The 57,671-nt window shown below is 67.8% G+C and carries 47 protein-coding genes, 2 pseudogenes and 1 riboswitch (1 of these 50 cut by a window edge); of the genes and pseudogenes, 30 read left to right on the forward strand and 19 right to left on the reverse strand.

All coding sequences use genetic code 11. The features are described from left to right. The 18 genes from MILUP08_RS14115 to MILUP08_RS14200 form a co-directional block, all read left to right on the forward strand. Positions 1-1,175 carry the 3' portion of a helix-turn-helix domain-containing protein gene (locus tag MILUP08_RS14115; protein ID WP_007458677.1) on the forward strand. 58 nt of this gene lie to the left of the window's left edge, so the window shows 1,175 of its 1,233 coding nt (coding positions 59-1,233); its start codon lies beyond the left edge, outside the window; the stop codon is at positions 1,173-1,175. A 3-nt stretch (positions 1,176-1,178) separates the two neighbouring features. After that, the gene (locus tag MILUP08_RS14120) at positions 1,179-1,895 is read left to right on the forward strand and encodes a creatininase family protein (RefSeq protein WP_007458678.1); all 717 of its coding nucleotides are present in this window, start codon (positions 1,179-1,181) and stop codon (positions 1,893-1,895) included. A 269-nt stretch (positions 1,896-2,164) separates the two neighbouring features. Further along, the gene (locus tag MILUP08_RS14125) at positions 2,165-2,599 is read left to right on the forward strand and encodes an NUDIX hydrolase (RefSeq protein WP_007458679.1); all 435 of its coding nucleotides are present in this window, start codon (positions 2,165-2,167) and stop codon (positions 2,597-2,599) included. Between the two features lie 165 nt (positions 2,600-2,764). Beyond that, complete coding sequence (gene folE, locus MILUP08_RS14130) at positions 2,765-3,373, forward strand: GTP cyclohydrolase I (protein WP_007458680.1); 609 nt, start codon at positions 2,765-2,767, stop codon at positions 3,371-3,373. Between the two features lie 8 nt (positions 3,374-3,381). After that, the gene (gene queC / locus MILUP08_RS14135; RefSeq protein ID WP_202805214.1) at positions 3,382-4,092 is read left to right on the forward strand and encodes a 7-cyano-7-deazaguanine synthase QueC; all 711 of its coding nucleotides are present in this window, start codon (positions 3,382-3,384) and stop codon (positions 4,090-4,092) included. Positions 4,093-4,210: 118 nt separating this feature from the next. Then, positions 4,211-5,114, forward strand: a protein-coding gene (locus MILUP08_RS14140) for an IS5 family transposase (RefSeq protein ID WP_007455974.1) whose coding sequence is annotated in 2 segments (ribosomal slippage) — positions 4,211-4,732 and positions 4,734-5,114 — 903 coding nt in all. Because the reading frame shifts where the segments join, the coding sequence is not laid out codon by codon here. Between the two features lie 12 nt (positions 5,115-5,126). Continuing rightward, positions 5,127-5,507 (forward strand): 6-pyruvoyl trahydropterin synthase family protein, encoded by a 381-nt coding sequence (locus MILUP08_RS14145; protein ID WP_007458684.1) that lies wholly within the window; start codon positions 5,127-5,129, stop codon positions 5,505-5,507. Positions 5,508-5,518: 11 nt separating this feature from the next. Further along, positions 5,519-6,259, forward strand: a complete 741-nt coding sequence (locus tag MILUP08_RS14150) for a 7-carboxy-7-deazaguanine synthase QueE (RefSeq protein ID WP_039905991.1) — start codon at positions 5,519-5,521, stop codon at positions 6,257-6,259. 166 nt (positions 6,260-6,425) lie between these two features. Further along, positions 6,426-7,226, forward strand: a complete 801-nt coding sequence (locus MILUP08_RS14155) for a reverse transcriptase family protein (protein ID WP_007458686.1) — start codon at positions 6,426-6,428, stop codon at positions 7,224-7,226. 10 nt (positions 7,227-7,236) lie between these two features. Continuing rightward, complete coding sequence (locus MILUP08_RS14160; RefSeq protein ID WP_007458688.1) at positions 7,237-7,824, forward strand: formylglycine-generating enzyme family protein; 588 nt, start codon at positions 7,237-7,239, stop codon at positions 7,822-7,824. Continuing rightward, the gene (locus tag MILUP08_RS14165; RefSeq protein WP_007458690.1) at positions 7,821-8,306 is read left to right on the forward strand and encodes a DUF6884 domain-containing protein; all 486 of its coding nucleotides are present in this window, start codon (positions 7,821-7,823) and stop codon (positions 8,304-8,306) included. Before MILUP08_RS14160 ends, MILUP08_RS14165 begins: the two co-directional genes overlap by 4 nt. A gap of 2 nt (positions 8,307-8,308) precedes the next feature. Then, positions 8,309-9,343, forward strand: a complete 1,035-nt coding sequence (locus MILUP08_RS14170; protein ID WP_144056925.1) for a glycosyltransferase — start codon at positions 8,309-8,311, stop codon at positions 9,341-9,343. Beyond that, on the forward strand, positions 9,343-10,272 hold the full coding sequence (locus MILUP08_RS14175) for a radical SAM protein (protein ID WP_202805215.1): 930 nt from the start codon (positions 9,343-9,345) through the stop codon (positions 10,270-10,272). The genes MILUP08_RS14170 and MILUP08_RS14175 overlap by 1 nt, the downstream gene beginning before the upstream one ends. Continuing rightward, the gene (locus MILUP08_RS14180) at positions 10,269-10,856 is read left to right on the forward strand and encodes a phosphoribosyltransferase (RefSeq protein WP_007458696.1); all 588 of its coding nucleotides are present in this window, start codon (positions 10,269-10,271) and stop codon (positions 10,854-10,856) included. The genes MILUP08_RS14175 and MILUP08_RS14180 overlap by 4 nt, the downstream gene beginning before the upstream one ends. 110 nt (positions 10,857-10,966) lie before the next feature. After that, complete coding sequence (locus MILUP08_RS14185) at positions 10,967-11,950, forward strand: glycosyltransferase family 4 protein (RefSeq protein WP_237747068.1); 984 nt, start codon at positions 10,967-10,969, stop codon at positions 11,948-11,950. Then, the gene (locus MILUP08_RS14190; protein ID WP_007458714.1) at positions 11,950-12,822 is read left to right on the forward strand and encodes a 5'-3' exonuclease; all 873 of its coding nucleotides are present in this window, start codon (positions 11,950-11,952) and stop codon (positions 12,820-12,822) included. The genes MILUP08_RS14185 and MILUP08_RS14190 overlap by 1 nt, the downstream gene beginning before the upstream one ends. Beyond that, positions 12,822-13,436, forward strand: coding sequence for a PIG-L deacetylase family protein (locus MILUP08_RS14195; RefSeq protein ID WP_039907976.1), 615 nt, complete (start codon positions 12,822-12,824; stop codon positions 13,434-13,436). Before MILUP08_RS14190 ends, MILUP08_RS14195 begins: the two co-directional genes overlap by 1 nt. Positions 13,437-13,589: 153 nt before the next feature. Further along, complete coding sequence (locus MILUP08_RS14200) at positions 13,590-14,963, forward strand: helix-turn-helix domain-containing protein (protein ID WP_007458718.1); 1,374 nt, start codon at positions 13,590-13,592, stop codon at positions 14,961-14,963. Positions 14,964-14,966: 3 nt separating this feature from the next. Here the strand turns inward: MILUP08_RS14200 and MILUP08_RS36645 are convergent, their stop codons facing one another. Continuing rightward, positions 14,967-16,766 carry a S9 family peptidase gene (locus MILUP08_RS36645; protein ID WP_007458719.1) on the reverse strand — a complete coding sequence of 600 codons (1,800 nt, stop codon included), beginning with the start codon at positions 16,764-16,766 and terminating at the stop codon, positions 14,967-14,969. Positions 16,767-17,098: 332 nt separating this feature from the next. On the opposite strand from MILUP08_RS36645, the gene MILUP08_RS14210 reads away from it, so the two are divergent. Continuing rightward, positions 17,099-17,845, forward strand: coding sequence for a GIY-YIG nuclease family protein (locus tag MILUP08_RS14210; RefSeq protein WP_237747069.1), 747 nt, complete (start codon positions 17,099-17,101; stop codon positions 17,843-17,845). A gap of 95 nt (positions 17,846-17,940) precedes the next feature. Here MILUP08_RS14210 and MILUP08_RS14215 read toward each other — a convergent pair whose 3' ends face one another. Beyond that, a complete protein-coding gene (locus MILUP08_RS14215; RefSeq protein ID WP_007458722.1) occupies positions 17,941-18,153 on the reverse strand; it encodes a hypothetical protein in 213 nt (70 codons plus the stop codon). A gap of 142 nt (positions 18,154-18,295) precedes the next feature. Here MILUP08_RS14215 and MILUP08_RS35285 point away from each other — a divergent pair, with 142 nt between their 5' ends. Beyond that, positions 18,296-20,086: a hypothetical protein gene (locus tag MILUP08_RS35285; protein WP_007458723.1), complete on the forward strand. Its 1,791-nt coding sequence runs from the start codon at positions 18,296-18,298 to the stop codon at positions 20,084-20,086. Positions 20,087-20,165: 79 nt separating this feature from the next. Here the strand turns inward: MILUP08_RS35285 and MILUP08_RS14220 are convergent, their stop codons facing one another. From MILUP08_RS14220 to MILUP08_RS14240, 6 genes are all read right to left on the reverse strand, one after another. Further along, positions 20,166-20,768 (reverse strand): hypothetical protein, encoded by a 603-nt coding sequence (locus MILUP08_RS14220; protein WP_237747070.1) that lies wholly within the window; start codon positions 20,766-20,768, stop codon positions 20,166-20,168. Positions 20,769-20,796: 28 nt separating this feature from the next. After that, positions 20,797-20,917: riboswitch (SAM riboswitch) on the reverse strand. 83 nt (positions 20,918-21,000) lie between these two features. Next, positions 21,001-22,578 carry a serine/threonine-protein kinase gene (locus tag MILUP08_RS14225; RefSeq protein WP_007458725.1) on the reverse strand — a complete coding sequence of 526 codons (1,578 nt, stop codon included), beginning with the start codon at positions 22,576-22,578 and terminating at the stop codon, positions 21,001-21,003. A 117-nt stretch (positions 22,579-22,695) separates the two neighbouring features. Then, positions 22,696-25,878: a type I restriction endonuclease subunit R gene (locus MILUP08_RS14230; protein ID WP_007458726.1), complete on the reverse strand. Its 3,183-nt coding sequence runs from the start codon at positions 25,876-25,878 to the stop codon at positions 22,696-22,698. Positions 25,879-25,884: 6 nt separating this feature from the next. Continuing rightward, a complete protein-coding gene (locus MILUP08_RS34525) occupies positions 25,885-27,210 on the reverse strand; it encodes a restriction endonuclease subunit S (RefSeq protein WP_007458727.1) in 1,326 nt (441 codons plus the stop codon). Then, a complete protein-coding gene (locus MILUP08_RS14235; RefSeq protein WP_007458729.1) occupies positions 27,207-29,252 on the reverse strand; it encodes a type I restriction-modification system subunit M in 2,046 nt (681 codons plus the stop codon). The genes MILUP08_RS34525 and MILUP08_RS14235 overlap by 4 nt, the downstream gene beginning before the upstream one ends. 53 nt (positions 29,253-29,305) lie before the next feature. Further along, a complete protein-coding gene (locus tag MILUP08_RS14240) occupies positions 29,306-31,438 on the reverse strand; it encodes an N-6 DNA methylase (protein WP_007458730.1) in 2,133 nt (710 codons plus the stop codon). A 298-nt stretch (positions 31,439-31,736) separates the two neighbouring features. Between MILUP08_RS14240 and MILUP08_RS14245 the strand changes: the two genes are divergently transcribed. From MILUP08_RS14245 to MILUP08_RS14265, 4 genes are all read left to right on the forward strand, one after another. Then, positions 31,737-34,202 carry an AAA family ATPase gene (locus MILUP08_RS14245; protein ID WP_007458731.1) on the forward strand — a complete coding sequence of 822 codons (2,466 nt, stop codon included), beginning with the start codon at positions 31,737-31,739 and terminating at the stop codon, positions 34,200-34,202. Beyond that, complete coding sequence (locus tag MILUP08_RS14250; RefSeq protein WP_007458732.1) at positions 34,199-34,603, forward strand: hypothetical protein; 405 nt, start codon at positions 34,199-34,201, stop codon at positions 34,601-34,603. The genes MILUP08_RS14245 and MILUP08_RS14250 overlap by 4 nt, the downstream gene beginning before the upstream one ends. Positions 34,604-34,745: 142 nt before the next feature. After that, complete coding sequence (locus MILUP08_RS14260) at positions 34,746-38,171, forward strand: hypothetical protein (protein WP_144056926.1); 3,426 nt, start codon at positions 34,746-34,748, stop codon at positions 38,169-38,171. Beyond that, entirely contained in the window at positions 38,168-43,096 is a 4,929-nt protein-coding gene (locus MILUP08_RS14265; protein ID WP_007458734.1) for a DEAD/DEAH box helicase, read from the forward strand. The genes MILUP08_RS14260 and MILUP08_RS14265 overlap by 4 nt, the downstream gene beginning before the upstream one ends. A 216-nt stretch (positions 43,097-43,312) precedes the next feature. On the opposite strand, the gene MILUP08_RS14270 is transcribed toward MILUP08_RS14265, so the two are convergent. From MILUP08_RS14270 to MILUP08_RS14285, 4 genes are read right to left on the reverse strand one after another with little or no spacing between them, the layout of a single operon-like run. Then, positions 43,313-44,704: a hypothetical protein gene (locus tag MILUP08_RS14270; RefSeq protein WP_007458735.1), complete on the reverse strand. Its 1,392-nt coding sequence runs from the start codon at positions 44,702-44,704 to the stop codon at positions 43,313-43,315. Beyond that, on the reverse strand, positions 44,701-45,297 hold the full coding sequence (locus MILUP08_RS14275; RefSeq protein WP_007458736.1) for a hypothetical protein: 597 nt from the start codon (positions 45,295-45,297) through the stop codon (positions 44,701-44,703). Before MILUP08_RS14275 ends, MILUP08_RS14270 begins: the two co-directional genes overlap by 4 nt. Next, a complete protein-coding gene (locus tag MILUP08_RS14280; RefSeq protein WP_007458737.1) occupies positions 45,261-45,752 on the reverse strand; it encodes a DUF7665 family protein in 492 nt (163 codons plus the stop codon). The genes MILUP08_RS14275 and MILUP08_RS14280 overlap by 37 nt, the downstream gene beginning before the upstream one ends. Beyond that, positions 45,749-46,207, reverse strand: coding sequence for a hypothetical protein (locus MILUP08_RS14285; RefSeq protein WP_007458746.1), 459 nt, complete (start codon positions 46,205-46,207; stop codon positions 45,749-45,751). The genes MILUP08_RS14280 and MILUP08_RS14285 overlap by 4 nt, the downstream gene beginning before the upstream one ends. Positions 46,208-46,414: 207 nt before the next feature. Between MILUP08_RS14285 and MILUP08_RS14290 the strand changes: the two genes are divergently transcribed. Genes MILUP08_RS14290 through MILUP08_RS35290 form a run of 3 tightly spaced genes read left to right on the forward strand, consistent with a single transcriptional unit; the run spans position 46,415 to position 48,079 of the window. Next, positions 46,415-47,254 carry a hypothetical protein gene (locus tag MILUP08_RS14290; protein ID WP_144056927.1) on the forward strand — a complete coding sequence of 280 codons (840 nt, stop codon included), beginning with the start codon at positions 46,415-46,417 and terminating at the stop codon, positions 47,252-47,254. A gap of 28 nt (positions 47,255-47,282) precedes the next feature. Next, positions 47,283-47,837 (forward strand): hypothetical protein, encoded by a 555-nt coding sequence (locus MILUP08_RS14295; protein WP_144056928.1) that lies wholly within the window; start codon positions 47,283-47,285, stop codon positions 47,835-47,837. A 59-nt stretch (positions 47,838-47,896) separates the two neighbouring features. Continuing rightward, the gene (locus MILUP08_RS35290; RefSeq protein ID WP_144056929.1) at positions 47,897-48,079 is read left to right on the forward strand and encodes a hypothetical protein; all 183 of its coding nucleotides are present in this window, start codon (positions 47,897-47,899) and stop codon (positions 48,077-48,079) included. Positions 48,080-48,169: 90 nt separating this feature from the next. On the opposite strand, the gene MILUP08_RS34180 is transcribed toward MILUP08_RS35290, so the two are convergent. After that, positions 48,170-48,969, reverse strand: a protein-coding gene (locus MILUP08_RS34180; protein WP_420329271.1) for an IS5 family transposase whose coding sequence is annotated in 2 segments (ribosomal slippage) — positions 48,170-48,633 and positions 48,633-48,969 — 801 coding nt in all. Because the reading frame shifts where the segments join, the coding sequence is not laid out codon by codon here. Positions 48,970-49,292: 323 nt separating this feature from the next. Next, entirely contained in the window at positions 49,293-49,607 is a 315-nt protein-coding gene (locus MILUP08_RS37390; RefSeq protein WP_083915840.1) for an META domain-containing protein, read from the reverse strand. An 86-nt stretch (positions 49,608-49,693) separates the two neighbouring features. Here MILUP08_RS37390 and MILUP08_RS14310 point away from each other — a divergent pair. Continuing rightward, a pseudogene (locus tag MILUP08_RS14310) lies at positions 49,694-50,829 on the forward strand (IS701 family transposase). Positions 50,830-51,026: 197 nt separating this feature from the next. On the opposite strand, the pseudogene MILUP08_RS34535 reads toward MILUP08_RS14310, so the two are convergent. The 5 genes and pseudogenes from MILUP08_RS34535 to MILUP08_RS14330 all read right to left on the reverse strand — a co-directional run bounded on the left by MILUP08_RS34535 (position 51,027) and on the right by MILUP08_RS14330 (position 56,208). Further along, positions 51,027-51,877: pseudogene (locus tag MILUP08_RS34535) on the reverse strand (IS5 family transposase). Between the two features lie 65 nt (positions 51,878-51,942). Further along, the gene (locus MILUP08_RS35905; RefSeq protein WP_007458757.1) at positions 51,943-52,119 is read right to left on the reverse strand and encodes a hypothetical protein; all 177 of its coding nucleotides are present in this window, start codon (positions 52,117-52,119) and stop codon (positions 51,943-51,945) included. A 539-nt stretch (positions 52,120-52,658) separates the two neighbouring features. Continuing rightward, entirely contained in the window at positions 52,659-52,832 is a 174-nt protein-coding gene (locus MILUP08_RS35300; protein ID WP_007458761.1) for a hypothetical protein, read from the reverse strand. A 98-nt stretch (positions 52,833-52,930) separates the two neighbouring features. Next, on the reverse strand, positions 52,931-55,333 hold the full coding sequence (locus tag MILUP08_RS14325; protein WP_007458762.1) for a CHAT domain-containing protein: 2,403 nt from the start codon (positions 55,331-55,333) through the stop codon (positions 52,931-52,933). After that, positions 55,330-56,208 (reverse strand): tetratricopeptide repeat protein, encoded by an 879-nt coding sequence (locus MILUP08_RS14330; RefSeq protein WP_007458764.1) that lies wholly within the window; start codon positions 56,206-56,208, stop codon positions 55,330-55,332. The genes MILUP08_RS14325 and MILUP08_RS14330 overlap by 4 nt, the downstream gene beginning before the upstream one ends. Positions 56,209-56,321: 113 nt before the next feature. Between MILUP08_RS14330 and MILUP08_RS14335 the strand changes: the two genes are divergently transcribed. Next, a complete protein-coding gene (locus tag MILUP08_RS14335) occupies positions 56,322-56,708 on the forward strand; it encodes a hypothetical protein (protein WP_007458771.1) in 387 nt (128 codons plus the stop codon). A 14-nt stretch (positions 56,709-56,722) separates the two neighbouring features. After that, entirely contained in the window at positions 56,723-57,532 is an 810-nt protein-coding gene (locus tag MILUP08_RS14340) for a hypothetical protein (RefSeq protein WP_007458773.1), read from the forward strand. Positions 57,533-57,671 lie beyond the last annotated feature (139 nt).

Raw genomic sequence — 57,671 nt, forward strand, 5'->3', positions numbered from 1 at the left:
CCGCGCTGCGACAGTGGCGCGAGTGCCGCGGGCTGTCCCAGCGCGCTCTAGGCAGGCTGGTGCACGTCAGCGGGGACCTCATCGGCAAGGTGGAAAAGGCCGAACGTTGGCCGTCCGCCCGCCTCATCGAGTCGTGCGAGGCCGCACTGCAGACGGGTGGCGAGCTGGTCGCTTTCCTGTCGGACCTTGAACGTGAGCGTCGACTGACCGGCGTCGGCTACCGCCCCGCCGGCGGTGCGGACGGCCAGCTCGGGGTGTTCATGGATCATTCCGAGGAGACTGACCTGCTCCGCTCGTGGCACGAGCAGCTCGCCGATCTCGCCACAGCCGGAAACCGCACCGGATATGCGGGGATGGCGTCCACCGCCCATGCGCAGATCAGTGCCGCAGCCACCATCGGACGACGGAGCAGCTCAGCCGACCGTCGAAACGTGCTCATCGCCCAGGCTATGTGGGCCGAGTTCCTCAGTTGGATCGACGAGCAGAGCGACGCCGCCGAGGCGGACGCATGGCTGCGACGCGCCCAGCAGCACGCCGTCGAAGCCAACGCGCCGGCGCTGGCAAGCTACGTCCTGATGAGGCAGAGCCAACGCGCTCTCGAGCGATTCGACCCGCGTCAGGCCGCTGCCCTGGCGCAGCAGGCTCTGGACGAGGTCCGGTTACCGGGCCGCATTCGCGCTCTGCTGCTGGTTCGTCAGGCTCAGGCTTTCGCGATGGGCGGCGACCAGATCTCCTGCGTTGCCAGCATCGACGAGGCGCAGAGGGTTGCCGGCAGGGCCGACTGGGACTCGGAACTGCCGATCGACGTTGGCGTCCACTGCAACCCGGTGTACGTGACTGCCCATGAAGCGCAGTGCCGTCTACTGCTCGGCCAGCCGGCGGCGGCAGCCGATCTCTACGAGCAGCTTCTTCAGGACTGGCCAAGTCAGTGGCGTGTCGACGAGGCCCTCTGGCGATCGGCCCTGTCCACCGCCTACGTCAACAGTGGCAACGTCGAACGCGCCGCGACCGAGGCCACCAACGCCCTGACCTTGGCCGCTGGTACGTCCTCCGGGCGGGCTCTGCGCTGGTTGAACCCCACGGTGGTTGCCCTTCGACAGCAGCCAGGCGTTCCCGAGGCGGTGGCCTTCGTGCTCGCCTATCGGCAGGCGACTCTGGAAGCGTGTAACCATTAGCCCGTGGACCTGATCACCACGGCAACGAGCACCGACGAGTCCGAGCGGGCGGCGTCCGTCGCGGTCCTCCCGGTCGGGAGTTTCGAACAGCACGGCGCCCACCTGCCGTTGCTGACGGACACCATCGTGGCATGCGCGATTGCGAAGGCGGTCGCTGAGCACTACGACCTCTTTCTGCTACCGCCCGTGACGATTTCCTGCTCCCACGAGCACGCGGCGTGGCGTGGAACGGTCAGTATCAGCGCCACCACCCTCGCCGCCGTAGTCGTCGACATCGCCACCTCTCTGCGTGAATCGGGCATCGATCAGCTCGCCGTGATCAACGGACACGGCGGGAACTATGCGCTTGCCAACGTCGTCCAGGAAGCCAACGTCGCCGGACCGCGGATGACTCTGTTCCCCGCTCGGGCCGACTGGGACGAGGCTCGACTGGCCGCCGGCCTGCACAGCACCGCCCACCAGGACATGCACGCTGGCGAGATTGAGGTTTCACTCCTCCTGCACGTCGCGCCGGAGGTCGTGCGTGATGGCTTCCAGCATGCCGACCACGTCGCGGATGACAGACGTCACCTCCTCACGCGGGGCATGGGTGGCTACACCACCAGCGGCGTCATCGGTCTGCCGTCTCACGCCACCGCCGCCAAGGGCAAAGCCGTACTCGAGGACCTTGTCCGCTCCTTCGCCGATCACTACGGCCTCCTGCCGGGGCCCAAGGCATGACCAGGAATTGACGCTGACGGTCCGGGCGCTGCGTTTCCGGATCACTGACCGGACGACGGCTGGCATCGTCACTCCGATCGAGGCCGTCATGCGGACAAGTGCTGTTGTCCGCATCCGGGTCACATCAATGGTGACGTCGATGGTTGTCTAATGGTCGACGGGAGGCGCTGACGACAGATCCATCGTCGTTCGAGAGGGCAGTGGTGCCCCGCATCAGCGCTGTAGGGCGCGGACCGATATCGAGGTTCGACGTCGAGCGAAAGGTCGTCATGCCCGAAAAGGTCCTCACACACAAGGCGCTCTGCTGCATCGTGCGGAATGGGCTGCTGCTCGTCTTCCGGCACACGAATTACAGCTACGAAGAGGTGGGCATCCAGGTGCCGGGTGGCACCATCCGCCCCGGTGAGGCTCCGGAGGATGCTGCGCTGCGCGAAGCCCGCGAGGAGACCGGGCTCACCGACCTCATGGTCGTCCGCAAGCTGGGTGAGTCCAAGTACGACATCAGTCCGCTGCGGTTCGAGATCCAGCACCGACACATCTTCCTCCTGGAGCTCTTCGAGCCCACGCCCATGCGCTGGTCGAGCCAGGAAGACCACGACGGCACCCAACTGCCGACCCGGTTCGAGTGCTTCTGGGTGCCGTTGACGGCGGGGCACATCCTGCAATCCGGCCAGGGCGCGCTCCTGGGCCGGATCTTCGACTGACGGATCTGCCTCGGCGCTCGGAGTGCCTGCCACTCCGAGCAGGGCGCCGTGATCCCTGCCTCGATTCAAAGAGCGTCAGCTTCGAGCCGGCGCAGCACGCCTCGAATGTGAACCCGTTTGGACTCCGCAGCGCTGGGGCGCTCGGACCTTCACAAAGGAGTTGGCATGACGGTGATCGAAACACGACCCTCTGCGCCCGTTCAGATGGCGAGGGCAGACGTCGCCGCGGCGGTAGCCGCCGCTGAGCGGATGCTGGCCGCGCTCGGCGTCGACACACAGGCCGAGCACCTCCGGCGTACTGCGGAACGGATGGTGCTGTCGTACGGCGAAGTCTTGAGGCCGGCGCCGTTCGAGGCGACGGACTTCGTCAACGACGCGAAGCATCAGGGCTTCGTGATCGTGCGGGACGTGGCGTTCGCCGCGATCTGCGCCCATCACCTGCTGCCGTTCGTCGGCTCGGCGACCGTGGGATATCTCCCGGGTGCGCGGTTGTTGGGGCTGTCGAAGCTGACGCGGCTGGTTGAGCACGCCACGCGAGGGTTGCAGGTCCAGGAGAACGTCACGCAACAGATCGCCGACGGACTGCAACAGGTCGTCCCGGACAACGGCGGCATGGGGGTGATCGTCGAGGCGGAGCACCTGTGCATGACGCTGCGGGGAGCCAAGGCGCGGGGAGCCTCGACGGTGACCTCGGCGTGGCGCGGCGCGCTGGCACGCGATGTCTCGGTGCGGTCGGAGTTCCTCAGCCTGGCGGGGCGGGGGTGGCGGCCGTGACCGCTGCCGTGCTGCCGCTGGTCACTCCGGTACCCGCGCACGTCGTCGTCATCGTCTCCGGTGGCATGGACAGCACCGTGTTGGCGTACGCCCTGCAGCAGGGCGGGTCGACGGTGACGCTGCTGTCGTGCGACTACGGGCAGCGGCACCGCCGTGAGTTGGACTATGCGGCACGGACCGCCGAGGCCCTGCACGCGCCTCACGTGGTGGTCGACCTGACTGGCATCGTCGGTGTGCTGACGGGCTCGGCTCTCACCGACGCCCAGGTCGATGTGCCGGACGGGCACTACACCGATGGTTCGATGCGCGCCACGGTCGTACCGAACCGTAACGCGATCATGCTCGATGTGGCCGTGGCCCGCGCGGTCTCCGGTGGTGCGGACGCGGTGGCATTCGGTGCCCACGCCGGTGACCACCCGATCTACCCGGACTGTCGACCAGCCTTCCTTGCCGCGTATGAGTCGACCGTGCGGCTGGCGAATGAGGGCTTCCTGCCCGCTGGCTTTCGGGTCGTCGCGCCGTTCATTGAATGCTCGAAGGCCGACATCGCCCGGCTCGGGGACACCATCGGCGTGCGGTTCGCCGACACCTGGTCCTGCTACAAGGGCGGCGAGCGGCATTGCGGGACCTGCGGTACGTGCGTCGAGCGGCGCGAGGCGTTCGCGATGGCGGGCGTGACGGACCCGACCGAGTACGCCACCGCCTCGGGGGTGATCTAGGCCGTGTTTCGTAAGTGGGCGTGGGCCGGGTGAGGTCACGGCGTGGCGGTGATCGATAACTGAAGAGGTCTCCGGTAAGTGGGTTAGCGACCAAGCAAACCTGAATACCGGAGACCTCGTGGCCAGCCTAGCGGCGGCGGCGCGGCATGACCTGAGCGACATCCAGTGGCAGCACCTGCACCCGTTGCTGCCTGCGGAATCGTCGCGGGGAAGACCGTGCAAGTGGACCAGACGACAGATCATCGACGGCATACGGTGGCGGGTACGCACCGGTGCACCCTGGCGCGACGTGCCCGCGAACTACGCCCCATGGCAAACGCTGTATCGATGGTTCCGCCGCTGGCAACGTGACGGCACCTGGGCCCGCATCCTGGCCGGGCTCCAAGCCGCCGCCGACGCGGCCGGGCGCATCGACTGGAGCGTCAGCGTCGACTCCACGATCAGCCGCGCCCATCAACACGCCGCCGGTGCCCGTCGTGACGGCGATCGGCAGAAAGAACCACCCGGCGGGATCCATGCCGAGCCTGCCGATCACGCGCTGGGCCGGTCGCGGGGCGGGTGGACCACCAAGACTCATCTTGCCTGTGAACAGGGCCGCAAGGTCCTGGCCACCGTCGTCACGGCCGGACATCGCGGTGACCAGCCCGCAATTCACCACGGTCCTCGACCGTATCCGCGTCACCCGGTCCGGGCCCGGTAGGCCCCGGACCCGCCCGCAGCAGATCTTGGCGGACCGGGCCTACACGTCCAAGGCCAACCGCGCATACCTGCGCCGACGCGGAATCAAGGCCTGCATCCCGAGCAAGAGCGACCAAGACGCCCACCGCCTCGCGAAAGGCTCCCGCGGCGGCCGGCCACCCGCCTTCAGTCCTGAAACCTACCGCCGACGCCACGCAGTCGAGTGCGGCATCAACCAGCTCAAGCAACACCGCGCCATGGCCACCCGCTACGACAAGCTGGCCGTCCGCTACGAAGCCACCCTGACCATCGCCGCCATCAACCAGTACCTCCGAGCTTTATGAAACACGGGCTAGGTGTTCCGCATCGGCAAACAATTCCGCTTCGAGGCCGCGCACTCGCTGCCTGATCTGTCCGAAGGCCATCAGTGTGCGCGCGTCCATGGCCACAGCTACACCGTCGAGGTGCACCTCGTTTCTGACGGCGAGCTGACCCGACCCGGGTTCGTCGTGGACTTCGCCGAACTCGGCCCGTTCAGCGCTCATATCCGCGACCACTTCGACCACCGCGACCTCAATACGGTGCTGGACGCACCACCGACGAGCGAGCACCTCGCCGCCTACTTCTACAAGTGGTGCCGCGACCATCTGCGGCTACCGGAACCGGTTCGGGTGGAGAAGGTCCGGGTGTCGGAAACGGCGTCCACCTTCGCCGAGTACGGGCCAGACCTGCCATGACAGCCCCGTCCATGCCCGCCGTACCGCCATTTCCAGCCGGCTCGCCTGCGGTGCCGGCGCGGCCGTTGCTGGTCGCGGAGACATTCGGCCCGACGCTGCAGGGCGAAGGACCGAGCACCGGCCAGCAGGCGTTGTTCCTACGGCTGTCGCGGTGCAACCTTTCCTGCCCACGCTGCGACACCCCATACACGTGGGATACCTCCCGCTTCGATCTCCGCGCGCACACGGCCGACCGCCCGGCCGAGGAGATCATTCGGTGGGTGTTGACACAGCAGACACGGCTGCTGGTCATCACCGGCGGCGAGCCGCTGTTGCAGCAGGACCGGCTGCTGCCCGTGGTGGACGCGGTCACCGCTGCGGGGCGACGGGTAGAGATCGAAACCAACGGCACGGTCGTTCCCCTGCCGGCACTTGTCGCATCGGTAGGCGCGTTCAACGTGTCTCCGAAGCTTGCTGGCTTCGCCGGACCGAGGGACGGTCGGCGGCGGATCAACCCGGACGCGCTGTCGGCACTGGCCGGCTCGGGCCGGGCCGTGTTCAAGTTCGTGGCCGCCGACACAGCGGAGTTGGACGAGATCGCCCGGCTTCAGGAGCAGTTCGGGCTGGACCCGGTCTGGGTGATGCCTGAAGGCACCACCAGTGATGCGGTCCTAGCCGGAATGCGGGACCTCGCGGACGCGGTCCTAGCCAGAGGTTGGCACCTGAGCAGCCGCCTGCACGTGTTGCTGTGGGAGGACACCCGTGGCCGCTGAATCACCGGACTCACGCAGGTCAGATGGGCTTGGACGGGGCCGTCGTTCCCGCCGTGACGGGCCGCGCGTGTGGGGGAGCGGCCCTGCGATCGTCGGCGGCGGGATCGTTCCTGCCGTCCAAGCGAACCCCACGATAGCCCAACCGGCCCCACCTGTGCAGTCCCCGGTGCACTCTCTGATGCCGTACCTGGTGGACCTGCCGCACCTGGTGGCGGCGGCTCGGCTGTGCATGCGCCGTGCCGGCGCACCGGGTGCTGACGGCGTTACCTGGGCTGGCTACCGCAGCGGGCTACGACCGCGTCTCGCTGAGCTGTCCGACCGGCTGCGGACAGGGACGTGGGAGCCGGGCCCGTTACGGCACGTGGAGATCACCTCCTACACGGGCAAGGTCTTCCCGGCGGTGATCCCAACGGTGGAGGACCGCATCGTGCACCGGGCGATGCGTCGCGCAGTCGAGCCGATCATCGAGCATCACGTCCTGGCGGACTGGGTGTCGGCGTACCGGCCGCGCCGTAACCGGATCACCGCCCTGCGCCAAGCCGAGCAACATCTGGCGGCGGGCCGGCAGTGGGTCGCCGATGTCGACGTGGCCGGTGCCTCGGCGGGCGGCAGCAGCGATCAGTTCGTGGACTGGCTCGCCGTCCACGTGGCCGATGGCTCGTTCCTGCGGCTGTTCCGCCGCATCGTCGGGGCGCTGCCGACGCCACTGGTCCCGGGCAGCGGCCTGTGGCCGGTGCTGTTTCACCTGCGACTGTCCCAGGTCGACGCCATGCTCACCGGTTGGCCGGTAGTGCGGTTCGCGGACAACTACCTGATCTTCGCGACGGACCAGGCCCGCGCGGTCGCCGCGTTCGACGCCCTCACCGCTGCCCTCGCCAGCTGGCAGATGCAGCCGCACCCACGCAAGAGCCGCGTCCGGCCACCGCACCAGGCCAACGCCGAAGACCTCTTCCTCATCGACGGATAGGAGCCGACCGATGACCACCATGCACACCGAACCGCTCGCGCGCCCCCGTACCGTCCGCTGGGTACACGTCCCTGCCGGTACCTGCCTCTACGGCGACGCCCGTAAACCCCGTCCCGTGCCTGACCTCCTGGTCGCGGAGACGCCACTGACCGCCGCCCAATGCGGCGTCGGCGAGACCGACCTGCCGATCACCGGCGTCAGCTACGGCGACGCCGTCGGCCTCGCCGCCGAAGCAGGCGGGCGCCTGCCGACATCGGTGGAGTGGGAATGGATCGCCGCCGGACCGAGTCGCCGCCTCTATCCGTGGGGCGAGGAACCGTGGACCCCCGACCGTGCCCTGCTCACGGGGGCCGGACAGTCCCCACGTGCCGCCGAGCCGGTCGGCCGGTACCCATCAGGAGTCACGCCGCAGGGCGTGCTGGATCTGGCAGGCAACGTCTGGGAATGGACCGCCAGCACCGCGATGGGCCTGGGAAAGATCATCAGAGGTGGCTCGTACGCCTCCCCACCGCTGTATGCACACACCACCTTCCTCAACGCCGCCCCCGTCGAACGCCGCAGCCCCGGCATCTCCGTCAGGCCGGTGCGCACCCCATGAACCTCCCACGCCTGCGACTCGCCCATAGCGCCCACGCCGATCGGGCAGAGCTGGTCATCGTCGGCTGCTCGGCGGAGAAGACGCCCACGACCACGCCGCTGCCCGCCCTCGACCTCTACGACGGTGGTTGTGTGCCGCACCTGCGTGCCCGGCTCGGTCACCTGCCGCACCAGCGCAGCCGGGTCCGATTCCTGTCTGCCGAGCACGGCCTCGTCACCGCCGACACCCACCTGCACACCTACGACCGGCCCCTCGACCCGGCCCGCGCCGTCGCGCTGCGCCCGCGCGTCAGGGCTCAGCTGCAAGCCGACCTGCTCACAGACCACATCCCCGACGACATCCTCGTCATAGCCGAACCGCTCTACCTGGTGCTCCTCGCCGAACTCCTCGCCGATCCCCACCGGCCGCGTATCCACTGGATCCCTGACCACGCCACCGGCTGGCCCGATGCCGCCAAGGTCCTCGACGCGTGGGGGTGGTGAGCGTGCCCACCACCCTCAGCGAGGTGCTGGCCGTCACCGCCAACGATTACCGCCACATCACCGCGACGTTCACCCGCCGCACCGGCCTGGACTGGCATACCCCGACTCCGCCGCAGCTCGGAGCCGGCGCCCGACTCAGCGTCGTCATTCCCGCCTGCGACACCGCCCATAGTCTGGCGCCGGTTCTCGACGCGCTCGCTGAGCAGCACACTGCGGCGACCGTCGAGGTGATCGCGGTCGACGACGCGTCCACCGATGCCACCACCGAGCTGCTCGCGGCGCACCCGCGCGTCGACCGGGCCGTCCGCCTTCACACCCGCTCGGGCGCGGGAGCGGCCCGCAACGTCGGAGTCCACCTCGCCACCGGCGACACGATCGTGTTCCTCGACGCCGACATGGTCCTGCGAGACCACGTTCTGGCCGACGTCGCCGCCCGCGCCCGGCATCACACCGTCCTCGTCGGCTTCCGGAACAACATCCCCTACCTGCCCGACGCCAACGGCTCCCCGGTCGTGCCGCCCGGTGAGCCTGACCTCGACGCGGACCATCGAGTGCGGTGGACCCCACCGGCCGGTGTGCCGATGTTCTACACCGGCCAGGTCTACCCGACGCCGTTCGTCGGCAGGCCACTACAGGACACCCGCGATTTCATCGACCTCGGCAACGGTCGCACCTACTACGACTGGGACCTGCCCCGCATGGCTGTGACCGCCCTCGTCGCGGTGCCTCGCCGGGTGGTGCTGGACGTCGGCGGCTTTCACCCCGCGTTCGGTGCCGAGGGCTGGGGCGCCGAAGACACCCACTTCGGTGCGGCCCTCATCGGCCACGGCTGCTTCGTCATCCCGCTGCGGCAGGCCCGAGGTTGGCACATCGATCCACCCGATCCCGCCGCCGCCTGGAAAGCCAAGCTTGCCGGTGTCGCACCCCGAATCGCCCTCTACCGGCAGCTTTGCTCGCAGCCGGCGCCCACTGGCCGCGCCGCGGACCTGGCCGAGGGCGCCGGCAATCTGCTGCGGAAGGCAGAGACCCTGCGATGATGCGAACTTTCGCCGCCCACGGCGACCTCATCCACGATCCCGCATCAGGGATGACCCACCGCGCTCCCACCCCCATCGGGAGCGGCCGAGTCACCCTCGCCCAGGCCACGGTGACCGGCTGGCCATCCGTTGCGCCCGGTGACCTCGGGCGGTCTACCCCCGACAGCATCTGCTGGTCGCCGATCGTTCGGTGCAACCTGCACTGCCCGCAATGCCTCGACGACACCTCAGTGAAAGAGGCGGACACCACCGAACGGCACCGGGTCGCCCACGTCCTCGCCGATGCCGACGTTCTCGGAGTCGATATCTCCGGCGGTGAGCCGTTGCTACTGCGAGACCTGCCCAGGCTGCTGGACATCATTCGAGGCGGGCGCCGCAGCGCCGTCTCCATCACCACCAACGGCTGGCACCTGGCGCGACGCGCCGCCGAGCTGGTCGGGCACACCGACGCCATCCGGGTCAGCCTCGACGGCCCCGACGTGGCCCGCCACGACGCCATTCGAGGACCGCTCAGCTTCGCCAGAGCCATCGAAGGCATCCAGACCGCGGTCGCGCTGCGCATCCCCGTACAGATCCAGACCGTTCTCATGCGCCGCACCGCTGGCTACCTGCAAGAGATGGTGGACCTCGCGGCCGGACTCGGGGCCTGCGGGTTCAGCGCCCTGCAGATGCTGCCCATCGGCGCCGGCACCGCTCTGCCCGACGAACTGCTCAGCGACGACGAAGCCCTGACCCTGTTCACCGCACTGGACGTCCCCGAGCGGCTCAATATGCGGCTGCGTACCCGCGACGTCGCCGGCAACTTCGCCGTCATCCGCGCCGACGGCCGAGTCTGGCGCAACGACAGCACCGCCCTCAACATCGGCGGCCTGCACCCCCTTCGCAGCGCCACCGACCTCGCCCTCAGCGCTCGGGAAGGCACCCCATGAACATCTCGCCGGCGCACCAACCACCTGCCCGCCCGCGCACATTCCGCCACCAACGGATCCTCCGCATCCAGCTTGACGCATACGACCGGGCGGTCGAGGTGCTGGCCGACACCGTCCGGCAGCGCAACTGGCCCATCACCGCCACAATCGGCATCGCCAACGGCGGCCTCGCCCCAGCACGGGGCATCAGCGAACTCCTGCATGTCCCGAGCTTCCACGTCGACGCCAAGCACAACCCAACCGACGCCACCTACACCGAAGCGACCGGCACCGTCACCTACGACCTCAGCCCCCTCACCACCCGACCGGCTAGGCGCAGCCTTGGCGGCACTGTCCTGGTCGTCGATGACATCTGCGGCACGGGTGCCACCTTCGCCACGCTGCTGCCCGAACTCGGCGTGCACCTCGGCCCTGACGTAGCCCTGCGCACCGTGGCGTTGTGCCGCAACGCTGGGAGCGTCTTCGACCCGGACCTGTGGATCTGGACTGTCGACGACTGGGTCTGGTTCCCCTGGGAACCAACACTCGCCGCCGAAACAACGATCGAGGACCTGCCTATCCCGAGCCGGGTACGGACCGCATGACCATCGCGTTCGTCCTCGCCTCCTGGCGGCCCGATGTCCCGGCCGGGATGGAACGCGCGGTCATCGCGCACGCCGTCGGCCTCCAGCAGATCAACGCTGAATCCGTCATCGTGACCGCCGACCCGGCGGCGCCACCGACCTACCGCAACGTACCTATCGAGCGGCTGCGCAGCCTCGACGTACAGTTCCCCTGCGACGACGGCACCCTGCGCGCGGCGATCGACGCATCCGCCACCGCCATCGGCGAGGAGCTTGAGCGGCTGTTTCGGCGACGTCAGGTACGCGCCGTCGTCTACGTCGACGCCCTGTGGGGACTCGGCCGGGTCATGCCGACCCACCCCGGCATCCGCACCGTCCTCGCCGCACACGTCATCGGCCACGACGTGGACCTCCAAGCAGCACTGGCCCGTCGCCCTGATGCCATCATCGCGCCCTCAGCCACGGTGCTTACCGAGGCGGCAGTCCGCGGCTACGACAGCAGCAGTTGGAGCGTGGTGCCGAACACCCTGCTCACCGTGCCCGAACCCCGACCCGGCAGTGACCGCGAGCACCTCCGGGCCAGCGGCCCTATCCGCGTCCTTGCCCGGCTCGGACCGGAAAAGGGCGTCGCTGAACTGCTCGAACCGATCATCGACCTCAATCGGCCCATCGAAGTCGCGCTCGCCGACGCACCATTCGAGGCGACCGCTGGCAGCCAGGAACAGGTACGCCGCAGGTGCCACGCCCTGGTCGCAGAGACACCCGGCGTGACCCTGCTGCCCGGCCTCGCCTGGCACGAGGTCTCGCCCTGGCTCGCCGACGCCAGCGTCGTCATCGTCCCGTCCCGGGCCGAAACGTTCGGCCTCGTCGCGCTGGAAGCCATGGCCGCCAGCACCCCGGTCGTCGCCTACGACGTCGGGAACCTGCCCCACCTGCTCGGCGACGGCGGCGTCATCGTGCCGCACCGGTCCCGCCCCGACAGCCTGTGGCGCGCCGCCCAGCACCTGCTGGCCGACCCGATAAACTACGCCGCAGCATCACGGGCCGCGTACTACCGCTCGCGGGACTATTGGCCCGCCCTTGTCGCTAACCAACTCTTGAAGGTGGTGAGCTGATGGGCGGCTCTGTCCTGCCATCCGCACCCGAACCCTGTCCACTCCTGCTCGTCGACGGACACAACCTGCTCTGGGGCGCCACCTTCGGCTTCCCCGCCGAAATCCGCTCCCGCGACAAGACACGCCTACTCACCGGCGTATTCGCGTTCTTCGCCCTACTCCGCGTCGCCATCCGCGAAGACCTCACCGACCAACCCGAGGTCATCGTCGTGTTCGACGGCCAGTACGGCGGCAGCGACCGCAAAGAGGTCGACCCCACCTACAAGGCCCAACGGCCCACCGATCCGGCCGCACTGGCCCCGATCCAGTTCCTGCCCGACGTGAAGCGCGGCCTCGATCAGCACGGCATCGTCTGGACCGAACTCGACCACGCCGAAGCCGACGATGTCATCGCCACACTCGTCCGCATCACCCCGCCACCCCGCGAGATCGTGGTCATGTCCCGCGACCGCGACTACTACCAGCTCGTCACCGATCGTGTCCGCGTCCTCAACACCAAGATGCACCCTGGAAAGCGCTACATCGGTCCCGCCGACGTCTTCACCCGCCACCAGGTCACACCCGCCCAGTGGGCGGACTTCCGCGCTCTCACCGGCGACCCCGCCGACAACATCCCGGGCATCCACGGCATCGGTGCCAAGACCGCCGCCACCCTCCTCGCTGACGGCTTCACCCTTGACGACCTGGCGTCCTCCGACCGTCTGGACACCGGACGGGGACGCCTCGTCCGGGAACAGCTCGGCCTGGCCCGCAAATGGCGGGACATGATCCGCCTCAATCACGAGCTGGACGTTCCCGTCACCCCCGCCGGCCAGCGGAGTCAACTCCTGCCCGCACCGGCCGAGATCGTTGAGGGACTGGGCCTGTGGTGATGCCCGAGTCCATCCTGCTCACCCTCATGGCGCACCCGGACGACGCCGAACTCTGGGCAGGCGGCACCATCGCCCGCCAGGTCCGCGACGGAGGCACGGCCGTGATCGCCGTTCCCCACCACGATCCAGTCCGCGACACCGAGGCCGCAGTCGGCGCGCGCCTGCTCGGGGCTGACCTCTATCTCATGGACCAGCTCTCTGTCTCGACCGTCGTCAACGTGCTCAGGGAAGTCCGTCCCGACGTACTGCTCACCCACCCGACGAACGACATCCACCCCGAACACCGCCGATGCGCCGAGGCGGTCCTCAGCGCTCTGCCCGACGTCGTCATCACTACCGGGTACCCAAAGCGGGTCTACCACTGCGACGGCTACAACAACCTCGACCAGCACGGCCGCCCAATGGATCTGCCGATCATCGTCGACGTCGGTGACCAATGGCCCACCAAGCTCGACGCCCTCCGATCCCACACATCCCAGCCGATCCTCGATCACTTCGGGCCGATGGCCGAGGCGCTCGGGAAGCTGCACGGCCGGCGGATCAACGCCGCGTACGCGGAGGCGTTCCGCGCAGTGCCGATACTCGGCCGCTTACCAGCGGCCACCGGGCTTTGACTGCGCGATTCTTCGCTCAACGCCCACGGCCAGCCTCTTTAGGTAATGGCTGGGTCTCTTGCCGGTGACAAATCGTAGTAACATCAGCGTTCGTCGACCTCTACCGCCTGCATCTGGATGCAGTAGCTGCGACGCACTCGAAGGGGATGCGCCATGGGGCAGACGCCACGGGCATTGGAGGCGTTCGCGTCGCAGCGCCACTTCTTCGGCGCGGAGCTCCGTCGCCTGCGTGAAGCGGCGCAGTGCTCGCAGGCGAAGCTCGGGGCGATGATCTGCTTCAGCGCGGACCTGGTGCGCCGGGTGGAAACAGCGGACCGGTTCCCATCCCGCAAGTTCACTGAGGCGTGCGACGCGGCACTCTCGGCTGGCGGCGCTCTCACGCGGATGTGGCCGCTGATCGAGGAAGAGCGTCGCAGGACCCGAACGATTCCAGGAACGGCGAGCCCTTCTGCGGGCGGCACCTCAGGCCACACGAAGGTTGGCGAACGCGCCGAGCTGGTCAGGCGGGTAGCTTTTCAGCCCGGCGTCCTCGATCGCGCCGCGTTGGAATGGGTGACCGCCGAAGCCGGCTCGCTGACGCAGAGGGTCGACGCTCCGGCCCGTTCGGGGTGGGTGTCGGAAGAGAATCTCCAGGCTGCGGAGATCTCGCTGGCGATGTTTCGCGAGCTGGACCACACCTTTGGGGGCGGCCGAGTCCACGCCCAGGTGCAGCACTACATCGAGGGCGAGCTCAACCAGCTGCTGGCGGCCTCGCCCGCGAACGAGGTCGTCCGTGTCCGCCTGCAAGGGCTCGCGGCGGGATTCTTCGAGCTGTGCGGGTACCAGGCGGTCGACACAGGCGCCTACGGTCTGGCCCAACGCCGCTATCTCCGTGCTCTCCGGCTGGCCCAGTCCGCCGGTGACCGCGTGTACGGCGGATACCTGCTCGCGGTCAACATCGCTCATCTGTCCCTGCACTGCAACCACCCCGAGCCCGCGCTACGGATGGCGCTCGCGGCCTTGACGGGCAGCGAGACCCACGCTACCCCGGCCGTGCGGGCCGCGTTGCACGCCGTGGCCGCCCGCGCCCAGGCCCGCCTCGGGCGCGAGGCGGCCTGCGCCGCCCACCTCGACGTCGCGGAACGGCAGCTTGCGCGCAGCCGGGCGGGCGAGGAGCCGCCGTGGATTCGCTACTTCACCGCCGCCTACCTGGCCGACGAACTCGCCCACTGCTTCCACGATCTCGGCCAGCCCCGGCAGGCGCAACGGCACCTCGGCGCAGCCCTCGCCGGGCTTCGTCCGTCGCACGTGCGCCGGCTCGCGATCGACACCGCGCTCCTCGCCTCGTCATTGGCAACGGCCGGGCGGATCGACGAAGCCTGTGCCACAGCGCGCACCGCGGTTGACCACGCCGCCGCGACCCTGTCCCACCGCTGCGTGCAACGCATCGTCGACGTCCAGGTCGACCTCGATCCCTACCGGGGCGAGCCGGAAGTACAGGAACTCGGCGAGTACGTGCGGCACCGGCTACCGTCCGCGGTGGTGTAGCCGTCAGCCGGACGCCATTGCGGCCATCGCCGAGCGGTAGTGGGCAAGCTCTGCTTCCAACGCCCGGGCAGCATGAGCCGAGGTGGCGACGTAATGCCCAACACCGTCGAGCAGCATCAGCTCGTGCGGCACGCCCCGAGCCTGCAATTCGTCGGCGAGTTCCCGCACGTCGTCGGCGGTCGCTACGTCGTCGGCGGTGCCGTGGATCATCAGGACGGGTCGGCGGATGTTCGCTGCATGAACTCGCCCGGCGCCACCGTGCAGCCGAGTCGCGTGTGCGCGCTGGAATCGAGGCACGGTTTCCGCCCAACGCTCGGGATCGACGATCGCTGACACGGCTGTTGCCGCGGTAAACGGACCGTCCTGTGCCACCGCCTGTAACGCGGTATACCCGCCTGCGCTGGCGCCACGGATGAACACCGCCCCCGGGACCGCCCGGCCCTCGGTCAGCAGAAATTCGGCCACAGCACGGCAGTCCACCACGTCGTCGATGCCCCAACGGCCGTAGAGAGCCTGCCGAAATACCCGCCCGTACCCAGTACTTCCGGTGTAGTCGACGTCGACGACAGCGAACCCGCGGCTGGTGAAGAACTGCGCCTGCCAGTCCAGCCGCACCAGGCAGGAAGCCGTCGGACCCGGGTGCGCCCGTACGATGACGGGCGCACACCAGTCGGGCGCTGCCCCGGTTGGCGGGTATACCAGCGCCACCACCTCCCGGCTGCCCTCAACCGGGATGCGCAGCTCCACCGGCGTCGACAACGTCAGCCCGTCAAGCCCCGGATGCTCGGCCCGAGCCAACACCTCCACACGCGGCTCGTCGCCCAAGTGCACCAACGCCACCTGCGGGGCCACCTGCGGCGACGATCCCACCAAGGCCACCGACGCCCCGCGCACCGCGAGGTACGGCTTGATCGACGTGTAGGGCAGCTTCACCGGGGCGACCGCTCCCGCACGATCAACGACGGCCAGGTGGTGGCGCGGTCCCTCCTGCACCACCATCACAATCCGGCCATCAGCCAGGAAGTCGTAAGAGACGTAGCCCAGCTCCCAGGGCTCGGCCGCGCACTCGGCCGCCACCGGAGCCACCGGCTCGACCGATTCTCCATCCCAGCGGTAGAGGTTCCACCAGCCGCTGCGATCCGACGCGAAGTACAGGGCGGCGTCCGGCCCCCACCGCGGCTCCACCACGGACTCCGTCGGCCCGCCTGCGAGCTTCACCGGATCGCCGAGGAACCCGTCGGCACCGTAGGGCGCCACCCACAGCTCGCTTGAGTCCCACGGCATGTCTCGCTCACTCCACCGCAACCAGGCCAGCATTCCCGGCCCGGGTCGCGGAGCCCCGAAGAATCCCGAAGTCTCCGCAAGCACCCGCATCACCGGGGCGCCGACGAGCGGAACCGCCACCAGGGCGTCACCGTCGTCGGTCTCCCGTACAGCGAGTAGCTCGCCGTTGCCGATCGTCAGGTCACCGAACGACGACGAGTCCTCCAACATCAGGCTGACGTTGCCTTCGGCTACCCGGTAGAGGCCGTTCGCGCCGGCGCACCACACCTCGTCGCTGCTTGGGGCGTACGTGCCACCGCCGTAGGCGTGCACACTGCTGGTCACGTCGAACCTCGACGGAGTTACGTCGGCCGCGCCGTCGTCTGCCGACCACCGCACGAGGGTCGGCCCGCTCCCGTAGCTCGGACGGGACTCCAGCCAGTACAGCGCTTCCCCGACCACGCGCAACTGGTCGAAGCCGATTGACGCGCGAACGGCGCTGGCCGCAGAGACGGCATCAGATTCTGGTGCCAACTCCACGGACTCCTCCTCGGGCGACCGCCGCAGCGATCCGTCGTGCTGATCCATGCCGGTGAAACAGGGATGCCATTGTCACCCACCCCCGGCCCGGCGAGCCGGACGCGGGCCAGCACGTGGGCGATCGCCAGACCCTCCTCGCGGGTAGGGCCGGAGACCACGCAGAGGTCATCTTGCCCGCTCCGTTCTCTCGGCCTGTAGTCGCGTGTGTTCCTTCGCAGGCGGGCGGCCTTCCGCACGGGCTCCGGCTCGGCGGCCAGCGAGTCATGTCGGATACTCTTCCCGCTCATTCCGGCCGCTGCTGAGGTTGCCGGGATCGCCGCATCCGACGGCGCATGAAGCTACGGGAGGAGGAGGCGGTCGTGGCATCTCCAGTTCGAGACCATCGCGTGCAGGTCGCGCAGAAGTGGGGCTTCGGGATGGCCCCCGTCAAGCCCGACATCGAGCAGAAACGACGGCAGTCGGTAGCGGCCGTGCTGAGCTACCTGCAGAACGACCCGATTGAGTCCAGCACGTCACTGCTGGAGGCCCTGTCGGAAGTCAAGGGGCTCTACTCGCGCTGTCACAAGCAGGACCAGTGGGACTGGTTCACCGTGTGGCAACAGCTGGGCCGCCCCGGACGTAAGCGCTGCCTACAAGTTGGTGACGCGCTCAGTCGCCTACGCACCGCGATCAGGGATGGCGACGATGCCACAGCTGCGAAGCAGCTCACGCTCTTGACTGACGCGGACGTCCAGGTCCAACTGGCCGGACTCGTCGGGGAACAGCCGCGTGAAGCACGAGGAGCTGGCTACATCTACGTGCTGTCGACTCGCGAGCAGCCTCGGATGCTGAAGATCGGCTATACCGAGCGAACCGTCGAAGAGCGGGTGAGGGAGATCAACCGGGCGACGGGCGTCGTTATCCCGTATGGCGTGCGCGCTTTGTGGGTCGTCGCGGATGCTCCGTCGGTAGAGGCCGAGCTGCACGATCGCTTGGCGCCCTACCGGGTGCGCAAGGACCGCGAGTTCTTCAACCTCGACTTCCGCGACGCGTCCGCCCTCATCCAGGGCTACATAGATGGTCTCCGACGCGAGGACTAACGTGGTCGCCCGTGGAGCAGCTGATGGAAGGCGACACGCTCTTCCTTCAGGTCGGCGGGCCGGCCCGCCAACTCAGCCAGGAGTTCGGTTAGGCGTCAGGTCGTCAGGTGTGCATAGCGGGCGTTGTAAACGCCGACAGCTTTGATGGCGAACTCGTCAGGGAAGTCCAGCAGTACGTAGCCGAGTAGCTGCATGATGGTCGGCGCTTCCAATGATGACCGCCGCCTCCCGTCGCGGCGCATGCTGCCGAGGCCCGTCTTGAGTTCGAGCAGCAGGCCCGCGGCGATCAGGTCGACGTCGGCGTTCATCAGCGATGATCCGGCGAAGGTCGGCCCGAGGGCCCCTGCCTATCCAGGCCCAGCACCGCCGCCCGCGTAAACCCATCCTCATCCGTCGATTTACCGAGCGATAAGGGTACAAGACTTGTAGCCATTGTTGTAGCATTTCGTCATGGGCGCTCGATCGAGGACGACAATCAGAAGGCGCAAGGCTGTCTCTCGACTTGACGTCATTCAAGATCATGTTGAATGCGCCTTCTCGGGTATCGAAATTGCGACGATGATTAGTGTTTACACCCAAATCCGCAGGGAGCTCATCGGTTTGGCGGCTCAGCTCCTCCCAGGGGGTATTGAGGTAGGGAAAGCCGGAGCGGTTCTCCAGCACGAAGCCGCCACGGGATTCATGGACAGTCTGCTAAGTGCATGGGGAAAACGACTCACTCTTCCTGGCTGGGATGCAGCGAAGTGGCTCTATGTAGTGCGCCGCATCCCCGCCCGCAGGTTAGCCATTTTCGTGCAGGGGGCGCTTAGTCATCCCGCCGATGTGGAAGAGTGGCAACTAGATAGTCTTCGGCAGAGCGTCGCACGCCTATTGCCGTTGAGCGCGACCGCCGGTCCATCTAGAACCGCCCCTATTCGCCGAGGGGCAATAACTTACTATTCCTTGAGCAAAGAAGATGCGCTGGAGGTGCTTGAGCAGATTGTTGCGACGGCGCATTTTGTTCTCCTTGCGGGCACTGCACGCAAGGCTGGGAAGGGCGGGCGTGTCGTAATTCGATCTGATTGGCCACCCTATTGTGAACATCAAGAAGAGCTGGAATCTGCTATATCAGCATACGATAGAAGGATTGTTCCCGGGCTGAGCTTGATCGCGGTGGCCGGCGCAGAATTTGCGATTGAGACCGATACTTCTTCAGCCTCAACGATCTTCGCGTGCACTCAGTCCCGGACGCCAGAGATTCGTGCGGTCCCGGCGGAAGTAGATGAAGACGCCCGTGGTCGAGGCATGGAGTTGCGTTACGAGACTGGCCTGCTGGACATCAAGCCCTATCTCGATACCGTGGCAGACCTTCCTGGCGATGATCGCAGTTGGTTTAGTGGAGACCTGCCGGCACTCCTCGCATTGTTGCATTGCTTCTCTGGTGATAAGCATATGACTCGCGAAGCGATGGAGTGGCAGGTTCGACGTCTCGGATACGTTCGCACCGCTCGCAGCCTACTCAGCCAGTCTTATGCCGACCGCTCGAGCGACTTGCGCGTCATGCGGGGCTGCCTGGGGGTCGATCCGGAACCACCTCTCTTCGGTGCGACTCTGCGGGAACTTACGCGCCTCCCAGTAAGTCGGTTTCCGGTCTTACCTGGCCCTTTGATTCGAAGCGTTAAGGGTGGCGAGGAGATCCTTGTGGATGTGCTCGCGGCAACCGACCTGCTGGCGCGACGCCTCCTGCTTGCGTCGGCTAATGGAGGTGTTGCAAGTAATGCACGAGGCTTCCGATTCGAGGACGACATCCAATCGCTTATTGATCGAACGCCATGGAAGCCGAGCGCGGAGTACCTCTCGTTGAGAAAGATTCTCAGGCGACCCGACGATTCGTCTTTGACGGATGTGGACGCTGTCGCGGTCATGGGTAAAGATCTTCTCCTGGTTAGCGCGAAGAGCTATCCGTACTCGCTTGAGTATTCGATAGGTGACTTCAAAGCTGTGCGCGCCGTGCGAATTAAGCTGGAAGCGGACTTAGTGAAGTGGCAGAGAATCATTTCGTATTTGCGGACGAGTCGAATAGGCAAGAACTACACGATCTCACCGGAAGTACACATTCACGGTGTTGTAGTCACTCCATTTCCGGCATTTGTACCTAATGCAGGGCTAAGTGAAACGCTTCCTGGCCTACGTGTGCTCTGTTCGGCCGACGAACTCTACCGCTATCTGCGGAAGGGTAAGCGGGTTCAGCGACGCAGTTAGTGCTCTGTTCTGCGGCCGACCGCTTCTTCGGTCATTGGCGGTACCGGGTAGCCACAGCAGCCGCTGACTGGACTGGCGGTCAACGAGCGGTGGACAGGAATTCGTTCTGGGCCTGGCGGAGGCTGCTGAGGTCGTTGGGTACGGGCAGGACGCCGTAGCGGTCGAAAGCGTCGACGCTTGCTCCAAGCGACGGCGGCAACTGCCGCTGCCACTCGGCCAGCGGCACGCTTGGGCCGACTGGGCGTAGTGGCTCGGTGAGCCGGGCGAACTCCACCTGCTGCCACTCACGCAGCTCGTCGCAACGCCGCGTGGAGGCCACCATCGAGGCAGCGACCTCGGTGTTCGTGGCCGTCGGCGGCTGAACCACGTCGCCGTTCATGAGCGAGTGCCGGCCCAGCGGCAGTGCGGCGCGGTGGCCGTACCGTTCTCCGACGACCTGCGAGACGTGTCGGCAGGTCTCGCAGGCCAGCCACGACCACCGGGTTCGGGTGGTCACCGTGTCCCGGACGCACAACACACACAGGTCGAGGTCACTGGGGATGTCCTGGCCCTGCCACTGCTGCTCCCACTCCGGCGTACGCGGCTGGCAGCGGCACCGCTGCTCGCGTGGGGCGCCATCGCGGAGGTGCCCGCAGGTCAGGCAGACCGCGAAAGCAGTCAGGTCCAGCTCTTCCAATGGCACGATGAACTCGCTCTCCGGTGCCACGAGGCACCCGCTCTTGCCGTGCCGCGGCTTGCGGTCGGCCTGGTCTTCCCCCGGGGGCACCGTGCGCGGGTGGCGCGGTTGCCGGGTCAGCAAGCCGGGAGGCTTGACGCTGACCACTCTTGACGCCCAGGAAGCATAGAGATCATCGAGGCCGGGAGCAACCCCGGGCAACACGCGGGGGAAACCTGAGCAGACCGCGGTGGCGGATCTATCCGTCGGCGGCGAGTCGGAGCCGGGCAAGCAGGTCGGCGACTTCCCGGGTCAGTTCATGATCTGGGCCGTACACCACGCAGAGGTCGTCGTGCAGCGGTTGCAGCTCGTCCGCGGCCTGGGCGGCCTTGTCTTCGGAGACCAGCAGTATGCCGATGTTGAAACGTAGGTCGAGAGCCGTGGGGGAGACGTCGCCGGAGGCGGCGCGTACGTGCGTCAGCACCTGCCGGAACTGGCGCAGGGCTGTGGTGGCCTGGCCGAGTTCCGCCCGGCAGTGGGCTGCCTGCCGCAGGCATTCCAACGCGTCCTCGCTGGTGGGGCCAGCGGTACGGGCGTACGCGGCGGCGAGGGCGTCGAACTCCGGCAGCGCGCGCCGGAAGTCCCCGCCGATGATGAGAATGGCCGCTCGCCGTGATCGTAGTCCCAGCACGCGGGGACTCTCGGCGCCGAGTGCCTCGCTGGCGGGGCCGATTACGCCCTCGAGCACCTCGGCGGCCTGGGCAAAGCGTTCGTCGTCCAGCAGCTCATCGGATTGCGAGACCGCAGCCTTGATCGCGTCTCGAACCTCGGTCTGCAGAACCGCCGCCGGATTGTCGGTTGACGTCTCACTGCGCGGCGCCGGGACCACGGGGGCGGGCGCGGGCCGGCGACGGGGCGCGTTGGGTCGGCGGTACACCAGCGTCGGGTCGGGCATCGCGCTGCTCGCGTGCTCGGAGGCGGGCGGTGCCGATCCAGGTAGGGGCAGGAAGGGCAGCAGTCGCTCGTAGACGTCGTAGGCGTCCGCCGGCCGGTCCTCTGGGGCTTTGGCCAGCAGATCGAGGACCAGCTCCTCGATCGCTGCGGGCATGTCGTGGCGGAGCGTCCGTAGAGGTGGTGGCGGCTCGGTGACGTGCTGGTGCCACAGTTCGAAGTCGCTGCCGCCGGCGAAGACCCGCTGTCCGGCGAGGAGTTCGTGCAGGACGCAGCCCAGGGCGTATAGGTCGCTCTGTGGCGTGATCTGTGCGTTCTGGATCTGCTCGGGCGGCATGTAGTGGTGGGTGCCGAGGGCGCTGCCGGTTGCGGTGAGGCGGGTGACGTCGGTGCGCAGGATGGCGGCGATGCCGAAGTCGAGGAGCTTGATAGCCCCATCAGCGGTGACCAGGACGTTGTCGGGTTTGAGGTCGCGGTGCACGACGGGGATGGCGTGGGCGTGGGAGAGGACGGTGCAGATCTGCGCGGCGATAGCGGCTGCCCAGGTGACCGGCAGCGGATGCTGTGGGTCGATGAAGGCCCGCAGGGCGGTGCCGCGAACAAACTCCATCACCAGGTAGAGCCGGTCGTAGGAGCGGTCGAGGACCGCGTCGTACACCTGGGGTACGCCGTGGTGTTGGATGCGTGCGGTGACGCGGGCCTCGCGGCGGAAACGCTTGGCGAACTCTTCCGCCTGCTGCGGGGTTTGCACGGCCTCGACGCGGATGAGTTTGATGGCGACCTCACGGTCGAGGATGCTGTCGTAGCCGCGCCAGACGTGCCCCATGCCGCCGGAGCCGATTTCCTCGACCCGCTCGTATCGACCGGCGATCGGCTCTGCCCGCATGTTGCCCCCACCCCTGCGACTGTCCCAGCCAGAATGGTCAGTGTTGCGGTCGAACCGATCATCGTCCAGGGTTGCCGCCGCGGCGTGTCACGTTGGTGCCGCGACGGCATCAGTGGGTCAGGCCGCCTCGTCGTCGACGACCCCCTCCTGCCGGCGGATCAGTCGCCAGGCGGCGCTGCGGGCGCTGCGGTTGAGCGAGCTGCGGAAGTCGGGCTCCGGACCGAAGTAGCGGCGACCGAGGTCGGCGGCGGTCTCGAAGTGGTCCATCATCTTTTCCTCGAAGACCGGCCCGAAGACGTGGCCGAAGTTCTCCTCGTCGTTGGCGACCGCGGCTTGGCGGACCTTCGGGTCGGCCATCGCCTCGTTCAACGGCTTGACCACGTCATCGTCGGTGAAGCTGGTGCCAAACCGCTCGTTGAACCGGTCGACCAGCTCGGAGAGCAGGGACTTCTCCGGTTCCTTCGCCCCGCCGGAGCCGTCGCCGAACCCCTTCATCTCAGCGGCGCCCTCCGGGTTGAGGCTGACGTCGTGCTCGCCGGTCTTCTCTACCCGCAGGTGACTGAGGTCGACCTCGCCGACATCGACGCCCCCGTCGCCCCTACGACCCAGCCGGTTGAGCAGATGCCGGCCGTAGAGGTAGAGCCGTTCCAGCTCCGAGTCGGCGTAGGGGACGATCTGGGCGAGGAAGCCGTACTTGCGGACGTAGTCGGTGAGGTCGCCGCGGAACGTCTCAGCGGCCTCCCAGTCCGACTCGTCCTCGCGGTTGAGCAGCACGTCGAAGCGGTCGACGGCGGGCTGGAGGTGCCGGTAGAGCTCGGCGTGCAGCTTCTCCCACTTCGCCGCGTTGCCGGCGGCCTGCTCCTCGGCCGCCAGGTATGCCTCGACGAACTCCTGCATCTCCGCCTCGACCAGCAGCTGCGCGGACATCACCCGGCTCTGCGCGGTGTAGAGCAGGTTGGGGTCCGAGGGAAGGGTCTCGGCTTCTTCGAAGTACGGCCGGAACGCCTCCTTGATCTCCTCGGCGTCGTTGACGAAGTCCAGCACCGCCAGGTCTCCCTGGCTCTTGCGGTCGGCGGTGCGGTTGAGCCGGGACAGCGTCTGCACGGCTGAGACACCGTGAAGCTTCTTGTTGACGTACATCGTGGTCAACAGCGGCTGGTCGAAGCCGGTCTGATACTTCTCCGCGACGACCAGGATGCGGTACTCGCGCTGGCCAGCTGCGGTGCCGGCACGGGCGGTCTTGTCGTCGGCCCGGGTGTAGGCGAACGCCTTCGGCAGGGCGGTCTCCGGCAGGCCGCCGTTCTCCTTCGACTCGGTGACTTCCGCGCCTTCGTAGGTGAGGGTGCCGGAGAAGGCCACCAGGACGCCCGGGTCGGGGTAGTCGCGGTCGTCGAGGTACCGCTTGATCGCCCGGGACATCTGCACGGCGCTCAGCCGGGAGGAGGTGACGACCATCGCCTTGGCCCGACCGCCGAGCCGCCCGGCGGTGTGCGCCCGGAAGTGCTCGACGATGATCTGCGCGTGCTGGGCGACGGTGGAGTCGTGGGTCAGTGCGTACCGGGCGAGTTCCTTATTCGCCTTGGACGAGTCGACCTCCCGCTCGTCCGGGTTCGCGTTGACCAGCTTCCAGTAGGTGTCGTAGGTGACGTAGTTGCGCAGTGGGTCGAGGATGAAGCCCTCCTCGATCGCCTGCCGCATCGAATAGACGTGGAACGGGTGGTACTTGCCGTCCTCGCCGAGGGTGCCGAAGAGCTCCAGGGTCTTGTGCTTCGGGGTGGCGGTGAAGGCGAAGTAGGAGAGGTTCGAGCTGCGCTGCCGCTTGCGGACGCTCGCCGCCAGCTTCTCCTCGGTGGTGCGTGGCCCGGCGGCGCTGGTCGCACCCGGGTCATCAGACTCGGCGTCCAGACCGAGGTCGCGCAGCACCCGCCGCACGTCGGTGGCCGCTTCACCCGCCTGGGAGGAGTGCGCCTCATCCACAATGATGGCGAACCGGCTGCCGCGGATCTCGGTCGGATTGCGCTGCAGGTAATCCCTGAGGGCTGGGAAGGTGGCCAGGGTGACCGTGACGATCTTGCCGGTTTCCTGGGACAGTGCCTTGGCGAGCTGCTCGGACTTCGCGCCGTGCTTCTCGTCAATCTTCACGACGAGCCCGGCGGTCTGCTCGAAGCTGCCGACGGTGTCCCGGAGCTGAGAGTCCAGGTTCCGCCGGTCGGTGATGATGATGACCTTGTCGAAGACCGGGCTGCCCGGCTTGACGCCGGCCGCAAGCGCGTCCGGGTCGAGCGCCGCCGGGTCGCTCAAGGTGTGCAGCGACGAGAGCCGGTGGGCGAGCCAGGCAATGGCGTTCGACTTTCCAGAGCCAGCTGACGCCATCAGCAGGTAGTTGTGTCCGGCACCGTGCCGAGCCGCGTGCGCGGTCAGCCGCTTCACAGCATGCCACTGGTGATAACGCGGGAAGACCAAGGTCTTTCGGGTACGACCGCCCGCAACCTTCTCCTGATGCAGGTGGACAAAGCGCTCCAGCAGGTCGAGCCAGTTGTCCCGCTGCCAGATCTCGTCCCACAGGTAGGAGGTGGCGTACTTCCCGTACTCGGTGGCCGGTGGGTTGCCCTTTCCGCCGGGACGCCCCGGACCTTCGCTGCCGGTATTGAACGGCAGGAACCTGGTCTGCGCCCCCCGCAGCTGCGTAGTGACGAAGACCAGGTCCGGGTCGATCGCGAAGTTCGCGATTACCCGGCGCGAGAAGATCAGCTCGGTGGGGTCTCGGTCGGTCCGGTACTGCTCCTTGGCGTGCTCCACCCCGGAACCCGTGAGTGGGTTCTTCAGCTCGGCAGTGACGACCGGGATGCCGTTGAGGAAGAGGGTCAGGTCGAGCCGGTTGCCCCGGTCGGCCTGCTTGGTCGCGTACTCCAACTCCCGGACCACGGTGAGGCGGTTCTTGCGGTAGTCGGCCAGGATCGCCTCCGATTCCACGAAGGACGGCTTGAAGTACGCCACCCGGAACCGCAGGCCGTGAACTCTGAATCCCTTGCGGAGGACGTTTAGCACCCCGTCGTCCGTGATCGCCCGATCGAGCCCTCTCGCGAACTCACGCTGTGCTGCATCGCGGTCGCTGCCGCAGCGAATTACCAGGCTCTCCCACTCCTGCGCCTGGGTCGCTCCGATGAAGGTGAAGAGCTGGCCGGTGTCGAGGCCGAGCTCGGGACGGTAGTCGGCCCGGGTGCCCTCCGCCCAGCCGTTGCCGAGGAGGGCGGCGACGATCGCGTCACCGAACGCGGACTCGTGATGGATGGGGCTCATTGCAGCTCAGGCCTCGATTCCTCGTTCACTCGCCGTCGACACATCAACCTGTCCGGTCACCGCCGCAGTAATCAACGCCTGCCGCCGCTCTGTAAGGAGCTTAATCTGGCTGCCAAAGGTGTCCGAGAGAGCATCGATTCGATTCGCATCAGCTCGAATCCTGTTAACAATCGACCTTTGAACGTTTGTCGGCGGCACGGGCACCCGGATCGCATTCAGGTCGGGCATAAAAACAGTTACGTTCGTCGTTCCAACCTGAACGCTCTCGAAATACTGCCACATAGCCCGTAGTGTGTATAGCAGATATTCGGGCGAGAGTCGCTCTCCGCTAGTCCATGTAACGAAGTGCTGGCTAACGGCCATATCGGCATCCATGATAGTTGAAAATCCCACGGATGCGGTGCGGGAGAGGACAACGGTTCCAGCCGGATGGAGGCATGCCGAGGAATTGGCCACCCCCAACTCACTGATCTTTTGCGTCGTTTCGGACAGACGCTCCTGCCTTGGGTTGCGCATCCTTCCAACGTCGAAGAGCGAAATCCACGGTATCGTGCAGTTCTCCCAGTACTCGGGACGAGTTCGACTGGGGGTGTGGCCACTGCCGATCTTTGCAGCCCATTTCAAGGGAATGACTGGCCAGCTTTCCGGCAGCGAGTCGACCCAACCGAGACTCGAACCCTTCTTTTTCTCGGCGAGATCACGACCCGTGACAGCGTTGAACACCGTAGCGCTTCGCCGCTCATCCAGCATCGTCAAGCCGCGTCGCGCTTGCTGCATGAGGTTGTCGATCCGGGCGGTTTCGGCGTCGAGGTAGTCGGCGATGCGGCGCTGCTCCTCTGGGCTGGGGACCGGAATTTGGATCTCACGCGCTACATCGAGATTTATTCGAGTGCGCGTAGATCCACGAGACAGTGCCGCAACTTGGTCGCTTACGAGGGAGGAGCTAAGCGCCCATGCGGCGAAACGATGGGTAACTCGACGCTCGTCTAGGCGCGCTCGAAAACAGTCCGCTTTGACAATGGCTGGACCAAGGCCTTCTGGGGCGATACATGCGCGGCCGACCGGATGCCGCTCATCGCCGAGTCCAGCTATGAGCAAGTCGCCTGGCTTGACCTCATGGCGTTGCAGTTGCCGGAAGTATTCGTGCGGAATGTAGACGGCGTCGGAACCTCTAAAATGTGCTGCGCCGATGTTGCCGAGTCGAACGACACGGGCACCTTCGTCTGAATAGTGGCTGCTGGTCAGGGAACTTCCGAATGGACCGTCTACTATCTCTCGCAGGAATCGCCGCAGGGGTAGCTGCGAAAAGTAAATTCCATCCGCGGAGCTCAATTCGTCACCTCGCCGAGGAGGGTTTGAATCTCGGCCTCGAGGGCCTTGAGTTCGGCGTCGATCTCAGCGAGGGGCCTCGGGGGCTTGTACACGTAGAAGTGGCGGGTCAGAGGGATCTCGTACCCGATCTTGGTCTTGGTGTGGTCGATCCAGGCATCGGGGACGTGTGGGTGGACTTCGCGGCGCAGGTACTCCTCGACGTCCTCGCGCAGCGGCACGTTTTCGTAGTCGCGCAACTCCGAGTCGGGTTCGGGCTTGCCCTTGACGAACTGCACCTCGCCCTCCGGGTCGCGCACGCCGATGACCTCTCGCAGCGCCTTCTGGAAGGGGACGCCGGCCGGCCAGAGGACGCCGGCCTCGGCCATCGCCGAGCGGACCGCGTCCCAGGCGGCCCGCTTGGTCAGCCACGAACGTCCCATCAGCGGCTTGAGCACAGTCTCGAACGCGCCAACGTCGAGGCTTTTCTGGATCGGCTTCGACTCGCGTACCTGGGTCAGGGTTTCCTCGGTGACCTCGAAGCGGAGTTTGAGTGGCCGTTCGACGGTAATCCGTCGGTAGCCGAAGTCCTCGTTGGCGAAGACCTTGACCTTCTGGTGCAGCGGGTGCTCGGGGTCGTCGGCGACGTGCAGCGCCTCGGTGTAGAGGCGGGTGATCTCGCCGATCTGCTCGCCCGTCAGGTACTTGCGCTTGTCGCCGAGGGACTTGCGCATCTTGGCGAAGTAGTCGCGGGCGTCGAGCAACACCACCTTGCCCGCGTGGTCGGGCGACTTGCGGTTGGTAAGGATCCAAAAGTACGTGGAGATGCCGGTGTTGTAGAAGAGCTGGTCGGGCAGAGCAACGATCCCCTCCAACCAGTCGTTCTTTATGATCCACTGGCGGATCCGAGACTCACCGGACTCCGCAGCTCCCGTGAACAGCGGCGAGCCGTTGAAGACGATCGCGACCCGGCTGCCGCCCTTGCCGTCGGCGGTGACCGGTTTCATTTTTGAAATCATGTGCTGGAGGAAGAGCAGCGAGCCGTCGTTGATCCGCGGCAGGCCGGCGCCGAACCTGCCGTCGTCGCCGAGTGACTCGTACTCCTTTTCGATCTCGTCCTTGACCTTCTTCCACTCGACCCCAAACGGCGGGTTGGCCAGCAGGTAGTCGAAGCGTTCGCCCCGGTGGCCGTCGTCGCTGAACGAGTTGCCGAACTTGATGTTCTCCGGGTCCTGTCCCTTGATCATCATGTCGGATCGGCAGATTGCCCAGGACTCCGGATTCAGCTCCTGACCGAATACCTGCACCGTCGACGACGGGTTCAGCTTGGTGATGTGCTCCTCGGCCGCGCTCAACATGCCGCCGGTGCCACAGGCCGGGTCCATCACGGTCCGCACCACGCCGGGGATGCTGAGCGCGTCGTCGTCGGGGGCGACCAGCAGGTTCACCATCAGCTCGATGACCTCGCGCGGGGTGAAGTGCTCACCGGCGGTCTCGTTGGACTGTTCCGCGAAGCGCCGAATCAGCTCCTCGAAGACGTACCCCATCTGGTGGTTGGAGACGACGACCTTGGGCTGCCCGCGCTCGTCCTTGACCACCTCGCCGTGCTCGTCTAGCTCGACCGGCCGCAGGTCCAGGTCCGCGAAGCGGCCGACTACCTTGTAGAGCAGGTTCGCGGCGTCGAGTCGGCGGATCTGCTGCGGGAACTCGTAGCGGTGCAGCACCTCCTGCGCGTTCTCGGAGAACGCCCCGATGTACGCGAGGAGATGCTTTGCGGCCTGGCTGGAGTCGTTGGCGACCAGCTTCAGGGTGTAGCGGCTGGTGTTGTAGAAGCTGTGGCCGGAGGCGCGGCGCAGGAAGCGGGCCACGTCGACGTCTTGGCCGCCGAACCTGTCGTGCGTCTCCAGCACCTTCTCCCGGGTCGGCTCCAGGACGCATTCCAGCCGGCGCAGCACGGTGAAGGGCAGGATCACCTTGCCGTAGTCGGACTGCTTGTAGTCACCACGTAGGAGATCGGCGACCGACCAGGCGTGGTTTGCCAGTTCGGTGTGCTTGCTGCTGTTCAACGGGGTCCTTCCGAAGAGTCGGTGCTGAGGTGGCTGGGGGAGTCGGGTCAGGTTCAGGATGGCGTCTGATCGGCGCCTGGTGGTTGCAGCGCGCCGCCGGCGAGCCCCGCCGCAAGGGTGCGGGCCGTCTCGTCGGCGAGGCGGCTGGCGATGTCGGCCGCCGTGCGCAGGGCGTTCAGTTGGCGGAATGCCTTGCCGTAGCGCCGCTGCTCGGCGAGGGGCAGCAGCGGCACCCGCAGGCGGCGCGGGTCGAGGCGGATCACGGTGGAGCCAGACGACGCGGCGCTGAGATTCTCCTCGGCAGCCAGGAAGCCGGCCAGGAACCACGGGTCGAGGCGGGTGGGATCGGGTCGCAGGAGATGAAGGTGCCGACCAAGGTGGAGGCCGGCGTCGCGGGCGTCGGCGACCCGGGCGGTGCCTGCGCCGTTCTGCAGCAGTTCCGGAAGGATGACGTCACCCTCCCGGATCTCGATCTCGGTGCCCGAGGGTTCCTCCTCGGCGTGGCCGGAGGCGGGGCGGTGTGACATCACGTCTCGGGCGGTCAGGGTGGGCGGCGCGGACGGGTCTGTTGCGACGGGTGTTGAACTGCGGATCGCCGCTGGCACCCGCAGGAGCTCCAGCGCGTCGCCACGTAGGAGATCGGCGATGCTGGCGGTGCGCCAGGACAGGGGAGCGGCGCCGACGGGCGGCCAGGCCTCGCCGCCGCTCAAAGTGATCAACCCCGTGGCTGCCCGCCGTAGCCTGGAACGCAGTTCCTGGCCGATCGCGGCGAGCTCGTCGGGCATCGCCGGAACAGGGGTGGCCCGGACGTGACGGGCGGGCGTGAGGTCAATCGTCTCGTCGAGCAGGTCGATGATGGGAACGGCTTGAGCGACGCCCGGAACGGGGTCGAAGTTGTCTGGATGCCGGTCGTAGTCGTTCCACGCCTTGAGCACGTCGTCGTGCAGCGCGGGCCAGTCCAACTTTTGGCGCTTGCTTGGTGGCTGGTCAGGCCGGGAGACGTCGAGCGTGGCGGCGTCCACCATGAGGATGTTCAGCGGCAACGTGGCCTGCGGGTGTGGGCGTTCGATCACCCACAGGTGAAGGCCGACGTGTAGAGGTTGCGCGACCCCGGGCGGTAGGGCAATGACGGCCCGAAGCACGCCGGTGCGAAGGATCTCGGCTCTAAGCCGGCGGCCTGAACCGCGCTCGGCGGTGGCTGGCGGCATGAGGAGAACAGCGCGTCCACCCTCTGCCAGGTGTGCGAAGCAGTGCTGGAGCCAGGCGAGCTCCGACTCGCTCTTCGCCGGCAGGCCGAACTCCCACCGTGCGTCGTACGCCAGCTCGTCGTGACCCCACTCGCGGTCGCCGTAGGGCGGGGCGCAGAGCACGGCCTCGGCGGTCAGGGTCGGGAAGGCGTCGGCACGGATGCTGTCGCCGGCACGCACGCTCACCTGAACGGTGGTCTCCCCAGGCTGAAGGGCGAGGCGTACGGCGGTCTGCGCGGCCTGCGCGGGGACGATGTCCTGGCCGTACAGCTTCCGTGCCCCGCGGGCTGCGGCCGCGAGAAGAAGGTTGCCAGCGCCGCAGGCAGGGTCGAAGACAGCCTCCGGGTACGGCTCGCCCGGCTCCGCGAGCAGGTCGGCCATCAACGTGGCCACCGGCGCGGGGGTCTCGTACATGCCGCCGGCGCTGGTGGCTTCGTGGTCGCCTTCCGCGAGCGCGTCCGCGGCGCGCAGAGCTCCCTCGTCGGCGACGCAGCGCAGCAGCGCCCGCAGTAGCGCCGCGTCCTCCGCGTCGTACGTGAGGTCGGCAATCCCGGGGATCTCGGCGACGTGTGGCCGGGTCGCCTGCAAGGCCCGCTCGGGCAGTTGGCTGTTGGGGAGGTCGACGAGTTGTTTCAGGTCGCTGTCCGCCATCCGGGCTGCGGCCAGGACCAGCGGTAGCAGTCTGGTCGGCGTGCCGCTGCCGGCCTGAGTGGCGCGCATGGCGGTGCGCAGGTCGTCGGCGGGTGAGGTGGCAGGAAGCTGACCTCGCGCGGCAAGCCAGCCCTGGACCGCGTCCAAGTCGTAGGCCGGGCTGGTGTCCGTGCCGCCGGTTGGGGCCGGGAAGTCTGGGTGACGCCGACGCCAGTTGCTGACGGTGGCGCGCGTGACCCCGGCCAGCCGGGAGATCTCGGCGGCGGTCACCTGGGCATGTCTGGGCATCGGTGTCCTGTCATTTCATGCATCGTCCTGCTCGCGGATCACACTACACGACCCCTGAGGCGTGTAAACGGTTTGACACCGCTTTCAATGCCGAGTGTGCTAGTGTCGTTTTCAGTGAGCGGGCCGAGGTTTGCCTCGGCTGCCGCCGATGCTTCCTGTCCGGGTGTCGACGCCCGGGCGTACCACCCTCATGTCCGGCCCAGCCCTTCCGGCCGGTCAGATTCCTCATGCCGACGCAGCGAGTTGCCCCGCCTTCCGGCGCGGCCACTCGCCCCCCTCCCATGAGAGGAGGCACCACATGAGCATCGACCCTCAAGCCGACACCGTTGACCAGCTCATCCTCGACCACCTCGACCACTCCGACCTGACCGAGACCGCCAAGGACCTCGTCATCGCCGCCCTGCTCGGCGGCGACGAGCTCGCCTCGGTGCTCGGCGGCGCGACACCGCGCCGACCGACACCCCCGTCGCCCGACACCGAAACCCCGGAACCGATCGGGACCTACCTAGCCAGCATCGAGGTGACCGGGTTCCGCGGCATCGGGCCTACGGCCACGCTCAACCTCGTACCCGGACCGGGACTGACCATCGTGACCGGTCGCAACGGCTCGGGTAAGTCCAGCTTCGCCGAAGCCGCCGAGCTCGCCCTGACCGGCGAGAACAAGCGGTGGGCCGGCCGCAGCTCGGTCTGGCAGGAGGGCTGGCGCAACCTCCACGCCACCGAAAGCCCTCGCATCCACGTACGACTCGGGGTCGAGGGCCACCGCAACGGCGCCACCGTCGAATGCGACTGGGAGCCCGAGGCAGGGCTCAACGATGGCGAGACGTTCCTGCAGATCGCCGGTAAGCCCCGGCAGTCGGTTGCGGACCTCGGATGGGCGCAGCCGTTGGAGCTGTACCGCCCGTTCCTCTCCTACGCCGAACTCGGTGGGCTGCTCAGCGGCCGTCCCAGCGAGATGCACGACTCGCTGCACCGCATCCTCGGCCTCGGCCGGCTGGTCGAAATCGAGACCATGCTCAAGACCGCGCGTAAGGAGATGGACGACCGGCGCAAGCTGGCCGGCGCCCAGCTGCCGCAGCTGCGGACCGCGCTCGCCGCCCACCCGGACCCGCGCGCCCGCCGCGCCGAGCAGGCGCTGAGCGGCAAGGCGGCCGACCTCGACGCGCTTGCGGCGTTGGCCACCGCCAACGAGCCGACCACTGACACGACCCTCGTGCCGCTGCGCCAGCTCGACGTACTCGACCTGCCCGAACGAGACGCCCTGGTACGCGAGCTGGAGCGACTCCGTGGGGCGCTGCAACAGATCGACGACCTGGCCGGCACGCCGGTGGAGGAAGCTCGGGCGCTCGCCCGGCTGCTGAGCGACGCCCTGCGCCATCACCACAGCCACCCGGGCCAGCCCTGTCCAGTGTGCGGGGGTCGCACCCTGGACGAGGCGTGGGCCGAGCAGGCGCAGGCGCAGCTGCGACGACTCACCGAGCGGGCCGAACGCCTCGACGAAGCCCACGAGCTCGAGCGGGGTTCGCGCCGCACGCTGCGGAGCTGGCTGCCCCAGCTGCCGCCCGTACTCGCCGTCGACCTCAGCGCCGAGGGGGTGGACACCGACGACGCCCGGGCCGGATGGCAGCACTGGGACGAGCTGATCGGGTCCGCCGACTCGCACAAGATCGCCGAATCGGCGCTCGTCACCTTCGATGCGCTCACCACCGTCCTGCAGCCGGTCAAGGCGGCAGCACGGCTGGCGCTCGAACGCCGGCAGGCCGCCTGGCAGCCGCTCGCTGACCAGATCCGCGCCTGGATCGACACCGAGCAGGCCAGTCGTCAGTCCGTCCAGATGTTCACGGCGCTGAAGGCCGCGGTCACCTGGCTACAGACGGTCGGCGGGAGCATCCGTAACGACAAGCTCGCACCGGTGGCCGCGGAGGCGACCGATATCTGGAACACGCTGCGGCAGGAGAGCAACGTCGACCTCGGCGCGATCCAACTCGCCGGCACCGGCACCAACCGAAGGGTGGACCTGAAGGTCAACGTCGACGGCGTACCCGGGGCGGCGCTGGGGGTGATGAGCCAGGGCGAACTGCACTCGCTCGCCCTGGCGCTCTTCCTGCCCCGCGCCACGATGCCCGAGAGCCCGTTCCGGTTCCTCGTCATCGACGACCCGGTGCAATCCATGGACCCGGCCAAGGTCTACGGGCTGGCTAAGGTCCTGGACCAGGTGGCCAAGCACCGGCAGGTCATCGTCTTCACCCACGACGACCGCCTGCCGGCCGCGGTGCGACACCTGCAACTCGACGCCCGGATTCGCATCGTCAGCAGGCTGGCGCAGTCCCAGGTCACTGTCACCGGTGACGCGCACGGCGACCCCGCCCGGCGCTACCTTGACGACGCGACGGCCATCGTCCGCGACGACGACATGGCCGACGAGGTCCGCCGTCCGGTCGTCTGCAACCTCATCCGCGACGCCCTCGAATACACCTGCCACGAGCGGATCCGTACCCGTGACTTCCGGGCCGGGCTGCCGATCGCAGAGACCGAGGCGGCGATCAGCGAGGCGCACGGTCTGCGACCGACCCTCGCGCTGACGCTCCTGTCGGATCACCGGCGGGCCGGCAAAGAGTTGAACCAACCGCTGGAACGGCTGCACCCCGCAGCCCGGCGGGTCGTCGCCTTCGCCAACCGTGGCGCGCACGGCGGTAGTTCCGGCGACCTTGCCGGGCTCGTGTCCGACGCGCGTGCGGTGGTGGGGAGGTTGAGTCAGCCGTGAGCCCGCACACGTATCTGAGCGCTGCCAGTGAGCTGCTGCTGCACCCGCCGTCCAGCATGCGCCGCTGCTGGCAACGCGGATCCGCCTGTCTGACCCGCCTCGCCCTCGAACAGGGGCTGCGGCACTACTGGGACCAGGTCGCCCCCTCCGTCGTCGACCGCCCCATGCGCAACCAACTGCTCGTTCTACCCACCTTCGCCGGTGCCGAAGCAGCCTCGACGGCGCGCACCGCCTGGCACGGCCTGTCCCGCGCGATGCACCATCACACCTACGAGCTCGCGCCCACGGTGGCGGAACTCCGCGGCTGGCACCAGGACGTCGCCGCACTTCTACCCCAACTCGAGCTGGCCGACCCCGCCGGCCCGAAGGGGTCACGGCCTGACGCGCCCGCCATCCAATGATCCGAGGGCCGGGCCGGTCACCTGCCCGCCAGGTGACCGGCCCGGCAGGCGGACGACGTCAACGCCGCCACCTCTCACTCCCCTGAGTGGGGCGGCGTCCTATCTGACCTGTCCACCGCTGCAGCCGACTGGTTCCACCTCAGTGACCGATCGGGCAGGGCGGACGCTGAGGCGATGCTTTGGTCTTGAAGACGCCTTGGCTTGCTTGCATAGTCGCCCTACCGCGCTGACCACCCCAATCCACAAGAGGGAGACCGTGTCACACGCAACCGAGATACTTCGGCTCCGGGAAGACGAGTGGGCGCCAGCCCTGCGCGCGGTGTCGCTGGTCGCCGAGATTGATGCACCGGAGGACCACGCCAAAGAGGTCATCCGCGCCCTGGGACGAGTCTTTTGGCTCAGTGCCCCCCTCGACCGACAGCGGCTGCTCACCCGTCATTACCCCGCGTGCTTGGTCGTCGGACTGGCCGGGCTCGGTGCCGTCGGGTACGAGCACGGCGACTACTGGAGCGCCGTCCACAACGAGGCGCCGGGCCAAATCGACCAGACGTTCTGGGGGAGGGCCTTCCGCCTCAACCTCGACCACTTCCGGCTGGCCCGGTTCCCTGGTCTGCCGCAGGTCTACGTCGGTGAGATCCTCATGCATGCCGGGGTCCCCGCGTACTGCCTCGGTGACCTGTTGAATCTCCTCCTGCACCGCCAGGCCCGCGAGCCCGGACTCACTGGCGAGAGCTTCCTCGCCTGGGCGCTCGCGCCGGGCCGTGAGTCGCGGCTGAACGGGACCGACAAGCCGGTGCAGCGGTTCATTCAGCGCGGCGAGGACTACGCCGCGGACCTTGTCGACCGCTGCCTCGACCTGTTGGAACGGCTGCGGCAGCCGGGGTTCACCGCCGACGGACTCGGACTCTCCCCACACCTGATCGAAAGAGCTCAGGCGCTCGCTGAGGCGGAGCAGCTCGACTGGACAGGCAGCTCGGAGCGCGGCGGGTCGGCCGCGCAGGCGGCGCCGCAGCGACCTCACCTGGAGTTGGAGCCGTTCGGCCGAGGCCTGATGGTGTGGCTGCCGCCGGTCCATGACGCAGCGGACGGTCGTGTCATGTGGCAGTTGCGCTTCGACGGCGAGGTCGAATCGGTCGTCAGCCAGTCCCGCTGGCCCGGCACCAGCGAGACGGCACCCGCAACGGTGGTAGCCATCGCACGCCCCGCACGTCAGGTGACTGTCGAGTTGGCCGGCTACGACCAGGAGTACGAGCTGGACGTTGTTGACCCGCGGGATCCCCTGTTGGTCTTCACCGAGGACGGCCGACGGGTGCCGGCAACCACCGGCCTTCCGCCCGAGCCGGTCTGGCTGCTGTACCCGCAAGAGAGCGACGGCGGTGGGCCGCTCGAGCTGCAGGTGGATGGCGACCTGGTCGACACGTACGACGTGCCGGCCCCGTACGGCTGGCTCGGCTGGACGCTGCGTCGCGCCGACCTTCGTCAGGTGTCGCAGCTGCGGCTTGGCGGCGGACTACCGCGCCGGGTCAAGGGTGCCCGCCGCGCCCAACTGCAACTCGCTCAGCCATTGCCCGGAGTGAGCAGCCTCGCCGGCGGACCAGTCATCGCGACGGCCCCACGGCTGACCCTGCCGACCGAGCCCGGCGTGAGCACCGACTGGTCGATCCGGATCCGTCGACCCGGCTCCGGTCAGCTCCTGCATACCGAGAGCCTCTCTTCCAACCACGACACGACGGTCGACCCGTGGCGGGACCTTGCCCGCCCCTTGGTCGGCGCCTACGAGATCACCGTTCGAGGTCCGCTCGGCCGCGGCCTGGCCCGTACGCTGGAGTTCGCCGAGGGGTTGTCCGTCATCTCCCACCCCGCCTGGCGGGAGATCACGGCGGACGGGCTGGAACCGGCCACCGTAGGAGCCGACGCCACCCTGCCCGACCTGTCGGTCACGCCCTCAATGACCCACCTGGGCCCCGCCGACACCGCTGTTGAGCTGCAGCTCGACAGCCCGGGCGGCGCGACCACCGTACGGGTCACGCCCGCCCACATGGCGCTCCAACGGTTGGGCGGCGGCAGCCGCGGCGAATGGTCCCTGCAACCACTGCGTCTGGACACCGAGACGATCGGAGAGGGTGAACTGCTCGTGAGGCTGCCGCGGGCGGCGGACGCACGGTTGATCGTCCGCTCCGGGGGCCGCGAGCTGCAAACCGTTCCGTCCGGAGAAACCTACGGGCAGCCGATGGCCCGGTTTGGGCTCGCGGCCATCGCCGACACGGTCGGCGCCCACGGGCTCGCTCAGCTTGACGTCCGCTTTGACGGGCAGGACTTCCCGGCAGCGCGCTGCGTACCCCGACGCCTTGCCAGCGCGGTGCACCTCGATGACGACCGGCTGGTGCTGGTCGACGGCGTGCGGGCCGAAGGGCTGACGGCCGCGCTGTACCAGGTGTACTCGCCGTGGGAACCGCCGTACCTCGCACGCCTCAGCGAGGACCTGGTCAGCGACCCACTGCCCACGCGGGTCACCACGGCGGGGCCCCTCGTGGCGCTGTTGCGCATCGAGGATCCGTGGTTGCCGTCGGACTGGCCGGATTGGCCCGGCCACGACAACGCCTTCGACCTCGCCGAGCTGAAGTGGCAGCCGACCGGCCAGGACTTGGCTGGTGAGGCGGTCTCGGCGTACCTTGCCGGAGCAAGTGCCCTGCCCGACCGACCGGACATCGCGCCGCTGCTGTTCGACCTCTACCCGCGCGCGGACGACCTTTATGCCCGAGGTGTCACGGCCAACATCCGGGGCGCCGCAGCGCTCCTGCGCCCGCATCCCGCCGCCGCGCTGGCCGCGCTCACCAAGCACCACGCCTCGGCCGACCAGGTGGTCGCGCCCCTGGTGCACTCCGGTCTGATCGCCCTGCCTCCCGACAGGTACGTCAGTCCGGCCGACGAGGCGCGGCTATGGACGGCGAGCCCGCTGGCCGCAATGCTCGCCTCGGCCCACCGGCTGCCTGACATCGCCTCCGATGCCGATCTGGGCGAACAGATCGCCGCGGTGTGCGGGGAGGTGGCAGCACATCTGCTCGCCGGCGGCCCCGATCCGTACGAGACAGTCGGCAGGTTCGACCAGTCGGCCGAGGTGTTTGCGTTGCTGCCGGCCGCGGAACGCGACCGGGTGTGGCGGGCGATGCGCGTCGTTCCCGGCGGCCTGCTCGACGCCGACGAACGGATGGTTGCGGCCCGCCACCTGTTCGAGGTACGGGTGCGGCCCGGCCTGGGACGGCTCTCCAGCAACGCGGAGGGGCTGCTGCGCGCCCTGCAAAAGCCCTTGGTCGATTGCGGTGGGCCGCGGGCGGCGGCCGCGCTGCAGGCCCGCAACCCGACTCGAGGGTGGCTCGCTCTCCCCGCGCTGTCGCTGGCGTTCGCCTTCGTGGCGCGGCTGGCCGCCCGAGGGCAGGCGGCCCCGGCCGTGCTGCTGCCACGAATCCTTCCCCTGCACGCGACGCTCGCCCGCAGCGCGCCGCGTCTCGTCGCCATCGACCTTCTCCTCGCGGAGTTCCTCCTGACCGGAGCCGGAGCAGCCGAATGATCCTCGACCCCCTCGCCACCAGCGACGCGATTATCTCCACCTACCGGCGCTACCTTCGTTCCCTCGTGGAGCCGAAGGATCCCCGGCTCGCGAGCGCGTTAGAGACTGCGATCGGCGACGCGATCAACCAGGAGATCACCAAGGGGCCTCTGCTCGAGGCGACCCCGCCCTACGTCACCAGCGCCACACCTCGGCAGCTCATCGACGCGGGCGTGCTCGATCCCGGCATCGCCAGCCTGGGCACCGGGTTGGCCATGGACCGTCCGCTCTACCAGCACCAGGAGCGGGCGATCCGGAAGGCAACTGCAGGGCGCAACATCGTCGTCGCTACCGGCACCGGATCCGGCAAGACCGAGAGCTTCCTCATCCCCATCCTGAACCGGCTGATGGCCGAACGTGCGGCGGGCACCCTCGCGCCTGGCGTGCGGGCGCTGCTGCTGTACCCGATGAACGCGCTGGCCAACGATCAGATGAAGCGGCTGCGGGGTCTGCTGGCCGAGGCGCCGGACATCACCTTCGGCCGGTACACGGGTGAGACCCGCCGCAGTCGCCGGGAGGCCGTGGAGGTCTTCGAGCAGCAGAACCCTGGCGAGCGGCCGTTGCCCAACGAACTGCTCAGCCGGGAGGAGATGCAGCAGCGACCGCCGCACCTCCTGCTGACCAACTACGCCATGCTCGAATACCTGCTGCTGCGGCCCTTGGACATGGACCTGTTCGAGGGTGAGCACGCCGGGCACTGGCAGTTCATTGTCGTCGACGAGGCGCACGTCTACGACGGGGCTCGCGGGGCCGAGCTCGCGATGCTGCTGCGCCGACTCGCCGATCGGGTGGATTCGGGCCGCCCGGTGCAGTGCATCGCGACGAGCGCGACCGTCGGTAGCGACATGTCAGCCGTGGTCGACTTCGCTGCCTCCCTTTTCCCCGTCCCCTTCGAGTACGACCCCGCCGATGAGGCGAGGCAAGATGTCATCACCGCCGACCGGGTCCAGCTGCCGCCCGGGCCCGAGTGGGGACCCCTGCCCGCCACGGCGTACGAGAAGCTGCTCAACGCGCCGGACCCCGCCGGCGCCGTCGTGGCCCTCGCCCGCGAGCACGGGTACGCCGGGGACGACCCCGCCGAGGCGCTGGCGTACGAGCAGCGCGTTCGCCGGCTCAAGGCACTGCTCGCCCACGGGCCGATACCGCTGCACGAGGTCGCCCAGGCCCTGTTCCCCGGTAGCGGCGCGTCCGCGACCGCGTCGATGGTCGCTCTCGCCAACAGCGTGCACGACGAGGCCGGCACACCGGTGCTCTCCGCCCGCTACCACCTCTTCGCCCGCGCGACGGAAGGAGCCTTCGCCTGCCTCGGAGCCAACGGGCCGCACGTCAGTCTGACCCGGCACGAGCGCTGCGGACGGTGCGGCGACGCCGCCTTCGAGTTCGGTACCTGCCGCCGCTGCGGCACCGTCTACCTGATGGGCACGCTGGAGCGGGTCGGCACCTTCACCGTGTTCCGGTCCCGCCGCTCCCGCGACGAGCAGCAGGTGTGGATGGCGCTGGTCGACGACGTGGCGACCGACGAGGACGAGGAGATGTTCAGCGGTGCTGCCCAAGCGGCCGGCGAGCTGGGCGCGCTGTGCACCCGGTGCGGGGTGTTCCAGATCGGTAAGGCGGCCAACTGCCCGCGCTGCCCGGATGGCGCCATGCGGGCCGTACGTTTCCTACGGCAGCGCAGCGACGAGCTCGCTGCATGCCTCTCGTGCGGGGGACGCGGAGCCGGCCTGATCCGGCTCTTCGCCAGCGGCAACGAAGCCTCCGCCTCGGTCCTGGCGACCGCCCTCTATCAGAAGCTGCCCGTGGCCTCCGATCCCATCCAGCGGGGCCTACGAGGCGGTGGGCGCAAGCTGCTGCTGTTCAGCGACAGCCGGCAGTCTGCGGCGTACTTCGCGCCGTACCTCGAAGACTCCTACGAGCGGGTGCAGCGCCGGCGGCTGCTCCACGAGGGCACGGTCGCCGCCGCAGCAGCCGACGACGAAGTACGCCTCACCGACGTCGTCTACCACACCTCGCGAGTAGCCGACCGGTACGGCATCTTCGAACGGCGGCAGAGCCGACAGGCCCGGGAGAGGCAAGTCGCCCTCTGGGCACAGATTGAGGCCGTCGGCGTCAACGAACGCAACTCCCTGGAGGGCAGGGGACTGATCGCCTGGGACATGTCCCGCGACCCCGCCTGGCTACCACCCCAGCCGCTACTCGCCCTCGGCCTCAGCGACGAAGAGGTCTGGGCGTTGCTCTCCGAGTTGATTCGATCGATTCGGCTCCAGGGCGCCGTCGGTGCCCTCGACGGCGTGGACCCCCGCGACGAGGCGTTCCAGCCGCGACTCGGCCCGATCTACGTACGCGGCACCGGCTCCGACGCCCGCCGCAAGGTCCTCAGCTGGCTACCGACCAAGGGGACCAACCGGCGGGCCGACTTCGTGACCCGCGTGCTGGCTCGGCTCGACCGGCAGGCCGACCCGATCCAGGTGCTGGAGGGCGTGTGGCGCCTGATGACCAAGGGTCCACAGGCCGAGTGGCTGATCGCCGGCACCGAACCCGGCATCGGCCAGGTCCACCAACTCGACTCCGCCCTGATCACCTGCACGCCTACGGCCGGCGGCCTGAGCATGTGGCAGTGCAGCAGGTGCCGCAAGCTCACCCCGTTCAACGTGCGCGCCACCTGCCCCACCATCGCCTGCACCGGTGACCTCGAATCCTGGACGTCCCCTGCGGCGGACATCGATCCGGACCACTACCGCAACGTCTACCGGGACATGAACCCAGTGCCGCTGCGCGTCCTCGAACACACCGCCCAGTGGACCAGCGAACGAGCCGCTGAAATCCAGCAGCAGTTCGTCCGCGGCGAAGTCAACGCCCTCTCCTGCTCCACCACGTTCGAACTCGGTGTCGACGTCGGCGAGCTGCAAGCGGTCATGCTGCGCAACATGCCTCCGACCACCGCGAACTACGTCCAGCGGGCCGGTCGGGCCGGCCGCCGAACCGATTCAGCCGCGCTCGTGCTCACCTATGCCCAGCGCCGCTCGCATGACCTATCCCGTTTCGCCGAGCCCGACCGGATGATCGCCGGGGAGGTCCGGGCGCCGTACGTGCCCCTGACCAACGTGCGCATCGATCGGCGGCACGCCCACTCCGTCGCGCTCGCAGCATTTTTCCGGCAGCAATTTCGGTTCCACGGCACCATCTGGCGTACCGCAGGGGAGTTCTTCCTGCCAGGAGACGACGGGATCGCCCCGGTCACGTTGGTCCGCGACTTCCTTACACCGGTGCCGCCGCAGGTCACCGACTCGCTGCGACAGGTGTTGCCAGCCGAGGTGCGCGACATCATCGGCATCGACTCCGAAGAATGGGTCGAGCACCTGGTTGACCTGCTGGAGTCGGTCCGGGCCGAGCTGCAGCAGGATGTCGACACGTACGAGCAGAAGCGGCAGGAGGCCTTCACCGCCCGCCAGGACGACAAGGCCGCGCGATACGGCCGCGTGATGAACACGATCACTCGCCGCGAACTGCTCGGGTTGCTCGCCAACCGGAACGTCCTGCCAAAGTACGGATTTCCCGTCGACACCGTCGAGCTGCGGCTGGCCTTCGCGGACGCCCCCATCGCCAAGCAACTAGAGCTTTCCCGAGACCTCTCGTCGGCCATCTACGAGTACGCACCCGGTGCGGAGGTCGTCGCCGGGGGACTGGTCTGGCAGTCGGCCGGCCTGTACCGGCTGCCCGGACGCGACCTTGAGCGACGCTACTACGCGGTGTGCGACGGATGCGGCCACTACCGCGACTCGATCGACCGCCTCGACCAGGAGTGCCCGGCCTGCGGCTCCGCTCTCGTCGGCGTACCCCGTCAGTACGCCATTCCCGTCTTTGGGTTCGTCGCGGCACGCGGTACCGGCCGGCGACCCACCACTGCGCCGCGCCGGGCCTGGCACGGCGCAACCCACGTCGTGTCGCCCGGTGCCGAGCTCTACGCGGACAAGTTGGACCTCGCCGGAGGCGCGATCACCATCCGGGCCGGTGCCCGGGGCGAGCTGGTAGCAATCAGCGACGGCGCGATGGGACGCGGCTTCCTCGTCTGCGCGACCTGTGGCTTCGCCGGCCGGGCCATCGACGGTCGGGTCGACCACCAGAGTCCACTCAGCGGCCGCGAGTGCCGTGGCCGCATGGAGAACCTGTCGCTGGCCCACAAATATCAGACGGACGTCCTCGACCTGAGCTTCGACGGTGCGGTCGTGATCGGAGTCGAGGACAACGCCTGGCGATCGGTCGCCTACGCGCTAGTCGAGGGCGCGGTCCGCGCGCTCGAGATCTCCCGCGACGACATCGATGCCACCGTCTACCGAACCGAAGCCGGTCGCAGCGTGATCATGCTTTACGACACCGTCCCCGGAGGAGCCGGCCACGTCCGACGTATCGCTGAGCGGCTGCGGGACGTACTCGACCAGGCGCTGCAGCGGGTCCGCGACTGTGAATGCGGCCCGGAGACCAGCTGTTACCGCTGCCTGAGGGTGTTCCGCAACGAGCGCTACCACGAGCAGCTACGTCGCGGCGTGGCGGCGGACGTGCTCAGCCGTCTTCTCGGCAAGCACGACCAGGCTCCCGTCGGGGCGCTGCGGGTATCGCTCTCGGACGTCGGGCCTGCGCTTACCGCGACTCGCCGATTCCTGGTGACGGAGGCACCCGGCGAGGTCTTCGAGCCCGTCACCTCCGGGCAACTCGACCTCTACGAAGGTCGTGTCGTCCTCGCCCGTTGTGACGGCGACGCCGCGGTGGGGCGGCTATGGCTCCGGCGCGATGCCGACGGTGTGGTCGGGGTGGGCCTGCAGCCGATAGCCGGAGCGCCGTTGGATGACCGTGCAGACGATCTCATGCTGGTGGGCGTTGCTGTGTGGTGATGTGGGGCTGGCGGCAGTTCCGGATGCCCCTCCCTGGTCAACGCCGTGGCCCCGTTGGAGCGTGATGACTTCGGTCATCGGCATTCGTCAACCATTCTTAGGGCGCGCTTCACATTGTTGTCACCTCGTCGACCACACCTACCGCCAAGCGATCACCGCCGCCGGCACCGGCTGCGCCGCCGCCCTCGACGCCGGGCGCCACCTCGCCACCATGTCCTAACTGCCTTCTCCCGCCGCCGTCCCGGAGATGGCCGGGCCCCGGTCACTCACGGGCAAGAGGCGGCCCCCGACCACATCGACCTCGCGGGTTGCCGGTGCGAGATCGACGTCGTCGGTCTGCAGGTGCAGGTTGATCACGTCGAAGCCGTCTCCAAGCAGGGCGGCGCGGGCGCCTTGGGCGACTCCGAGGCATGCGGTGACGACGCCGACGAAGGCGGCGCCGACGGCGGTCCCGGCGAGTTGTACCGATCCGCAGGGATCGCGTCGCTCAAGGTCGGCGAGGGCGGCCGTGGCAGCACGTCGTTGCTGCGAAACGTTCTCCTTCCAGCCGGGGACCTCGTCGCTGGGGACCTGAGCGGGGAATCGGCGCAGGAGCAGGGCGTTGAAGTCGGCCGGTCCGACGCCGAGTCCGGCGTCTATGGCCAGCTTCCAGCCAACTCCGGAGATGAGCCTGCGAGGGTCGAGGCTGTCGACGCCGAGCAGCGCGACATGGTGGTCCTCGGTTAGGACGCGGCTGGTGTGATCGAGCCGCCGGTCGAGGATGACGACGTCGTAACCGGCCCGCTCGAGGACCGCCTCGGCCAGACGGGTCTTGCGGACCGGCACCGGTTTCACGGGGGTGAGAAGCCCGGTGCTGTGGTTGGCGTCCACGACTCGCTGGGTGTCCTGCAGGACTACCTCGACCCGGGACGGGTCGGCGTAGGTGAGCCAGGACATCACCCAGGCGTAGGCCTGGCCGAGGTGACCGAGGCCAACGATCCACCAAGCCGCTGGTGCGTGAGTTAGCTCGGGCCCGTCGGTGCTGGTCCCCGGCTGCCAGAGGTTGACGGTGATGGTGCGCCAGCCGGCGTCGCTGCCCGGGCGGTTCCGGATCGCGCCGAAGGCCTCGTGCACACCAAGTGCCCCGGCGGCGATCGCGGCCAGAACGTTGCCCTCGACGGCGTGGCCGGTCCCCGTGTCGACCGGGTGGACGTGAGCGGTCCAACCGCTCCACCTGGCCCGGAGCCGGACGCCGCCGGCGGGCGCCGGACGCGCAGCGTCGCCGAGGTACAGCACGGGCCAGTCAGCCGGGACGTCGGTCAGGTCATCGGCGTGCCGGGCGCCTTCCCGGTCGATCATCTGCACGATGGTGTGCCCTCGGTGCAGCCCGGCGGTCAGTGGCACCTTGCCGTCGGTGATCACAATGACCTGGCCGAACGCGCGGACCGCCGTCGCGACGGCCGTGCACAGCGCGGCCTGGCCGCGCACGTCCGAGGCCACACTGTCCGCAACGATGGCCATACCCGTCGCGACGTGCGCGTCGAGCGCGGCGTTGACGGTTGCCCGGGTTCCCTCATGCACTGCCAGCAGGGTGGTGCGGTTGAAGGTGTCAATAATCGGGATGGTCATCGTCTCTCCTGAAGTTGCCGACGGCGGAAGCGGGACAGCAGCCGGTGCCACCACGATCTGAGTTCAGCGGCCAGGTGCCGTTCGGAAACGAGCAGGAGCTCGCCGGCTTGTTCTCCGTAGAAGGAAGCCCAGTCGCCGTTCACACGCAGGTGGACCCCGAGCGGGGACACGTCGGTGACGCCAGCCGCGAAGTGTGGGGCGATCAGCGCGACGTGGCCGTCCCGGGCGACCATGGGGTGCGCGGCGTCGATACGGCTCTGCTGAACGCGGTGGGCTGGGTGGGTATGGATGTCGCCGACCACGCGCAGCCCGTCACGACGGCAGAGGTCCTGAAGCCTGGTGTAGCCGGCGGCGTGGAAGTCGATCCGCCCGGTGAGGCAGTCCGGATCGAGGTCGTCGTAGAACGCGATCGCGGTGACCGGCTGGGGCAGCTCCTCCTCCGGGTGGGCCCGGTCGGTGAGCAGGAACGCGCCGCTCTCACGGTGTCCCTGCCCCCGCTCGGCCAGCCCGGCGAGCAGGACGTCGAACAGGTCCGGTGCGATCGTCAGGCGGGCGGTCACCGGGCAAACCCTTTCTGAGGCAACGTCGCGCATGACAGCTCCCGGTGCAGCTCGCGCAGGTAGAAGCCGATCGTGCGGTTCACGTTCCAGGACCGCTCCGGGCGTTCACTGGCCCAGTTCGAGTGACTCGTGATCCCAGCTCGGTCGCAGGCCAGGTACGGCGCGTTGTTGTTCCCCGGCGACCAGTCCGGGCGGAAGATCTCCGGGTTGCGTCCGGAGATCGGCCACTCGGCCACGGGCAGCGGCGCGTCCGCGACGATGTTCCAGGGCTGCCCCGCTGGCGCTTGGAGCGGGTAGTCCTGGACGTTGAGTCGCATGCCCAGCTCCGCGTCCTCGCCGACCGCGATGGCCACCGTCAGGAACGGCCAGGTGAGGTCGACGATGCGCCAGGACCCGGTGTCGACACCGGCCTCGACGTCGGCGGCCGACAGATGCCGGCGCAGACGTCGCAGATTCGGGTCGACGCCGGGCTCGGACGCCGTGCTCATCCCTGCGGCCGGACCGTGTGGACCAGGTCGACCATGGCGCTGCAGGTGCGCCTCGGAACGATGGTGGTGACGGGCGTGTTCAGGTCCAGGTCCTCAGTCTCGCCGGGGAGCCGCAGGACCAGATCGGCCGCGGCGGCCTGGCTGATTCCGAACGCCGCGATCGCCCGCTTGCGGACCTGACGCAGCCGGATGGCCGGGTGGACCTTGACCACCTTGTCGGCGCCGCCGTACCCGACGGTCACGGCGATCTGGCGGCAGGCCGAAGTAGCGAGGTGACCCGGCCGCCCGGCCAGAGCCGCCGCGACCGTCACGGTCACGTCGAGCTCGGCCTCGTCGTCGACCGCGAACACCTTCTCGTCCTCCTCGAGGACGAGAAGATCACCGAGCCGCACATCGGGCTCGACCTCGCGGGTCTGGGCGACGGCCTCGCCGGCCGTGAACTTGTGGATCCTCACGTCTGCTCCTCTGCTTCAGCGGGGCCGTGTCGACGGGCTCCGCGGTCTCGGAGGCCGCCGGTAGGGCACCAGCTGTCCCCGAGATTTCGGTTTCACTGAGACCAGTGAAACAGGTGATCGTGTCCGGCGCAACCCCGAAGCGGCCCCTTGGTCCACTCCGGCGTCCCGAGGGCGTGCAGGTTCCGTTCCAGCTGTCATGCTTGGTGTGTGCGTATCGAGTTGGCCGGCCGGAACCCTCTCCGACGCCGAGAGTTGAGGGCTGACTTTCATGGCGACACGGGGAACCTGGTGCTCGACGCGCGAGGACTGCGGTGGGTCAGCCCGCTTGAGCTCGCCGCCATCGTCTCGATGGGGACCGTCGCCGCTGCCGACGGCCGTGACGTCCACTTGCTCGTTCCTCACGATCCGAAGATCGCGTCATATCTCGTGCGGATGAACGTTGTGGAGCTACTCAAGCCCTTCGCCGAGATCGACGGGTCAGTCCCATCTCAGGGGCGGCGCGACCACTCCGACAAACTTCTCGAGGTTGCCAAGGTCACGCCTACCAACATCGAAGACATCAGCAAGACACTCGGCGAACTGGTAACGGCGCGGCTTGGACCGGACGCGGGAAGGGCGGCCTTCCGCAGCCTCGCTGAGCTACTCAGCAACGCCACCACGCACGGCCTCAGCAAGACTGGTGCCTTCACCGCCGCCCAGCTCTACAGCGGCACCCTGAGCCGTACACCTGGGTTCGAGTTCGCCGTCTGCGACTCCGGCGCCGGGATCCAGAGGGTCCTTTCTGGCACGACCAACCATGAGTTGGAAGGACCCCCGGCTCTCGAGCTTGCACTGAATGGCGGCACTAGACGCGCCGAAGGGCGAGGCCACGGCCTACCGAGCCTGTGGCGGCAGGCCGTCCAAGGCGGTAAGGGAGGTGAACTCATGCTTCGCAGCGGAGACGCCGTCGCTACCGCGAGGCTCCGCTCGGAACCCATCTCGATCTGCAGCCGCGTCGCCGAGCCGGTGCACGGCACGTGGGCCTGGCTCCGCGTCCGAGTTCCGTAACGGGCGGTAACGTGTTTCAATCAGTCAGGTGAAACCGGATCCCGCTACGACCGTCACCTACGACGTCGGACGACAAGAGGCGTTCCTGTCAACCAGGGAACGCGGCAGGGAAGTGCTTCACGACCTAGAAGACCACATCCCGCCTCGCACCAGCCTTCTCGTCATCAACTTCATTAACGTGGAGGCGATGACCGTCAGCTTCACTGACGAGTTCCTCCGCAAGTACTACTCCACCCTCGCCACCCAGGACGACGGCCCGACCTCCGTGCTCGTCAGCGGACTCAACAACGACACCCGCGAAACGATCGTCATCGCCTTCGAACGTCGCGAACTTCTCGCGCTGGAGCGACTCGGTGATGACCTTGTGCTACTGGCGGCGTCGGATGTTCTCTCGGACACCTTCAAGCTAGCCAGGACGCTGGGAACTTTCACCGCGACGACGGTCGCTGAACAACTGGGCATCAGCGCCCCCAATGCGAATAACCGACTCAAACGCCTCGTCGCGGCGAGAGCGCTCGTCCGGCGGCGTGGGGTGGCTGAACGCGGTGGCAAGGAATTCACCTACTCCGCACCCGAAGTTTGAGCGTCGGCGTTATGTCGCCTTCGCGGCTCAGCAACGGACGCTCCGCTCAGGCTCGGCACGTGACGCTGTCCTGGGCCGTCGACCGCCCCACTTGTGTGTCGTACGACGAATCCGTCCGCGCGGTCCGTCGGTTCAAGGGCATCGGGCTGCTTCGGCTGCTGGCCACGGCGTTGGTTGCGCAGTGGCGTCGCTCGCCCCGCGTGCTGGTCAACGTGGCGGATGGATCACGCCGTGGGCGGTGAGCCTGGTCGCCCGGAAGTCCTCGCTCGGTGGCTACTCGGACGTAGGGGAACTTACGCGAACAGTCAAAGATGGACACGGACTTAGAACTCCTAACTCTTTGAGTGTTGGAGTCGGCGCCAGCAGATGATGGCGCAGGCGAGGGTGAGGAAGGCTTCGTGGATGTCGTCGCGGATCTCCCAGCGGATGTGCAGACGGCGGAACCAGTGCAGTAGGGCGATGGTTTGCTCGACGACCCACCGTCGGGTGCCGAGTCCGGTGCCGTGGTCGGTGCCGCGTCGGGCGATGACCGGGGTGATGCCCTTGGCTCGTAACTCGCGGCGGTACGTGTCGAAGTCGTAGCCGCGGTCGGCGTAGATCCGCTCGGGTCGTTGCCGGGGTCGGCCTCGGATGCCCTTGATGGGTGGGATCTTGTCGACCAGGGGCAGGAGTTGGGTGACGTCGTGGCGGTTGCCGCCGGTCAGGCTGACGGCGAGGGGGATGCCGCCCGCGTCGGTGATGACGTGGTGTTTCGAGCCTGGCTTGCGGCGGTCGACCGGGCTCGGACCGGTTTTGGGCCGCCCTTGAGCGCCCGAACATGGGTTCCGTCGATCACCGCCCGGGACATGTCGAGCTGGTCGGCGGCTCTCAGCTTGCCGAGCAGTGTCTCGTGCAGGCGTTGCCACACCCCGGCGTCGTTCCAGTCACGCAACCGGCGCCAGCAGGTCATACCCGACCCGAACCCGAGTTCCTGGGGTAGGTACTCCCACGGGATCGCGGTGTAGAGCACGAACAGGATCCCGCACAACACCTTGCGGTCATCGAGGGGCTTACGGCCGGGGAACCGGTGCCGGCGAGGCGGTCGAGGTGGCAGCAGCGGTTCGATCTCGGCCCAGAGGTCGTCCGAGACGATCCACGGCGACTGCTCACCCCTCCTCACGTTCAGACAGAACGAGCTTCACGATCAGCCGGTTACGCCCAACATCATTTTGTTAGAAGCTCTTAGCCGCAACAGATCAAGGCTCGCAGCCATTCCTAGGTGTAACTGGACCGCCGGACCTGCGGGGAGTGCGCAGCGAGTCGGTCTCGGGAAAAAACACCAACCCTTATGGGCGCTACAGGGCAGGCTGATTCGCTCGCCCTGCTCGCCGCTGCAGTAGGTGGTCCAGGCGGGCGGTGAATCGGCAGCACGGCAGGCGGCCCGCTAGGCGTGGCAGCAGCGTTGCAGAACGGCATTCAACTCGTGGGGGATAATCGGCCTGTCTCATCGGCTTGGGCGTTGAGAAGCACGAGGACCTCGCCGTCGAGACCGGCTCGTCTGGCCGTCGTGACCCATTGTTCGATCGGTACGCTGTCGGCGCAGAACGCCAATGTGGATGCTCTCGCGGTGGCGAGCAGGGTGCCACCGGCAGCGGTGATCCACCGACCGCTTTGGTCGTTGCAGCCGTCGGATCCGTGCCACTCACCGTCTGCCGTGAACTCCAAGTACGCCGCCTTGTGCCCGATGGCGGGTGCCCAACGGCCTACAGGCTGACGTTGGCCCGCGGGTATAAGCGTCGTCGGTAGTGCGAGGGCTGGTGCTAGTACTGCAACGGCAGTAGGCGAATCGAGTTCGACTCGTGTTCGTTGGTCCGACTGTGACGGATGTTGATGTCGATCGTTGGCATGGAGAGTTGGACCGGCTGCATGCCCGGATCGGGCCCAGGTTTCGGCGGTCGGAGCCGCGGCTGCGGGTCCGTCAGTACCTGTGTGGGCTGGTCTCTGGTCTGGGTCGTAAGAACGGCTGGACCTTGGCTGAGCAGGCCGGGGATGCGTCGCCGGACGGGATGCAAAGGTTGTTGCGGTGGGCGGACTGGGACGTCGACGCGGTCCGCGACGATGTGCGGGACTACGTGGTCGAGCACCTCGGCGACCCGGCCGGAGTGCTGATCGTCGACGACACCGGGTTCCTGAAGAAGGGCACCCGGTCGGCCGGAGTGCAGCGTCAGTATTCCGGCACCGCCGGGCGGACGGAGAACTGCCAGGTCGGTGCGTTCCTGGCCTACCGCTCAGCGAAGGGCCACGCGCTGATCGATCGGCAGCTCTGCCTTCCGGCGTCGTGGACCGATGACCGGGACCGGTGCCGGGCCGCGGGGATCCCGGACGCGGTGCAGTTCGCCACGAAGGTGCAGATGGCCCGGGAGATGCTGGCCCGCGCGTTGGATGCCGGGGTGCCGGTCGGGTGGGTGACGATGGACGAGGCCTACGGGCAGTCGAAATCGTTGCGGGTCTGGTTGGAACACCGGGATGTGGGTTATGTGGTCGCGACCCGCCGCAACGACGACATGATCACCACCACGATGGGCACCTGCCGAGCAGACAAGCTGATCGCCGCTCTGCCGGCCCGGGCGTGGTGCCGGCTGTCCGCCGGCGCGGGCGCCCACGGCCCGCGCGAGTACTGGTGGGCGCGGGTGCCGGTGCGGATCTGCTGGCAACCCGGCCGGGGCCACTGGCTCCTGGCCCGGCGCAGCATGACCACCGGGGAGATCGCCTACTACGTCTGCTACGGACCCCGCCGCACCCGACTGCTCGACCTGGCCCGCATCGCGGGAGCCCGTTGGGCGATCGAGGAGTGTTTCCAGCAGGCCAAGAACGAAGCCGGCCTCGACGAATACCAGGTCCGCGACTGGCGAGCCTGGTACGCCACATCACCCTGTCCATGGCCGCTCACGCCTGGCTGTCCGTGGCCCGATCCCTTACCGCAAAAGGGGATCCAGTCCCGGCGACGACATGATGATCGGCTACACGGTACCGGAGATCCGAAGACTGCTCACCGCACTCATAGTGCGATCAACCCACCCACCCGAGCACGTCTGGGCCTGGTCGCGATGGCGCCGACGACGCCAACACCAAGCCCGAACCTGCCACTACCGACGACACGGCTACCCCTGACCAACTGCCGTTGCAGTACTAGGCCGTGTCTTCAAAGGTTCATAACCATTGGAGTAGCGCGGCGATGGTGACGGTGGCCCGGTATGACGTTGCTGTCTTGTCGTATCGGGTGGCCAAGCTGCGGCACTGCTTGAGCCGGTTGAAGCACCGTTCGACGACGTTGCGCCGCTTGTAGAGCTGCTTGTCGAACGCTGGTGGCCGGCCGCCGCGGCTGCCTCGCCGGCGGCGGTTGGCCTGCTGATCAGCGCGTTCGGGGATCGTGTGTGGGATGCCTCGTCGGCGTAGGCCGGCGCGGATGGCCTTGGAGCTGTAGCCCTTGTCGGCGATGACGTGCTCCGGGCGGACGCGGGGCCGGCCGGGGCCTGAACGCTCGACACGGATGCGGGTGAGGACCTGGGTGAAGCGGGTGCAGTCGTTGACGTTGCCGCCGGAGAGCACGAAGGCCAGGGGCCGACCCAGGCCGTCGCAGGCGAGGTGAATCTTGGTGGTCAGTCCACCTCGAGATCGGCCGAGGGCGTGATCTTGTGGTTCGTCCGTTTCTCGGCGCCCCCTTTAGCGCCTGCAGCGTGCTGGTGGGCTCGCACGATGGTCGAGTCGACCGACACCAGCCAGTCGATGTCACCGGCCGCGTCCGCGTCGGCCTGCACTCCGGCCAGCATCCGCTCGAACGTCCCGTCCAGGGCCCACCTGCGGAAACGGGTGTAGATCGACTGCCAGGACCCGTAACGGGTGGGCACGTCCCGCCACGCTGCCCCGGCCCGGACCTTCCACACGATCCCGTTGAGCACCCGCCGGTCATCGACCCGCGGCCGACCACCCGTCACCGCCGACGGCAGATACCTGGACAGGGCTTCCCACTCGACGTCAGACAACTCGTAGCGACGACCCACGCGCTACATCATCCGATACCAAGATCCTTTGAAGACACTGCCTAGCGCCAGCAAGTGGATCTCCTTTACGGCACGCGTGAAATCGGTGTAGGCGTCCAGCCGCCGCTCGTCCCATCGCACCATTTGACTGCGCCGCCACCGAGCCCCTCGGCCACTGTCGTGGCAAGGATCGTGCCGACAGTGCCGACCACCACGCCGATCAGCGCCGCTACCTGCGGCATCATCGTCTCCAGCAGACTCATCGACGTCCCCTCGCCATGGATGGACTCAGCCCCTCAGGCATGATTTGCACTACCGTCAGTTGCCATGCCGGCGGCGCCGGCCGCGCTGCCGGTGGCATCCACGCCGGCCGACTGGCGAATCCGGTGACAGCAGACCCCTGTTCGTTGTCGCGATTGTCTCTGTTGTAGGGACCATCGTGGCGACTGGCTTCACCGGCGCGCCGCAGGAGCCCTTTGCCATGCCGATCCTTGTACGTCACGGCGTACCTGCCTATGCACTCGGATCTGTGCGCCGACGGCGGGACTTCCGGGACAGCTCCGCCAGCTGCAACATGTACGCCGTCCTGGCGTGTCGTGCCATTTCCGCGCGTACATCTGGATCGAGCAGGCCGTCGGGGTCGACCTGTCGTTCGAAGCGATCGAGGAAACCCTGCGTGCCTGCTGCCGTCCGGGCGCGACGGTCGGTCGTTCTGGCCCAGGATGCGTGGGCGGCTATGCGTGCCCGGCGTCGGCGCTGCTCCGGTGTCAGCCCCGTCGACCCGGCTGTCCGTTCTTCGGGCTCAGACACGTTCACCGATCCCGACACGGGATTGGCTCTCCTGGGCGCGTTCGGCGGCTGCGCTGGCGCCGTAGTGGCGGGGCATGTCGTCTGAGGTCCAACCGAGCAGCAGCATCAGATCGCCCGTGTCGCCGCCGGCGCGTCGGCCGCGGCGTTTGAGCATGCCCTTGAGCACGATTGAGTCGCCAGGGTTGTCGGTAGGGGGAGTGTCGGTGGGGCCGCTTTTCGTTGCCTCCGGCAGTTGTGTTTCAAAGCAGGCGTCTGCTGTGGGTGCTACGGACCAGTGTGGATGAACGGTGCCCAGGTGCTGGGACGTTCGGGGTGAGCGTCGCGGAGTTTGCGGATGGTGTGGTGCAGGGCGTGGGCGGCGTTGGTGGGGTCGAGGCCGCCGTTGCTCAGTAGGTGGGGGTAGAGGTCGTGGGTGACAGCGGCGGCCGAGTCGTCCCACACGCTCCAAAGAGTGCCGATGACGTGCCGCCATCCGACGTGTTGCATGGCGGCGGCGACAGTGATGGCTTCGTCGGGGTTGGTGACGCCGCCCATGGCGGTCTTGCATGCGGACAGGAACGCGAACTCGCCCCCGCTGGTGTGATCGGGGCCGGTTAGGTCGGTGATGGTGATGAGCCCGGCGCTGTTCCAATCGTGGGGCAGCAGGCCACCGGCCGTGGGGGTGGCCAGGTTCTGGGTGCCGTGGCAAGAGGCGTGCAGCCATCGGTGCTGGCCTATTTGGGCGAGCAGCGCGGCGCGGGTGGCTTGGGCGTCGGTCAAGACGGTGCGCTGCGCCGGGGCGAGCGCGGTGCAAAGTAGGTCGTGTTCGGCGGTGGTACCGGGCAGCTGGCTCTGCCCGGGGGTGTTGGGGAGGGCAACGATGAGGATTTGCGGCGGGTGCGAGGACTCGGGTCGGGTGCGGACATGATTGAGTGCGCGCACGGTGGGGGTGTAAGAGGACACCACTCGGTCGTAGACGTTGTTGGTCGTCTGGTGGTGTCCGGCGGCGTGCAGGGGCAGCATGGTGAGGGCTCCGGTGAGGCACCACCACAGCCGCGGCCATATGCCGGTTGGGGTGCTGCTGTGTCCGAGGGTGTCGAGGATGGGGGCGGTGATGTGCTCCCACAACCATTCCAGCCCGGTCGTGATCGCCATTTCCAGGATCAGCCGGTCCGCCGTGCTCTGGCGGCTACGTTCGAAATCCTGGAGTGCTTCCAGGTATCTGATGGCTTCGTCGATGACCTGCTCTTCGGACAGGTCGGGCAGCTCGACCGTGGTGATGCCGTGGTGGGTGAGGTTGAGCGCGTCACAGCGCCATCGGCTGATGTTGACGATCACGATCGGGTCTTGGTTGACATCGGGCAGCAGGGTGTGGATGGCTGGGGGATTGAGGAACGTGTCCGGGTTCGGGAACAGAGCTGTGGGGGGTAGGGCACGGACCTGATCGACGAGTTCGTCAAAGCGGCTCGCGGCCCGCATGCGGGCCTCGGCGGCCCCGGGGATGGGATCGCTCGCATACTCGGTGGTGGGTTGTTCGAGGACGGCACGGCAGTCGACCAGCTGTGCGGCCAGGTGCGGCGCTACCTGGTGTAGTGCGGTCAGGTCGGTGCGGGTGCCCAGGAGTTGGGACCAGTACACCCCGCGGCCTTGTTCAAGGAGCTCGAGCGCAAGGTCGAGTCGGCCGGCTGCGATCGCGCAGGCGGCACCGTCGCGGGCCAGTGTGGCGGCATGGGTTTGCAGTAGATGTTGCTGGTCTTGGTGGTCGATGCCGCGCCACGCCAGCAGCGGAAGCAGGTTCAATGCTGCCGTGTACGCTTCGACCGCTGCAGCGGGCCCCCACTGCTCTGCGGTGGCACGAGCCCATTGCCGAGCAGCGATCAGGCGTGTCGTGGCGGGCGCGACCGTCGACGCACACGCGCGGGACCATCCCTGCACTGCCTCGTCGAGGTCGGTATCGGCCCCGGTGCACTCGAACCGGGTCCACAGCGTGTTGCCGAGGTTGGACAGGTGCGCGGCGTGGTCGGGGTGGTCGGTGGGGGTGGCTGCCACCGCCTTCCGACTGACGGTGACGGCGTCGTCGAGGTCAGGGGGGGACCCGTTGCGCTCGAACCGGTTAGCCAGCGCGTTGCCGAGGTTGGACAGGTATCTGGCGCGGTTGGGGTGGTCGGTGGGGGTGGCTGCCACGGCCTCTCGACTGACGGTGACGGCGTCGTCGAGGTCAGTGGGGGACCCGTTGCGCTCGAACCGGTTAGCCAGCATGCCGCCTAGGTTGGACAGGTATCTGGCGCGGTTGGGGTGGTCGGTGGGGGTGCTTGCCACAGCCTCTCGACTGACGGCGACGGCCTCATTGAGGTCGGTGCCGGACCCGGTGCGTTCGAATCGGGTCCGCAGCGCGTTGCCAAGGTTGGACAGCATCGCGGCACGGTCGGAGTGGTCGGCGGGGGTGATTGCCACCGCCTCCCGACTGACGCTGACGGCCTCGTTGAGGTCGGTGCCGGAGCCGGTGTGTCTGAATCGGGCTTGTAGTGCGCTGCCGAGGTTGGACAGGTATCCGGCGTGGTTGGGGTGGTCGGTGGGGGTTGCGGCTACCGCTTTCCGACTGGCGGTGATGGCGTCGTCGAGGTCGGTGCTGGAGCCGGTGTGTCTGAATCGGGCTTGTAGTGCGCTGCCGAGGTTGGACAGCATCATGGCGCGTGGGTTGTCCTGGGGTTGCGGCTACGCCTCTCGGACTGGCGGTGATGGCCTCGGTCCAGGTCGGTGCTGGAGCCGGTGCGTCTGAATCGGGCTTGTAGTGCGCTGCCGAGGTTGGACAGGTACCCGGCATGGTCGGGGTGGTCGGTGGGGGTTGCGGCTACCGCCTCTCGACTGGCGGTGATGGCCTCGTCCAGGTCGGTGCTGGAGTCAGTGCGTCCGAATCGGGTTTGCAGTGCGGCGCTGAGGTTGGACAGCATCATGGCGCGGATGGGGTTGTCCTCGGGAGTTGCGGCTACCGCCTCCCGACCGGCGGTGACGGCCTCGTCCAGGTCGGTGCTGGAGCCAGTGCGTCCGAATCGGGTTTGCAGTGCGCCGCTGAGGTTGGACAGCATCGCGGCGCGGTTGGGATGGTCGGTAGGGGTGGCTGCCACCGCGGTGGTCAGCAGCTCGATGGCCTGGTTCAACGCCACCGGATTGTCACTGTGCATAACCCGCTGTAACAGGTCAAAGGCCGCTAGGGCCTGCTGGCCCAGGTCGGCGCTGCGTTCAGCGAGGCCGCCTAGGTACCGGCGCACCGGCTCGGGGACCGCCTGCGGATCTATGTCTGCAATGGGGGTGAACAGCTCCACTGCGGCCCGCAGATCCTCCCGGTCGTCGCCTTCAGGTAGGGCCAGATAGCGACACCACCGCAGCCAGGCCACCACATGCATCGCATCGAACGGGTCACCACCGTCGGCGTCGGTGATCCGCCCCAGAAGCTCGTCGCACTCTATCAACGCCTGTCGGTCGAGGACCGCACCCGGATCACCCTGCTCGAACGCGCGGATGCGGCGGGTCAGTGCAGCGATCAGTCGTCCGGATACCAACATCTGCGGTCCCCCTTGTGGTGACACCGGCACTTAACCTAAGACCGACGTACCGAGCAACTCGGTGTGTGTCCGCATTCCTACTACCGCACCCCTTGCCCGGGAGGAGCGCATCCGTGACCACGGCCCCCGTCGACGACGCCGACCTGACCGCTTGGCTCTGCACCTACCTACCCGCGCTCACTGACGCCGCGAACCAGCACCGGTGGGCCCACAAGCTGACCGCCGCCATCGGTGACATCCGCGCTGGCACACCGGTCGCCCAAGCCCTGGCCAACCACCACCTGCCCATCGATATCGCCGCCGCCGGAGCCGAGCAGGTCCGCATCAGCAGGGGCGATCCTGGCCTCCTCGACGATCTCAACATCGACCCGGTCGCCGTCACCGGCCCCTACACCTGCCCTGCCACACCGCCCTGCCCCCGGCGCGGCCAACCCGACACACACGGTCACCAGCCGCGCTGCGGCGTGCGCGGCACGACCATGACACTGCGTAGCCGGTAACGGACTGTCATCTCGTGACGGACTTGATCGCGACCCTCGGCAAGAAGATCACCGAACGGTGGTTGGCCACCGTCCTGCTGCCTGGCCTGCTGTACGTAGCCATCACAGGGTGGGCTCTGTTGGCCGGCCACGGTCACGCCCTCGACCTGTCCTGGCTCATCCGCCGACTCAACGACCTGTGGCAGCACCACCCACCCGGCCCGGCTGCGGCGGCGGTGGCGACTGCCGTCGCACTGGCCGGGGCTGGGCTGGCCGGCGTGGCCGCCACGGTGGTGGCCGAGGACGTCGTGCATCGGCTATGGATTATCCGTGGCCCTCAAGCCCGGCTCGACACCCTCGCCAAGCGGACCGAGGCCCGCTGGGAGGGGCGTGTTCCCAGACCACCTCAGCGGTACTTGCCTCAGCGGGCCACGGTCATCGGTGAACGCTTCAGGCTCATCGGCGAACGCGTACACGCCCAGTACGGGCTGTCGGTAAACCTGGCCTGGCCCCGGCTGTGGATTCTAGCCAGCGCCGACACTCGCACAATGATTGGCGCCGCGCACCGGCAGTACTTCAGCGACGCTGCCCTGGCTGCATGGGCACTGCTCTACCTTCCGTGGACAGTGCGGTGGTGGCCCGCCGTCCTGATTGCCACCGCCGTGTTGGCCTTCGGCTACCGGCAGGCCCGTACCAGTAGCGCCATCCTGGCTACGCTCATCGAGGCCACCGTCGACGCCCACGCCAACGACCTGGCCAAGGTCACGGGCATCGACCTCCCCGAGGGACGCCTCACGCCTGAAGAAGGCAACAAGATCAATGACATTCTTGCAAAACGGGCCTGAACGGACCAGGCCCTCTGCCTGCCGTGAGCACGCGTTCACTCGCGCTAGACGTACCAACCAATCGTTAAGCATCAGTTTGTCGATTGCGTCAGGGGGCACATCCTGGACGGGCCCCCAGGGCACGCGGGAGGTCGGGGCC

The sequence above is a fragment of the Micromonospora lupini str. Lupac 08 genome (assembly GCF_000297395.2).
GTDB lineage: Bacteria > Actinomycetota > Actinomycetes > Mycobacteriales > Micromonosporaceae > Micromonospora > Micromonospora lupini.

Excerpts from the sequence above, each read along its gene's own strand:
- MILUP08_RS14210 (WP_237747069.1), top strand. The coding sequence starts at position 17,099 with ATGAAGCTACGGGAGGAGGAGGCGGTCGTGGCATCTCCAGTTCGAGAC.
- MILUP08_RS14325 (WP_007458762.1), bottom strand. The coding sequence starts at position 55,333 with ATGATGCTGTCCAACCTCGGCAGCGCACTACAAGCCCGATTCAGACAC.
- MILUP08_RS14225 (WP_007458725.1), bottom strand. The coding sequence starts at position 22,578 with ATGCGGGCAGAGCCGATCGCCGGTCGATACGAGCGGGTCGAGGAAATC.
- MILUP08_RS35285 (WP_007458723.1), top strand. The coding sequence starts at position 18,296 with ATGGGCGCTCGATCGAGGACGACAATCAGAAGGCGCAAGGCTGTCTCT.
- MILUP08_RS14125 (WP_007458679.1), top strand. The coding sequence starts at position 2,165 with ATGCCCGAAAAGGTCCTCACACACAAGGCGCTCTGCTGCATCGTGCGG.
- MILUP08_RS14165 (WP_007458690.1), top strand. The coding sequence starts at position 7,821 with ATGAACCTCCCACGCCTGCGACTCGCCCATAGCGCCCACGCCGATCGG.
- MILUP08_RS14200 (WP_007458718.1), top strand. The coding sequence starts at position 13,590 with ATGGGGCAGACGCCACGGGCATTGGAGGCGTTCGCGTCGCAGCGCCAC.
- MILUP08_RS14150 (WP_039905991.1), top strand. The coding sequence starts at position 5,519 with ATGCCCGCCGTACCGCCATTTCCAGCCGGCTCGCCTGCGGTGCCGGCG.
- MILUP08_RS14275 (WP_007458736.1), bottom strand. The coding sequence starts at position 45,297 with ATGCGCGACGTTGCCTCAGAAAGGGTTTGCCCGGTGACCGCCCGCCTG.
- MILUP08_RS14330 (WP_007458764.1), bottom strand. The coding sequence starts at position 56,208 with ATGTTGGTATCCGGACGACTGATCGCTGCACTGACCCGCCGCATCCGC.
- MILUP08_RS14180 (WP_007458696.1), top strand. The coding sequence starts at position 10,269 with ATGAACATCTCGCCGGCGCACCAACCACCTGCCCGCCCGCGCACATTC.
- MILUP08_RS14195 (WP_039907976.1), top strand. The coding sequence starts at position 12,822 with ATGCCCGAGTCCATCCTGCTCACCCTCATGGCGCACCCGGACGACGCC.
- MILUP08_RS14245 (WP_007458731.1), top strand. The coding sequence starts at position 31,737 with ATGAGCATCGACCCTCAAGCCGACACCGTTGACCAGCTCATCCTCGAC.
- MILUP08_RS35905 (WP_007458757.1), bottom strand. The coding sequence starts at position 52,119 with ATGAGTCTGCTGGAGACGATGATGCCGCAGGTAGCGGCGCTGATCGGC.
- MILUP08_RS14190 (WP_007458714.1), top strand. The coding sequence starts at position 11,950 with ATGGGCGGCTCTGTCCTGCCATCCGCACCCGAACCCTGTCCACTCCTG.
- MILUP08_RS14160 (WP_007458688.1), top strand. The coding sequence starts at position 7,237 with ATGACCACCATGCACACCGAACCGCTCGCGCGCCCCCGTACCGTCCGC.
- folE (WP_007458680.1), top strand. The coding sequence starts at position 2,765 with ATGACGGTGATCGAAACACGACCCTCTGCGCCCGTTCAGATGGCGAGG.
- MILUP08_RS14215 (WP_007458722.1), bottom strand. The coding sequence starts at position 18,153 with ATGAACGCCGACGTCGACCTGATCGCCGCGGGCCTGCTGCTCGAACTC.
- MILUP08_RS14240 (WP_007458730.1), bottom strand. The coding sequence starts at position 31,438 with ATGCCCAGACATGCCCAGGTGACCGCCGCCGAGATCTCCCGGCTGGCC.
- MILUP08_RS14270 (WP_007458735.1), bottom strand. The coding sequence starts at position 44,704 with ATGACCATCCCGATTATTGACACCTTCAACCGCACCACCCTGCTGGCA.
- MILUP08_RS14175 (WP_202805215.1), top strand. The coding sequence starts at position 9,343 with ATGCGAACTTTCGCCGCCCACGGCGACCTCATCCACGATCCCGCATCA.
- MILUP08_RS14265 (WP_007458734.1), top strand. The coding sequence starts at position 38,168 with ATGATCCTCGACCCCCTCGCCACCAGCGACGCGATTATCTCCACCTAC.
- MILUP08_RS14230 (WP_007458726.1), bottom strand. The coding sequence starts at position 25,878 with ATGAGCCCCATCCATCACGAGTCCGCGTTCGGTGACGCGATCGTCGCC.
- MILUP08_RS14280 (WP_007458737.1), bottom strand. The coding sequence starts at position 45,752 with ATGAGCACGGCGTCCGAGCCCGGCGTCGACCCGAATCTGCGACGTCTG.